Consider the following 57,297-nt stretch of genomic DNA (forward strand, 5'->3'; position numbering starts at 1 on the left):
ACGGTATTGTGCTAAAAGGTTTATACAATACAACCTTGGAACCTCAAAACGAAATTCAAGAACAATTTTTAGCTGTGATTACAGGAAATTTAGAGCCAAGTAACCCAATTGAAAGAGCATGGCTAAAGTATCTAAAATTAACAACTTGTAAAACCAAGTTTCATACTTTATTTGGTCGTTCAAAAATGTCGGGGCCCGTGCCGCGCAACCAAGATTATTATACTGAGTCTGACGGGATATAAAGTAAAACAAGCAATTTACATATAATGTAATTTGCTTTTTTGTGTATTACCAGTTACAACTTGTATAAGTTGTTTTTCTTATACAAGTTGTAAACAAGGTGTTGCGTGACACGAAAGATACTCATTATTGAAGATACGCCAACCATCGCCCGTGTTCAACAACATATCGCCATGAAGATTGGCTATGATGCCGACATAGCGGGCTCTCTGGCAGACGCACAGGACTTAATAAGTAAAAATAACTACTATTGCGCAGTGGTGGACTTTATTTTACCTGATGCGCCTAATGGTGAGGCCGTGCCATGTACTGTGGGAGCAGATATACCCACCATAGTAATGACGGGCAATATAGACTCTACCACGCGAGACACCGTTGAAAACTACCCTATCATTGATTACATCACTAAAGAAAATAAACAAGCCTATCATTATTTAGAAAAACAACTGCAACGCCTGCCACGCAATGAGAATGTTAAAGTACTCGTAGTTGATGACTCTGTTGCCACTCGCTTGCACATCTGTGAACTATTGAGGCGTCACAAATACCAAATCCTTCAAGCAAATAACGGTATTGAAGCGCTTGCTATGCTTGAAGAAACACCCGATATTGCCGTAATTATTACCGATAATGAAATGCCTAAAATGAATGGCGATGAATTATGTAGCGAAATCCGCCGGCGTTATAGTAATGATGAAAAAGCGATTATTGGCATTTCAGGTTCAGATGCACCCTACCTATCAGCTCGTTTTTTGAAGGGTGGAGCAAACGACTACCTCCGAAAACCATTTAATAACGAAGAGTTTTATTGTCGCTTAAGCCAAAACGTTGACATGCTTGAGCAAATAAACACCATTCGGCTACAAGCAAATACCGATTATTTAACTAAACTCCCTAATAGACGGTATTTTTTTGAAGAAGCAAGTAAATCACTGAAGCAACTTAAAAAACAGCAACTAACCTCAGCCATGGCCATGATTGATATTGATCATTTTAAAGCAATTAATGACACCTATGGTCATGATGCGGGTGATGAAGTACTCAAAGGGTTATCTATTTGCTTTGCAAAGCACTTTGAGCAACACTTGGTTGCTCGATTAGGTGGTGAAGAGTTTGCTATTTACTTTGCTGACACGAGCAAAAATAAAGCGATAAAACAGTTAGAAACATTCCGCCGTTTTATTGAAATAAACAGCCCTGAGTTTAGCAAAGAAAGAATCAAATTTACGATCTCTATTGGCCACGCTGAAGGGCCTGTCTATCAAATTGATGAATTATTAAAACAAGCCGATATAAAATTGTATGACGCCAAAGACACCGGCCGTAATAAAGTCGTTGCTTAAACAGGTTTGGTTGCGGTAAAGCTATTTTCACGCTTGCGCTTTTTTGATTGTCGGTATGAATCCCAACTAAAAATAGCTAATGCACTCCAGATACACGCAAATGTCACCACTCTTTCACTGCTAAATACTTCCCCATAAAACATCACAGCCAGCACAAACATTAAACTTGGTCCAATATATTGGAAGAAGCCCAAAGTTGTATACTGTAAGCGCTTAGCAGCCCCCGTAAAACAAAGCAGCGGTAATGTAGTAATAACACCAGCGCTGATCAACAATAGATTAGTATGCCACTCATTTAACATTAAGTTAGAGCTTGTAGAGGGGGTCATAAAGCCCCAATAAGCAATTGCAACAGGTAATAAAATTACCGCCTCGAGTAATAAGCCTGGCAAAGATTCTATTGGCAGTTTTTTGCGTAATAACCCGTATATAGCAAACGAACCTGCTAAAGAAAATGCAACAACAGGGAAAGAGCCAAAACTGATCAGTTGTATTGCCACACCGCTCAATGCTAAAGCTACTGCAACCCCCTGCCACTTACGTAGCTTCTCCCCTAAAAACACCATGCCAAGTAATACATTTAATAATGGGTTTATGTAGTAGCCTAAGCTTGCATCAAGCATATGATCGTTATTCACAGCCCAAATAAATAACCCCCAATTAAAGCCTAAGAGAGTTGCCGTCAAAGCTAACATTAATAATAATTTAGGCTGCTTTATAACGTGTTTAATTTTATGCCATTGCCTCATCACTGAGACAATTACAATAATAAATAGAACAGACCACACAACACGGTGCATGAGTATTTCAAATGCTGATATATGCTGTAACAGCTTAAAGTAGATAGGTGCAAGGCCCCACATAAAAAATGCTAAGCAGGCTAAAATAACGCCTTTACGTTGTTCAGGGTTAGTTGGCATAAAAATATTCTAAACATGAAAAAGGCGGCTAGTTTACTCCCCGAATAGGGTTTTATCCAACTAAATAAGTCCCAGTGCCGAATGCTATTTGCACCCCCTGTTCATTATGCAGTTCCATTCTACACACACATACCTTATTACCCGCACGAATAAGCTTAGCACTGGCTGTAAATTCAAGCCCTTTACCTGGACGCAAATAGTCGGTTCGCAAATCAATTGTGCCTAAGGTCGCCAACTTTTTTTGAATATTTAACACATCAATTTCTTCTAACTTGTCAATAATAGAAGCCGCCGCAAGCATGCCGCCGACATTATCAAGCACAGCAGAAATAACCCCTCCATGGAGTATTTTTTGAGTAGGGTTGCCAATAAAAATATCCTGCCATGGGAACGTAATTTGTGCTTGCTCAGAATCAAGTGATTTCACACTGATTTTTAAAAACTGATTAAACGGCATTTTTTCTACAAATACGTTTGCGACCTGGCTAATTAACATTGTTTTATTCATTATTATTGTCTGCCTTTCATAACTGGTAAGATGAGTAAAGCACAACTAAAAGAAAAGTGCGATAAAAAGCACCTATGCAAGGTCGTCTAAAAGCTCTAAAATAGGCGAGATGAATACACAAACTCCAACACCAAGTACTATAGTACGCAGTCCAGCAGCCATACTTAAGCAAGTTTTTGGTTATAGCGAATTTCGTGATGGCCAAGAAGCGGTTATAAATGCCGCGCTTAACGGCCAAGACTCTCTTGTACTGCTACCTACTGGTGGCGGAAAATCTGTGTGTTATCAAGTTCCCGCGCTAGCCCTCGATGGCTTAACAGTGGTTATTTCGCCATTAATATCTTTGATGCAAGATCAGGTTGCACAATTGCAAGCTCTCGGAGTTAAAGCTGCCTATGTCAACAACAGCCTTAATCGAGACGAACAACAGCAAATTTATCAGCAGTTACACAATGGTTTAATCAAGCTATTATATGTTGCTCCTGAAAAAGTTCTGCAAAGAGAGTTCTTAGAACGCCTCAATCACTTGAATATCAGTTTATTTGCAATCGATGAGGCACATTGTGTATCGCACTGGGGCCATGATTTTAGACCCCATTATTGCCGCCTAAGTGAACTAAAACAGCACTTTCCTGCGGTTCCAATGATGGCACTGACCGCGACCGCCGATAAAGCTACACGTTTTGATATAGTTCAACAATTAGGCCTGCAAGTCCCTTACATTCATACGGGAAGCTTTGATCGGCCAAACATTCGTTACACTATAGAAGAAAAGTTCAAACCTCTAGCACAGCTGCTTCGCTACTTAAAAGAGCAACAAAATCAAAGCGGAATTATTTATTGCACTAGTCGTAAACGGGTTGACGATATTGCCGAAAAACTGGCTGATGCGGGTTTAAATGCAGCCGCTTACCACGCAGGCATGAGTAATGAGCAACGCCAATTTGTGCAAACAGGCTTTGCCCGTGATGACATTCAAATCGTGGTTGCCACAGTTGCCTTTGGCATGGGCATCAACAAACCCAATGTACGTTTTGTATTGCATTACGACATTCCAAAAAGTATTGAAGCTTACTATCAAGAAACCGGCAGAGCTGGCCGTGATGGTCTTGCAGCAGAAGCTATTATGTATTTTGACCCAGCCGACATTGGCCGCGTTAGGCGTTTTTTTGAAGACATTGAAGATGAGCAACGCCGCCGAGTAGAAGAGCAACGCTTTAATGCGATGGCAAGCTTTGCTGAAGCCCCTACATGTAGGCGACAGATATTGCTTAACTACTTTAGCGAGTACCAACGTGAACAATGTGGAAACTGTGATATATGCTTAAATCCACCAAAAACATTTGATGGCACCCTTGTAGCTCAGCAAGCACTTTCTTGTGTTTACCGCGCTGAACAGCGCTTTGGCTTAGGGTACATAATTGAACTACTTCGCGGTGCGAATACCAGCCGAATTCGTGACAATAATCACCACCAACTTAGCACCTATGGCATAGGCAAAGATCGCAGTAGTGAGTTTTGGCTAAGTATATTACGCCAATTGATACATCAAGGCTTATTAAGCCAAGATATCACCCAAGGCTCAGCGCTTCGTTTGACCGAAGGCGCTCGTGCTGTTTTAAAAGGTGAATACGCTTTGCAAATGGCTGAACCGCGGCTGCAAGCTAAACATGTTTACCAAGATAAACTCGCGCAATTTAATTACGATAAAAAACTATTTGCTAAACTTCGAGCCTTGCGTAAGCAACTTGCTGATGACGATGATGTCCCGCCATATGTGGTATTTAACGATAAAACACTCGCTGAGATGGCACAGTTAATGCCGACTAATGACAGTGAGTTTTTAAAAGTGTCAGGTGTTGGCTTTACCAAACTTAATAAATACGGCAGTCCATTTTTAACAGCTATTCGCAACTACCTCGCACAGCCATAAAGAACGAGAAACACAATGACCGACTTTCAATTAGACAACCAGCATAACGCTATTATTGTCATCCCTAGTCAAATGCCAAACGACGACGATTTTGAGCTGTGGGCACATTTATTACTACATCTGCCAGAGCTTAAAATAGCTGAATTTGAAGCCGGTGCAGATCGCCATCAGTTACGTTTTAACTACGAACAGCAAAACTTCAATTTGAACTTTGAACATTATAGTAATAGTGTGTGGATAAACGGTGAAGGCACCGAAGCTGAGCATTTACTTGCGGCACTCACACATTACTTTCTTACAAATATGCAACAATGAACTAGACATACATAATTAGTTAGTGTGTAGTGTATACATACTAAAAATTCATGTTAAAGGGTTTAAATGGTCGTTAACTGGTATCGAAAAGCATTACTGCTTAGCTACTGTAGCATGGTTCTATTTAGCTCTTTTATAAGGGCTAGTTCTATCGAAACTAGCGGATGTAGTAATCAACGAACGGTTACCCCTGCAGAACAAAATTTGCGCCGCCAACTCGAAGGTGATGAGCGACTTCCGAAGAAAACAGCGAGTGCTAAAATAGCAAGTATCAATTTAGATCAGCTCAACGTATTCAATACCCAATTAGAAGCAGAAAACAACGCGCTGTTTAGATTCGCCAATCGCGTCCATATGACGACAGAACCAGATGTAATAAAAAATATATTGCTCTTTGAGCCAGGTGACGAATACCACCCCAAAAAGCTTTCAGAATCAGAGCGCCTTTTACGCAAGCAAAGCTACTTATACGATGCAGATATCAGTGCTGAACTTAACTGTGATGGCGACATAAATGTCAATGTTGCTACCCGTGACTTATGGACATTACTGCCAGAAATAAGCTTCAGTCGCAGTGGCGGGGAGAATAAATCCAGTATAGGCTTTAGAGAGTCTAATTTATTTGGTTGGGGTAAGCGCCTGTCTATCTCTCGCACCAGTGACGCTGATCGCGATGGCTATTTATTTGTGTATGACGACCCTAATATTTTCTCTAGCCGCTACCGTGGTCGTGTAGAGTATTCAGATAACGACGATGGAAAACGTCATCTATTAGAATTGACTTACCCCTTTTATTCAATTGATACACCTTATAGCTATGGCCTTGTTAGCTATTCAGATCAACGTATTGAATCTCTCTATAAACGTGGTGAAGTATTTAGTGAGTTTGACCAAAAAACCGATTACAACCAATTGCACTTTGGTCATTCAAAGCAATTAGGTAATAGTTGGACGCAACGTTTAAGTGTTGGCTACATTTTTGAAGAACACTCATTTAATGCCATACCAGCGACTCATACACCACTGGCCGAAAGCCGAGATTTGAGTTATCCCTATGTCAGCGGTCATTGGTTTGAAGATCATTTCATTAAAGTGCGCAATTTCGACAGCATTTACCGCACTGAAGATTTAAACCTCGGCTGGAATGTAAAAGGTTTAATAGGTTACTCCAGCGAAGAAATAAGCGACGACGATAGCCGTGCTGTGTATTCATTTAATGCTAAAAAAGCTCACTTTAGTGGTGACAACACCCTATGGCGTTTTTATGCTAGCCTGGATGGTTACTGGAACGAACAACAAGGAAAAGTCGAAAACCTGTTTGCCACCAGCCAAATGCAATATTATTTAAATACCAGTTTTGAGCAATCTTGGTACGCTAAAATACGTCTTGATTACGCAAAGAACCTTACACACGATAAACAGCTTAACTTAGGTGGCGATAACGGCTTGCGAGGTTACCCCCTTAATTACCAGCAAGGTGATCGAAGCTTTTTAATCAACTTGGAAAAACGCTATTACTGGGAATACGACTTACTGCAATTATTTAAGGTCGGTGGTGCTGCCTTTGTTGATATTGGACGCGCATGGTTCGAAGATAAACACAATGGCGTCAACGGACAAGTTTTAAAAAATGTAGGCTTGGGTCTCAGACTTGCGCCGAGCCGTGCAAATGCAGGCACAGTGATCCACTTAGATATAGCAGCTCCGATTGATAGAAATGATGATGTTGATTCTGTGCAATGGTTGGTAACTGTTAAAAACTCCTTTTAAAGGCTGCTAGAAAGGCTAAAATAACTTAACTGTGCAACTGATTTGGATAAACTGTGGAATTACTTGATATTCTTAGTATGCAATATAAATGGGTAGTAACCTTAGTTGCCTTATTAACCTTTCCTTTACTGTTAAAATTCACCAAAAAATTACTCGAAAAAACCATCAAAGGTAAAGTCGATGTACACCGTAAATACCGTGCAGAGCTACTACTAAAAATTATCTTAGCGATTGTGATGATTTGTTTAGTACTGGTATTTTGGGGCATTGAATTACGGGGCTTGTTAGTACTAGGCTCTTCATTGTTTGCAATGCTTGGCGTCGCTTTATTCGCTGCGTGGTCATTACTGAGTAATCTTACTTCATTTTTATTGATGTTTATTCAAAACGACTGTCGAGTGGGTTACTGGGTACGAGTCATTGATGGTGCTAACTTTGTTGAAGGCCGTATTGTTGAAATGGGCTTGATGAATGTTGTATTAGAACATATTGATGGCCATCGTGTTATTTACCCTAATAACCTATTTGTAACGCGCCCTGTTATGGTTTTAAACAAAGAGCCCAAACCGACGAAGCCCGCTGCAATAAAAAGAATCTTAGGCCCTAAAAAACCCTAAACTTAAAAAGCGCTTGTCAGTCACCCAACAAACGCCTTATTACAGCAGATTTAATTAATTATTTAGATCAGCTGTTTTTAATTCGTCATCCAAATCATTAATACCATCTATAAAGGTTTCGAGCTGCTGTTCAACTAAGCTATTTGCATGGGCAAAATAAGCAATATGAAACACCGCATCCCCTTCATTTACCAATGGCATTGTTTGCTGACCAATAATAATTCCACTACGCGGCGCTAGTAACTCTAGTTCAGAATCACCTAAAGGGCTGCTGATATAGGCCAAAATCTGCCCCTTAACAACTCGCTCACCCAGTGAAACTTGTGCACGTACAATACCGTCAACTTCTGCGCGCACCCAACTGGTTGAGCTTGCTATTATGGGATCAGGCAGCTTTTTCGCACGTTTCCCTCGAATCATTTTTAAATGACGCATCACATAATCGACCCCTTGCATACCTGCAGCAATCGCTATTGGGTCAAACCTAAGCGCCTCACCAGCTTCATAGGTAATAACCGGAATGCCCAAATTAGCCGCTTCACTGCGTAAAGACCCATTTCGCAAAGATGCATCAATTACCGCAGGGGTGCCAAACGCTTTGGCCATTTCAGCGGTCGCTTCATCACTTAAATTTGCTCTTATTTGCGGCAAATTAGTTCTGTGTATAGCGCCAGTATGCAGATCAATAATATGGGTGCAATGTACGGCCACTTGCGAGAAAAACATATGCGCCATACGACCCGCTAACGAACCGCGAATAGACCCTGGAAAACTGCGATTCATATCACGACGATCCGGTAAATAGCGTGACTTATGAATAAACCCAAACACGTTAACAATAGGCACAGCAATTAAGGTTCCACGTAATTGGCTGGCATCAATTTTAGCAAGTAACTGGCGTACAACTTCAACGCCATTTAGCTCATCACCATGTATGGCAGCACACACCATCAAAACAGGACCTTCTTGCACACCGTTGACTACTTCAATAGGGATATTCAACGGCGAGTGGGTATAAAGCTTTGCCGCTTCTAATGCCAGCGTCTTGCGCTCTCCTACTCCGACCGTTTCACCTAATAAAGAGAAAGCACTATTAATTTTAACCTTTGCCACGTGTTGCGGTCCCTTTTGTTGCAGCGGCTTTTTCAATAAAATCGATCACCATGCCTGCAATATCTTTACCCGTTGCGACTTCAATTCCCTCAAGGCCAGGAGATGAGTTTACCTCCATCACTAACGGACCACGAGATGAGCGCAGTAAATCAACCCCAGCAACATTTAGACCCATTGCTTTAGCAGCAGCAACCGCTGTTTTACGCTCTTCGGGCGAAATACGAACCAAAGTAGCGCTACCACCACGGTGTAAGTTTGAACGGAATTCACCTTCTTGCGCTTGGCGTTTCATTGCGGCGATTACTTTGTCACCCAATACAAAGCAGCGAATATCCGCGCCGCCGGCTTCTTTAATGTATTCTTGCACCATGATATTCGCTTTTAACCCCATAAATGCTTCAATCACACTTTCAGCTGCTTTACGCGTTTCGGCTAATACAACACCAATGCCTTGTGTACCTTCTAATAGCTTAATCACCACTGGCGCACCACCAACCATTTCAAGTAAGTCTTTTACGTCATCAGGCTTACTAGCAAACCCTGTTACCGGCATGCCAACACCTTTACGTGATAATAACTGTAATGAGCGCAATTTATCGCGTGAACGTGAAATAGCCACAGATTCATTTACTGGGAAAACATTCATCATTTCAAACTGACGTAAAACAGCACAACCATAAAATGTAACCGATGCACCAATACGCGGAACAATCGCATCAAAATCTTTTAAATTTTCACCACGATAATGGATCTCCGGTTGCTCTGAGTTAATATTCATATAGCAACGCAATGCATCTATGACTTTTACTTCATGGCCACGTTGCTCTGCCGCCTCGATTAAACGGCGCGTTGAATACAAATTTCTGTTACGAGATAAAATACCAATTTTCATAGTTAAAACCTTAACTACCTAATAAATGAGATAAAGCCGGATCAACGACTATGCGATTTTCCATTGCTGTACGCCCTAGTAACATTCTAAACTTCATATTTGAGCGACGAGTAAGCGTCACCTCAATAGGCCAGCTGCTGTTACCTGCATGGAGCATGGTTTCAATAAAGTAACGTAATTGGCGCTCTCCACTAGAGCTGGTGACATACTTTATTTTTTTTACTTTTGCTTCACATACCACCTCGGTATGTTCGTCACTTTGCAAAGGTTGGACTATAAATTTCACCCATTTCTCACCTTCACGATCAAATTCTTCAATATTAATGGCATGTATACATGACGTACGGGCGCCCGTATCAACTTTGGCTTTAATTTTAGCTATACCAAGCTCAGGTAAACTGAACCACTCACGCCAACCAACTGTTATTTTTACCGTCATAAATGCGCCCTTTAATAAAAAAATGACTTATACGCGATTGCCAAATAAACACCAACGAAATAAATTACTCTTATCGATAAAAAACTTTAATTGACCTGTTCTTAACTATAGTCAACTATATTCACCATAAAGCATCAATGGAAATCTTCTATGTTCAATGGCTTACTTCACACAGTGCTACTCGATGGAAAAGGCGGTGCACGCACACTAGACACTAGTAGCACTCTTGATAATTGGCAACCGCAGCAAGGAAAACTTTGGCTGCATTTAGATTACTCTCAAGATCAAGCGGTTGACTGGCTAAAAAACAGCGGGCTTTTAACTGATTATGAATTAGAATCATTGATAGCCGATGAAACTAGACCGCGCCTAAGTAAAGCGGCTAATGGCTCGATGTTATTTTTGCGCGGCGTAAACCTCAACCCCGCACAAAGCCCTGAAGATATGGTGTCACTGCGTCTATTTATTAATGACGATATTGTGATCACAACTCGTAGGCGTCGCTTGTTATCTGTACAGGATGTACTGGAATCATTGCTGCAAAACGATGGTCCATGTAATATTTCTGAATTAGTGTGTCAGCTAACACAAAATTTAACTTCTCGAATGCAAACTGTGATTGATGAACTCGACGATACTTTAGATATTTTTGAAGGTGAAATTGATGAGCCAACAAAGCGCTTCGATAACCAAGGCCTATCGCAACTACGCAGACAAACTATTGCTTTAAAACGATACTTACGCCCACAAAAGGAGGCACTAAGCTCGCTTGCAACTAACCGTTTTACATGGCTAGAAGAAATCGATAAAGCAAAACTAAATGAAACCACTAACTTGCAGGTGAGATACCTTGAAGAATTAGATAGTGCGATTGAACGCGCCCAAATTATTCAGCAAACAATCACCAATCAAGTGTCAGAGCAACTTAACCAGCGTATGTATGTAATGTCTGTTGTTGCCGCGTTATTCTTACCGCTAGGCTTTTTAACAGGCCTGCTCGGCGTTAATGTAGGAGGTATTCCGGGCACTGATAACCCGTATGCGTTTAGCGCATTTGTAATATTTTTAATCGTGCTTACTGGCGGTATTGGCGTTTATTTTAAAAATAAGCAATGGCTTTAATTTTATCGAGGCGGACTTTATGTTCGCCTTGAGGCAATTCCAACAACAAAAACTCTCCCAGCCCTTTATGGTTTTCAAGGTTAATCGCTTTACCAATTAGAGTTTCATCGTCAGTTGTTGTAATTGTGACCTCAGCTTGCTGTATACAAAAAAGCTCAAGCTGATCGTAATCACCACACGCAATGGGTTGATAAGCCATAATTGATCTCAAAAGAGTAAAGTTAAAGTATAACAAAGGAAATTAGATGATATATGAGAAAAGCAAATGGCGCTCTCGGCAGGAATCGAACCTGCAACTTAGCTTCCGGAGAGCCACGTGATATCCATTTCACCACGAGAGCACATTTGTTGCCGCCACACCGACTCGCGATATCGATGCTTTAGCACGGGCAATAATAAAGATATCTTCACCGAAATGCTAGCATCTGTTGCTTATATGCCTATTTATTACACTAAAAATAATAATTTACTTCACAACAACGCAAAAAACAGCTATTAAATAATACTGAACAAAAAATAATAACCATTTTATAACATATATCAGGTTATGAAGCCTTCTTTTATAAAATGGCTAAGCACGAGGAAGTAAATCTATGAGTTTAATGTCAACCGAACAAGTGGCAGAGTTTTTAGGAGTTAAAGTAGAGCGTGTTAAACGCCTAGCAAGAGAGAGTTTACTTATTGCTAAAGGCGAAGATGCCAATGGTGAACCACAATTTGATACTGATGAAGTAGCTAAGTATAAAGAGCTAGCGGCACGATTTGGTGGTTTATAGCCAAACTCTTTACTATGTGACTTGCTGGGTTATTTAAGTAAATACTCCAGCTGCTTATCCAATATCTCAACTTTTTCATTCACTCCACGCTCGTGGTACCAACATATACACAACACTAAAAACACCACTTGATAATGTTTCAGCTTTTCTATTGAGAAGTTAAACGACTGCCCTTTGGCTAAACAGCGCTGATAAGTATTAAGTAACGCCATTTTTTGCTGAAGGTTTAACTCAAAACTAACCACTAGTGCAGCTAAGTCAAAGTAAACATCATTGCTTTTAGCGTACTCAAAGTCGATTAAATACATACCCGATGAGTTAGTGATAATATTCTCTTTGACCAAATCATTGTGACAAAAACCATTGTCTCTAGGTTGACTATAAATATACTCAAGCGATGCCTCAACGGTTTGTTGATAGCCTTGGTAGAGTACGCTGTTACGGTAATAATCAAGCTCGTACTTTATATCCATAAGCTCTGTTGACACAGTATGCTGATGTAGACATACCAACTTGTTGATAAGCTTTGCGGTGTAACTACCTTGTGCTATATCGCCCTCAATATATTCAAAAATAGCGAGCCTGTTCGCTTTATCAGCCCAAATTGGCGCGGGGCAAATTTGGAGTGCTGCAAATCTAGCTTGTGCATCTAACCCAACCTGTGGCCAATGATCGCGATAACATTTTAGTAAGTAGGCGCTGCGGTCTGTGCGCACTAAAAAATTGTCATTACTTAATCCACTGTGTAAACGTTCACTGCTTAGAATATTCAGCTGAGGGTCAAAAGCGCTAAATATAGCGCTTATTTTATTCATAGTCATAGCTAGTCTTATAACTGTGCTAATGGCTTAGCTTGGTCTTGTTCGTACTCTTCGTACCAGGTTTTAAAGCCCCACGCTGCCATAATGGTGTAGAACACAAACAAGGCTAGCGTTGGGTAATAGCCCTTTTCGTAATATAAATACATTGATGCAGCATCAATGACTATCCAATATAACCAATTCTCAAGCACTTTTTTAGCCACTAAATACGTCGTCACCACGGCAAAACAAGTGGTAAAGCTATCTAGATAGGCAAAGTCTGCATGAGTGTAGGTCGTCATGATATACCCAAGGATAAGGGCGACAAGTGAAGTAATAGCAATAATAACTAGGTGCTGATTTAGGCACCATGAGGTTATTGCCAACTCATGTTTATTTGCTCCCCCCTTACGCCACACTAACCAACCATAAAAGGCCATGTACATATAATAAAAGTGCAGTAACGACTCCATTAATAAAGCACCGTTCCAATACATAATGGTATAAATTAATGTACTAAAAAATGCCGCGGGCCAACACCAAAGGTTTTCCTTGATAGCTAGTAACAGATAGGCCATAGACAACGCCACCGCGATATATTCCCAATGCGACATTGCAGTAAAGCCTGCCAGAGTTTGATTTATAAAGTCCATTATTGGCTCACTAAGGTATTAATGGTTATTCAGGAGAAAGATCGCCAGATAGAAACTTACAAACAAAAATCGCTTTACCAAATTCTTCATATGAACGCTTTATTTCGGTATTCAGTACCGACATAACAAGCTCATAGTCACCAAATATTTGAGTTGATAGCGTATTAGTGATGACTTTTAAATCATCATACGTATTTAAACGGTCAATAAACCCTTTAATAAATGGAATGTAGTCTTGGTGCAGTGGGTATTTACTGATCTCTACAGATAATTTCATTGTTAATTGTTTCCATCACTAAAAATAGTGTCGCTATTGTAACTCGGCGTTGCTTACAAGTCATTCAAAGGTAGAGAGGATGGCAAAGAAGGTGTAAAATCAGTTTAATTTAGTTTTCCTTTTGAGCATCTCATGGCACGACGCATTACCTACACCTTTAAAAACCAACCTCGTGAAATAAATTTTGCTAAAGATAAATACCAAGATATGTATCAAGCAATCGCCGCGGCTGAAGGCATCGATTTAACCAACTATTTAAATATGGTACGCCAAATTGAAATGACGTCTAAGGGTTCTGCAGCGGTACGTAACTTTCGCGATCAAGAGTTTGCTCGAATGGGCTTTGCTGATATCTACTTTATTAAAGAATAGTATTAATCAAGATACTCGTAGCTTACTCGTGGGGTTATATTACACAGTAACTCATAAGGGATAGTCGTTGCACATTGCGCTATCTCTTCAACAGATAATTCTGGTCCCCACATTACGACCTCGTCACCTACTTTGATATTGTCGCTATTATTGCCTATGTCCACACTTATCATATCCATAGATACATTACCGGCAATGCCATAGCGCTTATCGCCAATTACAACTGGGGTACCATGCTTTGCATGACGAGGATAACCATCGCCATAACCCATTGCAACTACAGCAAGTTTAGTTGGCGTGTCACTTTTCCAACGCCCGCCATAGCCTACGCATTGCTGTACATCTACATCACGAATAGCAATAACGCGGGTAGTTAAACGCATGACAGGTTTTAACCCATGATCACTGCCTATTGCGCCTAACATAGGTGATACACCATACATCATCAAACCTGGGCGCACCCAGTCACCATGACTATTAGGCCAGGCGATTATACCTGCTGAATTTGCTAAACAATGTGCTTGTTGCTTGTCTGCAACTAACGTATCAAACAAAGCAATTTGTTTTGCTGTTTTGCTGTCACTAATATCATCTGCACATGAAAAGTGAGTCATTAAATTAATGCAACTCTTGGCGTTTTTGGTGGCACTTAAACGCTGATAAAAATCATCTAATTGCTCTGGCGCAATTCCTAGTCTATGCATGCCGGTATTTATTTTTAACCAGCAACTAATTGGCGCATCAAGTTTTGCTTGTTCAAGTGCGATAAGCTGATTTTCGTCGTGAATTATTGTTTGGAAATTATTAGCTAATAAAATGGGTAAATCATCAGGATGAAACACCCCTTCTAACAACACAATAGGCTTTGTAAGGCCACCAGCGCGCAGTGCTAATGCCTCGTCAATTCTTGCTACGGCAAAGGCATCTGCATCATTTAAATGCTGTGCTATTTTAACTAAGCCATGGCCATAAGCATTGGCTTTTAATACTGCCATCACTTTACTGTTAGGCGCAAAATGCTTCACTTGCGCAAGGTTATGCGCAAGGTTAGTTAAGTTAATTTGGGCGACAGCTAAACGCATTAGTATTCATCATCAACGGCTGGGCCCGCGTAATTATCAAAACGCGAAAATTGCCCTTGGAAGGTTAAGCGTACTTTACCGATTGGGCCGTTACGTTGCTTACCAATAATAATCTCAGCGATGCCTTTTTCTGTACTGTCTTCGTTATAAACTTCGTCACGGTATATAAACATGATCAAATCGGCATCCTGCTCGATAGAGCCTGATTCACGTAAATCAGAGTTGATTGGGCGCTTATCTGCACGTTGCTCTAGGGTACGGTTAAGCTGTGATAACGCGATTACAGGGCATTGCAGCTCTTTAGCTAGGGCTTTTAGTGAGCGAGAGATTTCAGCAATCTCTAAAGTACGGTTATCCGATAAACTAGGCACTCGCATCAACTGTAAGTAATCGACCATAATCATACTAATACCGCCATGATCACGGGCAATACGACGTGCTCTTGAGCGTACATCAGTTGGCGTTAAGCCTGATGCATCATCAACATACATTTTGCCTTTTTCCATTAACAAACCCATGGTTGACGATAAGCGAGCCCAATCTTCATCATCAAGTTGGCCTGTACGTACTTTGGTTTGGTTAATACGACCAAGGGATGCCAGCATCCTCATCATTATTTGTTCTGAGGGCATCTCTAGTGAGTAAATAAGCACGGGCTTGTCTTGCGTCATCGCGGCGTGTTCGGCTAAGTTCATCGCAAACGTTGTCTTACCCATCGATGGACGTGCTGCCACGATAATTAAATCTGACGGCTGCATACCGGCAGTCATTTTATCTAAGTCAGCATACCCGGTACTTACCCCTGTAACACCATCTTGCGGTGATTGATAAAGCTCTTCGATTTTATCAACGGTTTTTTCAAGTATGTTATGAATGCTTTGCGGGCCTTCGGTACTTTTAGTACGTTGCTCGGCAATTTTAAATACTTTGCTTTCTGCAAAGTCGAGCAAATCATGGCTTGTTCGCCCTTCTGGGTTAAAACCCGCCTCTGCAATTTCATTAGCCACACCAATCATTTCACGAACAACAGCACGTTCTCGAACGATATTGGCATACGCGTCTATATTCGCTGCGCTTGGGGTATTTTTCGCGATTTCAGCTAAATAAGCAAAACCACCAATATTACTCAATAAGTTCTTTTTCTCTAAACTCTCAGAAATCGTGATCAAATCGATAGGATCGCCTATTTCTGCAAGCTCAACCATGGCTTCAAAAATAAGCTTATGGGTACGGGTATAAAAGTCTTGCGAAACGACTAATTCAGCAACACGGTCAAAGGCTTGATTATCAAGCATTAAGCCACCTAAAACAGATTGCTCTGCTTCAATGGAATGGGGAGGAACTTTAAGGGTGTCGACTTGTTTATCTGGTTTAGCCATAACTTCGCAATACTAACAGTGAATAGCCCTATTCTATCGACTTGCTGGGGTTGTGAAAATAGCTAAGCAGGAATTCTTTTCCTGCTTAGCCTTTTGAAGACTTTATGACTAGTTATGTTTTTTCAATTCAATGCGCCCGCTTATGGTATCCATTTCTACATCTGAATTACCACCATTGATACTAAACTCGAGTTCGCTAGCCGGGCCATACTTCGCCTTGTTCACTTTATCTGAACTTAATTGGTTGATAATTTTACCATTAGCATGGGCTTCTATTTCGAACTCTGCAGAAACATCCGCAGGAAAATAAAACTCTGCATCCCCACTGACTGACTCAAAGCGAACATCTGCTTTATCAAGTAGACGATTAATACGTACTTCAGCCTCGCCATTAACCGTGTTGATACGTAACTTTTGAATAGTATCAAGGGTAAAGTCGATATCTCCATTAACATTTTCTAATCGTACATTTTGTGCTTTCGACGTTGATTTAATATCACCATTTACAGCTGTAAAACGTAATGTGCCTTGTGAGTTTTTATCGTTAATTTCACCGTTCACAGTTTCATAACGAATATCACCAATTAAGTTTGTCGCATTGACATCGCCATTAACCGTTTCAACGCTTATATCCCCCTCAATAGCAGATAGAGTAATATCACCATTAACTACATCAATCTCTGCTCCATTGCTTAGCTTGCTCGCGATAACATTTACATTCACGCCAGATAACTCTAACTCACTACTGTTAGGCATGAAAATAACCAGTTCAGAGCCATCTCCACTATTCCAACCAAAATTACTGCTACGTGGCATTTTTACAATAAACTCAATACGATCTTCTTCAACTTCAAGGCGGTAACCTTTAGCTTTATCATCAAGTTCACCACTAATTTTAAGCTCAGCTTTATCCCAACCTTCAACACGCACGTCCCCACGCTGGTTATCAATAAAAATACGTTTACTAGCTGGTACGCTAATTTGTTCATCGATTTTTTGTCCTGCGGTTGCCATCAGTGGCAATAACCCAACTGCAAAAATTAATGCTTTCATTTTCTACTCCTAAATTGTTTGCCACTTAGGTGCATGCACCTTATTAATTAAATCTAATTGCTGTTGATAAACTTGCGCTAACATACTTAACAATGCTGAGTTATTAGGTTCATTTTCAAGCGCTTGTTTTATTGCGCTTTCAGCTTCTTCAAGTTCACTCAATTGTTGCTGCCAATTATCTGTAACCGCTGGGCTACCTTCGTATTGCACCAGTAAACTTTGTTTTTGCTTTGCAAAAAAATCACTCATTGCCGCAACACTATTAGTCTGCGGTGTTTTTATAAATAACTGCGCAGTCAAAAGCGCTGCTACGGTACAGGCTGCAATAGCGGCTAGTTTATTCCAGCCGTTTTTTACTGGTTTAGCTGCTTCAGATTTTGCCAGTGCTCTTTCAACACCAGGCCATAAATCTTTCTCAGGCGTTAGTTCATGCTTTGTGTCATTTAATGACTGGGTTAAAAACTGCTCGAAATCTGGTTTATTCATTTTCATACCACTCTTTTAATAACTGCCTTGCACGATGATATTGTGATTTACTTGACCCAACTGCCATACCTAACATGGTTGCGATCTCCTCATGGCGGTAGCCCTCTATAGCATGAAGAACAAACACCATTCTCGCTCGCTCTGGTAATCTTAAAACTAGTTTATCTAACCCATTTAGCCCTTGGCAGTCAGCGGTGCTTTGCTCATCCATACCACTTTGTTCAAAACTCACGACCTTTTGCAGCCAGTTTTTATGCTTGCGCAAATAACTAATCGCAATATTGCTAGTCACGCTATGCAACCAAGTGGAAAACTGCGACTGCCCTTCAAAGCTCGCTATTTTATGCCACAGCTGCACAAACACTTCTTGGGTGGCATCTTCGGCATGCTCTTTATCGGCAAGCAACCGCAAGCACAAGGCATACACCCGCTTCACATGTAATGTATATAGCTGAGCATACGCCTGCTGATCGCCACTTTTTACTTTCGTAATAAGCGCATCTTCAGAGTTTGACGTAAAAGCCTCTTTTGCATCTATCAACATCGCTGATGTTGTCCCTTTATGATTGTTATTCTAAATTTAGTGTATACCCAAGTACTATGGAAATACGATTTTCAGAGTTTTTATGTTTCTTGAATAGTTAGACGTGCGCAGGTGGTAAAAAGGTTTAAATGGAATGAAATTTTTTAGTTTTAAAAAAATACGGCTAACTTAAAATTTAGCCATTTTACGGAATTTATTTAAATTTTTGATTCAACCGGTTCTTCGATGCTTTTGTTAGGAACTTTATACGACCAACCAAGAAAAACTAACTTTGCATCTGCTGTAGTCCCCCCGCCGCCCACATTTGCTAAGCTCATGTCGTGATGAATCCCTCCATCCCCTGAGGCTGTGACGGTTTTACCTCGAATCGACCCACTAAACCCACCATTAGCTACTACGTTAACATCTGTTTTAGGCGCATAAATTGCTGCATATAAATCTGAATTAGCACTAATATCTATCCCATCAGGCCCAGTAAACCCCGAGTAGATACTAAACACAGGCTTTCCAGACTCAGTTAAACCGTGCTTCATAGTAATTGCTCCATCATCAGCACTCATTGAAACTGTACCTGAAATATAAAGAGTTAAACTACTATCTACGGCGATATCAATGAAGGAGTCACCTGTCATAATAAAATCACCACTAACAATTAAAGTAACATCACCACCTGTCACCTTTAAGTTGCCGTTATTTAGAGTGAAACTTCCTGATTTAAGTACTTTTTGGTCAACTTGCTCGTTAATTGTAGCCAGTTGATAATTCAGCGTTGCCGGTGGCTCACCTAACCAACTTTCCCAAGTGTAGCTCCCAGGATTCGCTATTTTAGATTGGCCAATTTTAGGTGCTAACTCATAAATCACTCGAGTTTCGGGTTTACCAACAACTAAGGTTGTGGTGCTGTGGTTAACAACAATATCTTCGGCTGTTGGGTCGGTTAGATCATTTACAGCGCTTTCAATATCAATAGGATCACACTGCACTTTACTGGCTTCAAAGTTATCAGGGTCTTGATAAGGTACCAATTCAACACCTGGCGATTGCTTAAACTTAGCATCAGAATATGCAATACCATCTTGCTTTAAGTGTTCAGCTAAGCCCGCTGGCGCTTTTAATGTATTACCATACATAACATCAAGTGGTTCATTATTTTTATTTACGAGGATTGTGCTTGCACTATTATTTGGAAAAATTAAATCGTTATTAGCGCGAACAACCCCCAGTATTTTCCCTTGCTTCCATATTACATCACCTGCCGATAATACATCGCCGCCCACAGCTGTATCTAAAGGAAACCCTTCAGGTAAAAGTGGATCTGTAGACACAGTGAAATTAGAGTCTATAGTGATATTATTATTCGCGCGCAATGATCCAGTAATGGGTGATGAGCCACTGAAAATAATACTCCCCGTTGCATGAACGCTCCCCCAAATAGTCGAGGCGCCAGATAACGTCACGTCTTTGTCTTTATAAACGGTGCCAATTACAGCTGCGGCTTCTGCTTTATCAGCTTCATACTCACCTAAGCTCGAATCGTAGCTATCAATACGGCCACTAGCACTAAGCGATACCCCTTCACAACCCACGATTGCATTTTCAAAAGGAGAGCCCGCTTTCCCAGGTGAGAAGCCAAACCGCGCGACTAAATTGCTTTGTGCATCACCATTATAACGCTCACCAAGGCTAGCTATCTCTAGTTCACCTGCGGCATTTTTACTAAGACTTGCGTTGTAGGTTGCATCAGTGCCGATCAATCCAGTGCCGGAGGCATTACCAGTAGCGGCAATTAAGCCATCGATATCTAATGTTTTATCATTCAATAAAGCTTGTTGTAACAGTTTAGCTTCTTCAAACACACCTTTTTCTGCCAGTAATCGGCTATTCATTTTCTTTTGAAAATTACCGCTCATGCGTTCTTGAACAATATTTTCACGTAATGAATTTAGTACCACAATACTTGCCATGCTAGTCAGTATAAGTACGGTTATAAGTGTAAAACCATGTTGTTTATTATTCATTTACACTCCCCCAAAGGCATTATTTAAAATCACATTAGATACAGCGACATCAATTTTAATTGTATTACCAAACTGCGCTGGTAAGTTTTCAGGGCCAACATTAATGCTGACCAAATTATTATTAATTGAAAATGTTAACGCTTTAACTCCTGTTAAAAGTCGCTCAGCATCTGCGGCTCCGAGTTTGCACATCAAATTTTCTCCCTGCAAACTGTAAATCTCATCAACAGCCGCAGCAGACACCTCTCCAATACAAGTGATAATACCTGTAGGTTGTTTAATAGTGATACTCAAACCATCTGCTGAAACCACCGGTAATTCGGGTGTTTGCTTGATACTACGAGTAAATACTTTGCTGGTATACCGTATTACTTCTTGTGCATTTTCCAGCTCTTTGCTCACCATAATCGTGCCTTTTATTGCAGAGTAAGACAGGCTTACCCCGGCTAATAAAAATGCTCCCGCAGCTAATGCAACCATTAACTCAACTAAGGTATAACCTCGATTACTTAGACCTGTCACTTTAAATACATCCTACTGGTAGTGCAGGAAAACTGGCATTTAAAGAAATTTGGTTCTCCGCTGAGTCCGTCATTCGTTCATCTGACCAAGCGACGCTTAGTTGCATGTCATCCGCATATACAGCAGGCAAAGTCAGTTGATAATCACTTGTTTGAGGTCCAAGTGAAGCACGAAACCCAACGTCATTAAAAAGGTCTGGGTTAGTGACTTGGAGTTCACATAATCGCGGCCAAATGCGCTCTAACGTGTTTTGTCCTTGCACTAGTGATACTGTGTAGTTAAAACTGTTAGTCGCATATTGCAACGACTTTAATTGCGCTGCAGCAAGACCAAGTAAAGCGATACCTGCAATCACCACTGAAAGCATTACTTCTAACAATGAAAAACCATTTTGTTTCGCCATCATGCACATGCCGCAGTTTTCTCTGCCAGCCAATTTTGACCGCTTTTTAAAATGCACAAATAGTAATCGACCGTTTTATGATTATCATCTTGAATTAAAATTTCGCTCGCTGCTGATATTTCACCACTAGCCCAGACAGTACGATCAACTAAACCTACCGAGATACCTTGATGTTGAATTACAAATTCTTTTAAAACGGTTTCAACACCATCTACAGGGGCTTTTACTTGCCACTTAGCGCCACTGACCACTAACTTAATATCGCGATCGCGTTTTACCGCCTCACTACGAGCGTATTTATATACGCTATTCAACTGATTAGCCGTAGTCACGACACGATCTTGCATGATTTGTTGACTAAAAGACGGAAACGCTAATAGCGCCATAATCGCAACGATCCCAACCACAATCATCAACTCTACTAAGGTAAACCCTGTTGTTTTAGCCATTATTACTCCCAACAACCATTGGCATCAGCAGCCTGTGTGCCATCATGCTTTATGGCTAATGCTCCACAGCGATCTCCCGCTTGAGCTGTGCCCCCCTTTGGTGTTGCTGTTAATGTGAATGCCCGACTTTTAAAATTTGCATTGGCAGCACCACCTGCAGCACGATCAAATGCGACATAGGTAAAAGTATAAAATTCAGTATTCGTCGCAGTATCAAAAGTATTGGGATAGCCACCATTACGCGAATAAATACGTTCTAATACAGCTCCATGCTGTAGCATCACCTGCTGAATATCGGCACGACGACTACGTTGCATATGCTCAGTATAAGAAGGCATAGCAACACTGTATAAAATACCTAAAATTGCCACAACAATTAATAATTCAACTAATGTGAAACCTGTAAGCTTTACATTATTTACTGTCAGATCTTTCAATTTCTACATCCTTAACACTATGCCCAGTGCACAAACAATATACAGTGACAACGCTGTCAATGTCAAGATCTTGTAATCTTATAACAATGTAGTTACATTATTCTAAGTATAAACTATTGATTTTTATTTTTTGGATTTAGATCAAACAAGGTAGAGACGTTATCTAAAAAAGGAACTTTAATGTATTGCGGTTAAATTTAAGCAATCACCCAATCGAGGTGCGAGTGATATAATAAATAAAAAAGCCGTACTTTTCAGCACGGCTTTTTCGCTTAATTTAAAAATTAAGCTTCAGCGATCACGATTACTTTGATAGTAGCCGTTACGTCTGAGTGTACTGCGATTGCAACGTCAAATTCGCCTGTCTCACGGATAGTACCTAGAGGTAAACGAACTTCTGATTTAGCAACTTCAACACCAACAGCTGAGATAGCGTCAGCGATGTCACGAGTACCGATTGAACCGAATAATTTACCTTCGTCACCAGCTTTAGAAACTAGTGTAACTTCCGCTAATGCTTCAAGTTTATCAGCGCGTGCTTGTGCAGCAACAAGCTGTTCAGCGATTTTCGCTTCAAGCTCTGCACGACGTGCGTCAAAAGTTTCAATGTTAGCTTTAGTTGCAGGAACTGCCTTACCTTGCGGGAAAAGGAAGTTACGTGCGAAGCCAGATTTAACAACAACCTGGTCACCTAGGCCACCTAGGTTAGCGATCTTATCTAGTAGAATAACTTGCATGTTTCTACACCTTTTAAAAACTGTTAATCCGCTGCTTACTTATGTAAGTCAGTGTATGGAAGAAGGGCTAAGTAGCGAGCACGCTTAATAGCAGTTGCTAGCTGGCGCTGGTATTTAGCGCTTGTACCTGTGATACGGCTAGGTACGATTTTGCCACTTTCTGTAACATAGTTTCTAAGAGTAGCTAGATCTTTATAATCGATTTGTTGTACGCCTTCCGCTTTAAAGCGGCAGAACTTACGACGTCTGAAATAACGTGCCATGAGATAAATTCCTCAATTAATTCTTTCTATATGCTGAGCATGCAAAACCAATTGGCTAAGGCCGTTACGGCCTTCGTGGCGATTTAAAAAACCACTCACTTGCAATGCCTGCCCAACGTGCAAATGTTGAGTCTGTTGTTGCATTTGCTTACCACTAGCAACCACTTGAAGTCTGACATAACTATTACGGTTAAGGTCTGCTTCAATTTGCATCGATTTATGTTCTACAACAAAAATACAATGCGGGATACCAGCAGGGCTTTGGCTATATTTGGGCGTTTTACAAACGACTCCAGATAATGTCAGTTGATTCATATAAGGGTTAAGCTTTTGGCTCATCTTAATAACTCAACTGCACAGCGCCATGCTTGGACTCAAAACAATTAAGCAGCTGGTGCTTCTTTCTTCTCTTCTCTTACAAGAGGAGACGCTTCAGTTACAGCGTTTTTAGTACGCATAACTAAGTTACGAAGCACTGCATCGTTGTAGCGGAAAGTAGTTTCTAGCTCGCTGATTACTTCAGTTGGTGCTTCAACGTTCATAAGAACATAATGAGCTTTATGAAGCTTGTTGATTGGGTAAGCCAATTGACGACGGCCCCAGTCTTCAAGACGGTGGATAGTACCACCAGCTTCAGTGATAGAACCAGTATAACGTTCGATCATACCAGCAACTTGCTCACTCTGATCAGGGTGAACCATGAATACGATTTCGTAATGACGCATGGATATTCCTTACGGTTAATAGAGCCTTCTACCGTTTCAGCCAGTCGGTTTAAGGCAAGGAATTAATATTAATTAGGCCGAAATGAGCGCGCATTTTACGCTTAGTTGGATAATTAAGCAATAAATATTTTAGGTTAGCTACCAGCTACAAAATTTTTCTCATATTAACTTAGTTGCCAAGAGAGCTTGTCTTTTACTGACGGCTGACGGCTGACGGCTGACGGCTATAAAAACAAAAAACCCAAGCACAGGCTTGGGTTTTTAAACAATTAACTACAAAAACAGCTTACTTCTTCTTTTTAACTGCTTTTTTGTTTGGTAAATCAGTGATTGAACCTTCAAAGATTTCAGCAGCAAGACCGATTGATTCGTTCAATGTTGGGTGAGCATGAATGGTAAGCGCTAAGTCTTCGCCATCTGCACCCATTTCAACTGCTAAGCCGATTTCGCCAAGCATTTCACCTGCGTTAATACCAACCATAGCACCACCAATTACGCGGCCACTGTCTTTATCAAAGATAAGCTTAGTTTGACCTTCTGTACGAGCAGATGCAATTGCACGACCTGATGCAGCCCACGGGAATACCGCAGTTTCGATGCTTAGGCCTTGCTCTTTTGCTTCTTTCTCAGTTACACCAACCCAAGCGATTTCTGGATCAGTATACGCGATTGAAGGAATACATTTAGGGTCAAAGAAGTGTTTTTGACCTGAGATAACTTCAGCAGCAACGTGTGCTTCGTGAACCGCTTTATGCGCAAGCATAGGCTGACCAACAATGTCACCAATCGCGAAGATGTGGTTAACGTTTGTTTTAAGCTGCTTATCAACATTAATGAAGCCACGCTCATCAACGTTAACGCCCGCTTTGTCAGCATCAAGTAATTTGCCGTTTGGTGTACGACCAACAGCAACAAGTACTTTGTCGTAACGTACAGGCTCTGCCGGTGCATTTTTACCTTCAAACGTTACATATAAACCGTCGTCTTTTGCTTCAACGCCAGTTACTTTTGTAGAAAGCATTACGTTGAACTTTTTGCTCACGTATTTTTGATAAATCTTGATTACGTCTTTATCTGCTGCTGGTACTAATTGATCAGCAAATTCAACTACGTCGATGTCAGAGCCAAGAGCACGGTACACAGTACCCATTTCAAGACCAATGATACCACCACCTAATACAAGTAGTTTTTCTGGTACATCTTTAAGCTCTAATGCGCCAGTTGAATCAATTACACGGTCATCTTCAGGGATGAAAGGTAGGTTAACTGGTTGAGAGCCCGCTGCGATAATAGCATTATCGAACGTGATTGTAGTTTTGCCGTCTGCGCCTTCAACGTCAAGGGTGTTGCTGCCAGTGAATTTACCGTAACCGTAAACTACTTTCACTTTACGCATTTTAGCCATGCCGTCTAGGCCGCCAGTTAGCTGACCAATAACAGACTCTTTCCATGAGCGGATTTTGTCTAAATCGATTTCAGGCTTACCAAAAGTAACACCATGAGATGACATTTCAGCTGCGTCATCAATTACTTTAGCTACGTGTAATAGTGCTTTTGAAGGGATACAACCCACATTAAGACATACACCGCCTAATGTGTCGCGAGATTCTACTAATGTAACTTCTAAGCCCAAGTCAGCAGCACGGAAAGCCGCAGAGTAACCACCAGGACCACCGCCTAGTATAACAACTTGAGTTTTTAATTCGTTGCTCATGCTTTTACCTTAATTGTTTGAACGGGACACTGCCCTAAAGTTTAACTGCCATGTTTCTGCATGGGCAGAAAGTCAGAGCAGATCAAAAATTTATGCAAAGTATACAAAGATTGTATCATTGCAAATGGTAAAAATCCCAGCTAAAAACAACTGGCTGGGATTTGATTCTATTTATTTAGCTACATGCATCAATTATTACATTACTAGTTGACGAATATCACTCATGTAACTTGCAAGGGTTACAGTAAAGCGTGCTGCTAGTGCACCGTCAATCACCCTATGGTCGTATGACATTGAAAGTGGAACCATTAATTTAGGTTCAAATTCTTTACCATTCCATTTTGGTTTCATTTCAGATTTAGATACACCTAAAATAGCAACCTCTGGCGCATTAACGATTGGTGTAAATGCAGTACCACCAATGCCACCAAGGCTTGAAATAGTAAAACAGCCACCTTGCATGTCAGATGCCGTTAACTTGCCTTCACGCGCTTTAACAGATACTTCCATTAATTCACGTGATAGCTCAATGATGCCTTTTTTATCAACATCTTTGAATACTGGTACTACAAGACCATTTGGCGTATCGACAGCAACACCAATATTGATGTACTTTTTAAGGATTAAGCTTTCACCATATTCAGATAAAGACGAGTTAAATGTAGGGAAGTCAGCCAATGCTTTTGCTGCTGCTTTCATTACAAAAACTAAAGGTGTAATTTTAACACCTAGCTTTTTCTTCTCTGCTAGCGCGTTTTGTTCTTTACGGAACGCCTCAAGGCTAGTGATATCTGCTTCATCAAATTGTGTAACGTGAGGGATTTGTACCCAGTTACGGTGTAAGTTTTTACCAGATAGCTTTTGAATACGAGACAGCTTTTTCTCTTCGATTTCACCAAACTTGGCGAAATCAACTTTTGGCCATGGAATTAAACCAAGCTCACCGCCACCCGCGTTGCCTTTGCCCGCAGATAACTGACCAGACTCAACTTGCTTAACTAAGTTTTTAACATAGTTTTGCACGTCTTCTTTAACAACACGGTTTTTACGACCAGAGCCTTTTACGTTCGCAAGGTTAATACCAAACTCACGGGCTAAACGGCGAACAACTGGCGATGCATGAGCATAAGCACTGTTGTTCTCAAAGCTTTCATTACTGGCTTTTGCTGGTGCTGCTTGCTCTGGTGCAGGTTTTGATTCTGCTTTTGGCGCTGGCGCTGATTTTTCTGCAGGAGCTGAAGCTGGTGCGCTACCGGCAACTTCAAAAACAAAAATAAGTGAACCGGTCGATACTTTATCGCCTGTGGCTACTTTTATTTCTTTCACTGTGCCTGCAAACGGTGCAGGTACTTCCATTGCCGCTTTATCGCCTTCAACGTTTAAGATTGATTGATCTTCTTCAACCTTGTCGCCAACCGCAACCATGACTTCAGTTACTTCAACTTCGTCACCGCCAATATCTGGCACGTTGACTTCTTTGCTGCTTGACTGAGCACTTGCTGCTGGTGCAGATTCTTGTGCTGGTTCGTCTTGTGCAGGTGCAGCTGACTCGCTACCAGCGATTTCAAAAACAAATACTAAAGAGCCTGTTTTTACTTTATCGCCAGTCGCAATTTTAATTTCTTTAACAGTACCTGCGAACGGTGCAGGCACTTCCATCGCGGCTTTGTCGCCTTCAACGTTTAAGATAGATTGCTCTTCTTCAACGCTATCGCCCACTGCAACCATGATTTCGGTTACTTCAACTTCATCATCACCGATATCTGGTACGGTCACTTCTTTGGTCGTTGAGCCTGAAGAGGCAGCAGGAGCTGCGTCTTCAGATTGAGCCGGAGCTTCTGGCGCTTTTTCTTCGCCAGCGCTTTCGCCTTCAAAAATCATAATTAAAGAGCCCGTGGTAACCGTGTCACCTTCGCTTACTTTAATTTCTTTAACTGTACCCGCTTGAGCAGCTGGTACTTCCATTGAGGCTTTATCGCCTTCAACAGTAAGAAGTGATTGGTCAACTTCAACAACGTCGCCAACACTTACTAAGATTTCGGTTACTTCGACTTCATCACCACCGATATCTGGTACATTAATTTCAATACTCATTGCAAAACCTCTTAAGCGTACAGTGGGTTAAGTTTGTTAGTGTCGATGTCGAACTTCTTAAGTGCTTCAACAACCACTGACTTTTCAACTTCACCACGTTTAGCAAGTTCAGATAACGTAGCAACAACAACATAACCTGCGTTAACTTCAAAGTGACGACGTAAGTTTTCACGGCTGTCTGAACGACCGTAACCGTCAGTACCTAACACTTTGTAGTTGCTGCTAGGAATGAAAGAACGCGCTTGCTCAGCGTAGTTTTTCATGTAATCCGTTGCAGCAACTGTCACTGAATCATTTAATACGCTAGTGATGTAAGCAGTTTTTTGCTCACCTTCAGGGTTAAGCATGTTTGAACGCTCAACGTCTTGACCATCACGAGTAAGTTCGTTGAATGACGTTACAGAGAAAACATCTGATGCAATGCCATAGTCATCACTTAAGATAGCTGCCGCTTTACGTACTTCAGTCATGATAGTACCTGAGCTTAGCAACTGTACGTTGGCTTTTTTGCCTTCGTAGCTTTCAAGCTTATAAATACCTTTACGAATACCTTCTTCAGCACCTTCAGGCATTGCTGGTTGCGCGTAATTTTCATTCATTAGCGTTAGGTAGTAGTAAATGTTTTCTTGATCTTCACCGTACATACGACGAATACCATCTTGAATGATCACCGCTACTTCGTACGCATACGTTGGGTCATAAGAGATACAGTTAGGTACAGTGTTTGCAAGAATATGGCTGTGACCATCTTCGTGCTGTAGACCTTCACCATTTAGTGTTGTACGACCCGCCGTTGCACCGAGTAAGAAACCACGTGCTTGTTGGTCACCCGCCATCCATGCCATATCGCCAACACGTTGGAAACCGAACATTGAATAGTAGATGTAAAATGGGATCATTGGTAAGTCATTCGTGCTGTAAGACGTTGCCGCAGCAACCCACGATGACATTGCGCCTAACTCATTGATACCTTCTTGCAGTACCTGACCTGATGTGGCTTCTTTATAGTAAGAAACAATATCACGGTCTTGTGGCGTGTAGTTTTGGCCATGCGGGTTATAAATACCGATTTGACGGAATAAACCTTCCATACCAAATGTACGCGCTTCATCAGCAATGATTGGCACGATGTTTTTGCCAATACCTTTGTCTTTTAGTAACACGTTAAGTGCACGCACAAAGCCCATTGTTGTTGAAATATCACGCTTTTGCTCTTCAAGTAATGGCTTGAATGCTTCTACTTCTGGTAGCTGTAGTTTTTCAGAGAAATTAGGGATACGAGTAGGTGTATAACCTTCTAAGTCTTTACGACGAGCATGTAAGTACTTGTACTCTTCAGAGCCTTCTTCAAGCTCTAAGTAAGGTAAGTCTTTAATTGCTTCATCAGACACAAGATCTTGTAGACCTAAACGCGAACGTAAGTGTTCAACATGTGTCATGTCCATTTTCTTAACTTGGTGAGCAATATTTTTACCTTCAGCCGCTTCACCCATGCCGTAACCTTTTACAGTTTTAGCTAAGATAACCGTTGGACGGTCATTTGTTTGTTCAGCTTTTTTGAATGCAGCGTATAGTTTAGATGGCTCATGACCACCACGCTTAAGCGCAAAAATTTCGTCATCTGTCATATCAGCAACAAGTGCTGCTGTTTCAGGGTAACGACCAAAGAAGTGTTCACGTACGTAAGCACCGTCTTTCGCTTTATATGTTTGGTAATCACCATCGATAGTTTCGTTCATCAATTGTAATAACTTACCCGTTGTATCTTTAGCAAGTAAGATATCCCAACCACTGCCCCATACAACTTTAATTACGTTCCAGCCAGCACCTTTGAATAGACCTTCAAGCTCTTGAATGATCTTACCGTTACCCATTACTGGGCCATCTAAGCGTTGTAAGTTACAGTTGATTAGATAGCAAAGGTTATCTAACTTCTCACGAGCAGCAAAAGAGATAGCACCACGTGATTCTGGCTCATCCATTTCACCATCACCTAAAAACGCGTATACACGTTGGTTTTTAGTATTTTTTAAGCCTCGACCATCTAAGTATTTTAAGAAACGCGCTTGATAAATAGACGCGATAGGACCAAGGCCCATAGATACTGTAGGGAACTGCCAAAACTCAGGCATTAACTTAGGGTGAGGGTATGATGGCAAACCGTTACCGTCTACTTCTTGGCGGAAATTATCTAACTGGGCAGCAGATAAACGACCTTCAACAAATGCACGTGCGTAGATACCTGGAGAAATATGACCTTGGTAATAAACTAAGTCACCACCGTCTACGTCATTCGGTGCTTTAAAGAAATGGTTAAAACACACTTCATAAAAAGCAGCAGAAGACTGATAAGACGCCATATGGCCGCCTAAGTCGAGATCTTTTTTCGATGCACGCAATACAATCATGATCGCGTTCCAACGAATAATAGAACGAATACGGCGCTCAAGGTTAACATCCCCTGGGTAAGCAGGCTCTTGTTCTACCGGAATCGTATTAACGTAGTTTGTGTTGATGCCTGTAGGCATATCAACACCGTCTAAACGGGCTTGCTCTAATACTTGCTCAAGTAAAAACTGAGCACGTTCAACACCTTCTTCACGCACAACTGATTCAAGAGCTTGTAACCACTCTTGTGTTTCTAGCGCGTCTACGTCAATTTTATTGACTTCAGACATACGGAGGTTTCCTTATGTTTAAAATACGAATGTTTTTAATTAATACTGTGTATTGTGTGTTTCAATACCGTACTTGGTTAAATTATTATCTTGTTTCTAATTCTGTTTAGTGCGTCTTAAACTACGTTCAATACGCGAGTGCTCTTTGCCTGCTTCAAGTAGCGCTTCTTCAATGAAAGCTAAGTGAGCATTACTAGCAAGACGAGCTTGTTCAGGATTCCCTTCTATAACTGCATCCATTAATAAACGGCGATGCTCTGCTAACTGCTTACTAATATGCGGTTTTTCTAGCAATACCGTTAAATTCTGTAATACATTTTGTTCAAGTAGTGCTTGCATCCCGCGCACTAAGTGAAGCAACACAACATTATGTGAAGACTCTGCAACACTAAAATGAAATGCATTAATTGCTTTGGCTTTTTGTTGTAAATCATCGTTCGCTAAAGCGATACACTCAAAGCTTTGCTTAACTTTCTCAAAATCAGTACTGGTGCCACGAAGTGCTGCATAGTATGCGGCAATACCTTCGAGTGCATGACGAAACTCTAATAAATCAAACTGTGATTCTGGGTGCTTACTGATCAAATCAAATAACGGATCAGTTAATCCTTCTTCCAGCTGATTCTTTACAAACGTGCCACCACCTTGGCGGCGCGTGACCAACCCTTTAGCCTCTAGCTTTTGAATCGCCTCACGCAATGAAGGGCGAGACACTTCAAACTGTTTAGCTAGTTCACGCTCTGGCGGCAATTTTTCGCCCGGTGCTAATGATCCCTCAAGAATCATATTCTCAAGTTGCTGTAAAATAACATCCGACAATTTTGCTGCTTTAATCTTTAAAGACATTAATCAACGTCCGCGTTGTAATAGGCTATGGCTTCATAAATACCAGTTTGTGCCTGTAGCCGAAACCAAAAGGTAAATTGGTCATACCAAATTTTGGTCATACGTTATCAAAAAGCAAGTTTACTGTCAATTTCATGAGCAGCCCGCATACAAAACTAGCCTAACGCATTTAGCTCAAAGATTAAACAGCAGGTGATAACCGCTGACTTTGGGAAGGGCTTTTAATAAAACACAAAATGGTCTGACCAGATAGCTACCACCTGAGAAGCGGACAGTTTACTATCAATAAATGACTTAGAGACTTTTGTATACAGAGAAGTGAATGAAAAAAGCCACGAGCTAAGGATAGCGAACTTCGGGCTATAAAAATGTATTTAACACTATATACCATCGTAGGAGAACGCTTTAGCGCCGATTGGCTTTAACACAGAACCTAGAACAATCACGGCTAAAGCATGTTCCCACAAAGTAAAGTACACCTTTAACCTCATAAGCGAAGCGCCTCTTTACCTCTTTGTGAATAAATCACTTAAAACCATTTTGCACAGAGAAGTGAATGAGAATAAAATGAGAAAAACCACGGGCTGCGGGTTACGAACTATGTATACACCTAGCGCCTAGTTACTTCCCTAGCACCGAAAGTCTTTAATCTTTCCTCTGTGCTCTTCTTGATCTCTGTGGTGAATTAATCACTTAAACAATTTTTATCACCGAGGGCACCGAGACGCTTCGCGCTACACCGAGAAGAAATAACCATGGGCTGTGAGCTATGAATACACCTAGCTCCTAGTCACTTTCCTAGAACCTAGAACCTTTCACTACCCCTTACGCCAAACCACCAAACAAGGTAAGCAAAGCAATCAGCACTAAATAAAACAAAACATTACGCTTTACCAGCTTCATCATACAGGTTGCTTCAACCGCACAACCAAAGTGCTGCTGCTCAATTTGCTCCGCTGCTAATGCGGTATTTGTCACTACTTTTCGATTACTCACTGAAAAGTCAAATGCATAACGCAATAAGCAACTCGTGCCTTTATTAAAATTACCAATAACTAAAAAGCCAAAGCTGGTAATACGTGCCGGTAGCCAATCAAACCAAAATAATAATTTATGAATCAATTTGAAGCGTGCCACATATGCGACTTTTTTGTCTTCGCGTACTAAATCAGCATAAGTCCTCACTAGTGCATAAAGCACAGCACCTGGCGCACCTAATATGACAAACCAAAAAATGACCGCACAATAAAAACGAAAATTTATCCAGGCCAATGTTTGCCCAAACGTTTCACCATCAGGTTCATCTTCAGTTTTGTTTTGGCCCATTTGTAAGGCATATAGGCTAGCCGCCTCACGGTCTTCTCTGGTGAGTGCATTTAAGTAAGACTTATATAAAGCACGATGTTTAGCACAACCAAAGCAAACCAATAGCACCACAATATTGACAGCAAGTTGCCAAAGCACAAAATCAGAAAACGTATAAATCAAAGCGATTGCTATAACTGGCAGAATTAACCAAATTAAAAATCCATGGTTAGAATTAAACAAGCCTTTTTCGCTTAGCTGCCTATTAGAGCGTGTTAAATAGCTCTGTGCATAATGGCTTATCTGCCAATAATCTGAGCGTGCACCTAAACGTTCCAAAATCAATGCGATAATAATAGAAATTAAAATCATAGCGGTCTCTTTGCTAAAGCAGGTTAAAAAAGGGCAGCTAAATAATGTTGCCAATCAAAGCTTTCACCAGGATCTGTTTTTCGCCCTGGCGCAATATCACAGTGCCCAACAATACGTTTTTTAGTTATTGCGGGGTATTTATTCATCAATAACTTAGTTAATGATTGTAATGCATTATATTGCATTTGGGTATATCCACTCACATCTGTTCCTTCAAGCTCAATACCAATACTAAAATCATTGCATTGTTCACGTCCTAAAAAATCAGATTTCCCTGCATGCCAAGCTCGCTTTGTAAACGGCACATACTGTATAACCTCGCCCGTACGCTTAATAAAACAATGAGCTGACACTCTAAGCCCTTGCAGATCGCTAAAAGAAGGATGAGCTAGGCAATCAATATTCCCCATAAATAAATCATCTACATAAGGTGTTGCAAAATGCCCTGCTGGCAATGAAATATTATGAATAACTAATAAAGAAATGTCTTCTGCGCATGGTCGCTCATCGAAATGAGTACATGCTCGCTGAATGACTCCTTGTACCTTTCCCGCATTATCAATATACATAGTAGCTTACCGCCATGACAATTTGTTGATTATGCTAAAGGATTTATAAAGTTAATGATAGCCGAAAGCAGCGCTGAGAGTTGGCTAAAAACAAAAAACCCAGCATAAGCTGGGTTTTTGATATTCTGAAGAGAACTAAAATTACTTGATTTTAGCTTCTTTGAAAATCACGTGTTTACGAGCCTTAGGATCGAACTTTTTGATTTCCATTTTTTCAGGCATGTTACGCTTGTTTTTGTCGGTAGTGTAGAAAAAACCAGTACCAGCAGTTGAAACTAAACGGATTTTATCGCGCATGATTCAGTTCCTTAAACTTTTTCGCCGCGAGCACGGATTTCTGTAAGAACCGCGTCGATGCCTTTTTTATCGATAATACGCATACCTTTAGTAGTAGTGCGTAATGTTACAAAACGTTTTTCACTTTCAACCCAAAAACGGTGTGTTTGTAGGTTAGGTAGGAAACGACGTCTAGTCGCGTTTCTCGCGTGTGAACGGTGATTACCAACCGCAGGACGCTTACCTGTAACTTGACATACTTTAGACATGTCTATATATCTCCAATAACTTCGCTCGAGCTTAATTTAACCTAAGGCCATGTATTTCTGCCCTAGAGAATAAATCGAAGGGCGCTCTTTATACAGCTTTTACAGGCAAAGATCAAACAATGATCTATCCAATCAGCTCATATGTAAATTTGATAGCGGCTAATTATAAAGATCGAAAGCCCTTAGGGAAAGTAAAAACTGCATTTAAATTAAACTAATTTGTCAAAAACACTTAAACAGCCTATTTTTAACACACTTAACTAGTAAGCAAAGCTAAATAAGGCCCCTCTCTGCGAACGAAATACAATTATCTGCACCCACAATGATGTGATCTAAGATATTTATGTCAACTAATTGTAATGCTTGCTGCAATTTATTAGTGATAAGTTTGTCTGCTTGACTGGGCTCAGCAATGCCTGATGGGTGGTTATGGGCTAATATAAGTGCCCCGGCATTATTTTTAAGCGCTGCTTTTACAACCTCACGCGGATAAACCGATGCTGAGTTAATAGTGCCATAAAAAAGCGTCTCCTCTTTAATAAGTCTATTTTGGCTATCAAGATATAGCACCATAAAAACTTCTTGCTGTAAGCCTCTAAGTTCAAGAGTTAAATAGTCGTAGACTGATTGCGGTGAATTAAATACCGCTTTTCGCTGGCATTGCTCTATCATATAACGCCTACTGAGCTCTAGTACGGCTTGCAATTGTACGTACTTTGCTGTGCCTAAGCCTTTTTGGGCGCAAAAATCTTCCAATGATGCATTAAATAAATTGTGCAGTGTTTCATTTTGAGTCATTAAATGTTGTGCAAGCTCAACGGCATTCATACCAGGCAAGCCTGTTCGTAAGAATATAGCTAACAACTCAGCATCGCTTAGCGACTTTGCCCCCTTATTTAATAATTTTTCACGCGGGCGTTGCTCCACAGGTAATGAATTCAGCTGCATTATTTTGTCCCTAAAACAAACCTTTCATTTAACTGTAATCTAAAAATAAAATTTCGCCTGTAAAACCGTAAATAAAATTCAAATTAAAAGCTTCGTGCCAAAGCCAAAGATTTGCTATCGTTAGTGCATATCGACAAAGGTTTTATCAGCACATGGCAGAGTTAATGACAAAGTTAAAAAATAAAAAAATTGTACTTGGGATCACCGGTGGTATTGCGGCTTATAAATGCGCAGAGCTAGTAAGGCGATTAAAAGAGCAAAGCTGCGAGATAAAAGTGGTTATGACCGAGTCAGCAAAACATTTTATAACACCTTTAACTATGCAAGCCGTTAGCGGTGAAATGGTATCAGACTCGTTGCTAGACCCTTCTGCAGAAGCTGCAATGGGCCATATTGAGTTTGCCAAATGGGCTGATTTAATTTTGGTTGCCCCTGCCACCAGTAATATCATTGCAAAAATGGCTGCAGGCATCGCTGATGACCTACTAACAACCTTATTATTAGCAACACCAGCAAAAGTAGCCATCGCGCCTGCCATGAACCAGCAAATGTATGCTCACCCAGCCACCCAAGCTAACTTATCAACGCTAGCTCAGCGCGGTGTAGACATTTGGGGGCCAGGTAAAGGCGAGCAAGCGTGTGGTGATATTGGCGCAGGAAGAATGCTCGAACCAAGCGAGTTAGCTACTCTTTGCACTAAGCCAACTCAGCCACAGTTGCTCGCTGGTAAAACAGTTACAATTACCGCAGGCCCCACTCGTGAGCCTCTTGATCCTGTTCGTTTTATATCTAATCATAGTTCAGGAAAAATGGGCTACGCACTTGCACAAGCAGCACTTGACTTAGGTGCAACGGTAAACCTTATATCAGGCCCTGTTACTATCACTCCGCCGAGCGCAGCAAAACTTACAAATATTGAAAGCGCAGAACAATTACTTCAAGAGTCTCTTTCTCTGGCAAGACAATCTGATGTATTTATTGGCTGCGCCGCAGTGGCCGATTATCGTGCTGCAAATATTGCTGAACAAAAAATGAAAAAACAAGGTGATGAGCTCACTCTTACATTAGTAAAAAATCCAGATGTAATTGCTGCGGTAGCAAACCTAACTCAAGGGCGACCATATACCGTAGGCTTTGCTGCAGAAACACAAGATGTTGCTAGCTACGCCAAAGGTAAACTGACCAATAAAAACCTCGATATGATTTGTGCAAATGACGTATCACAATCAGGCTTAGGCTTTAACTCAGATCATAATGCTTTAACACTGTACTGGCATACTGAGCAAAAAGAATTAGCAATAGATACAAAAAGTGCGCTCGCACTAAGTGTGATGACTGAGCTTGCTAAACGATTGTAAAAAGGCTGGAAAGAAGCTGAATAAAACATTAACATACCACCACTCATTAGCTCAAAAAATGAGTGGCCAACACTGGCGAAGCTCAATAAATAATTAAAAGAAAGGAATGTTCATGCCTGCGACAAAAAGAAGTAATCGCAAAGAGCAAATACTACAAGCACTCGCACAGATGCTAGAAACCAGCCTAGGACAACGTATAACTACGGCAAAACTCGCTGCCGAAGTAGGTGTGTCTGAAGCTGCGCTTTATCGTCATTTCCCGAGTAAAGCACGGATGTTTGAAGGCTTGATTGAGTTTATTGAAGATACGCTATTGTCACGCATTAACCTTATCCTTGAAAACGAAAAAGAAACCCAAAGCCGCATCTACAATATTTTATTACTGCTGTTGGCGTTCGCTGAAAAAAACCCAGGTATCACCCGAATTCTAACCGGCGATGCACTACAAGGTGAGCAAGAGCGATTACGAGAACGTGTACAAAGTTTATTTGAAAAGCTAGAAACTCAAATAAAACAAGTGTTACGTGAACGAAAACTACGCGAAGGAAAAACTTTCCAAAGTGATGAACTTACAATAGCAAACTTTTTACTAGCCTATATTGAAGGTAAAATGAATCAATTTGTTCGTAGTGACTTTAAGGTTAAACCAAGCGCTCAATTTGAAAAGCAGTGGCTAGAACTACAAAAGATTTGGTTATAAGTTTGCTAGTTTGCTAGTTTGCTAGTTTGCTAAAACATTAACCTTGTGAGTTATGCTTACAAGGTTTTTTTGTATTTGCTATCTTAACTCTCATTTTCGTGCGCTTATCGCTTCTACTCGAATTGTTTAACAAACTCGTTATGATAAGGGTAATGAAACAAAACGAGAATTAATAATGAAAGCGCAACTCTCTCTACTCAGCATTGCCCTTGTAGCAAGCTTAAGTAGTGCAACAGCAAATGCTAAAGATGCACTACAATTTAAAGATGTATTTGATTTTAAAGCAGCCAAAGGGACTCAGCTATCTGAAGATGGTAATATTCTTACCTTTAGCGCGGCACCTTACCGTGGTGATGCAACTGGCCAAGTTTATAACCTAACTAATAACAAATTGATTGCAGAAGTACCTCGCGGAACAAAACCAACAATAAACAAAGCCGCTAACTGGGTTGTATTTACTCAAACCCCTACCTTGCTCGAAAAAGAAACCACTAAAAAGAAAGACACACTTAAAAATAACCTCGTGTTAGTTAATACCCTCAGTGGTGGGCAACAACAGTTTGATGATGTAAAAGACTATAAGCTTTCAGATGATGGTAATTGGCTCGCTTACCGCGTAAATAAAAAAGCCGATAAAGAAGATGATTCGAGTGGCACTGATAGCAACAAAACAAGTGAAATCAAACCAGATAAAAAAGACACGTCTTATGATTTAATCGTTGTTAACTTAAACAATAAAACTAGCTATACTATCTCACAGGTGTTCAGTTACGCAATAAGCAGTAATGCAAGCCAATTGCTTGCAAGCCAAGTAGACAGTGATGGCACAGATAACCAAGTTACTTTGCTAGAGCTTAACAATGGCTTTACCAGCAGCGTGCTGATTGATGAGCCAGGTGTTGTAGTTAATAAAATAGCGTGGCACCCAACACAAAATATTGTGGCCTTTACTCTAGGCAATTATGTCAATGATGATATGCGCCGCCGTGACTACCAATTAAAGCTTTATAAAAACGAGCAACTAACTGATATAAAATCGGCTAATACAGCATGGCAAATAGGCAAAACGGCTAAGCTAGAATGGTCAGAAGACGGTGAACGCCTATACTTTGAAAACAGACCAAAGCTTGCAGCTAAAATAAAAGCAAAAGAATATACCGATGAAGCATCATTGTATGATTACGATACTATTCGCGACCAAAAAGGCTTAAATGTTTGGCACAATAACGATGCTGAAATTAAACCTCGTGAAGAGCAACAATGGAATAAAGCCAATAAAAACCGCCACTATCAAAGTGTTTACTTCCTAAGCAACAACACGTCAGTACAATTAAGTACACCTGAGATGCCTGAAGTAGCACTCAATACAAAACGCGATGCACTGCTTGGCTACTCTAACCAAGCGTATTTAGAACGCATTATGTATGGTGGCTTTTTTGCTGATTACTACGCAGTAGATGTAAAAACCGGCGCACAGAAAGCGATTATTAAAGACTATCCGTTTAGACCAAGCTTATCGCCAAATGGTCAGTTTGCTGCTTATTTTAATGACAGCCATGTACAACTTAAAGATTTAGCTAACAATAAAGTAAGTACGTTAACTAAAGCGATTCAAGCAACTTTTGCTGATGACAAGCACGACTACCCATCAGCACAACCAGGCTATGGCTTTGCAGGCTGGCTTAACGATAGCAGCCAAGTATTGGTTTATAGTAAATACGATGTTTGGGCGTTTGACGTAAATACGCAGCAGGCAACACGTTTAACAAATGGTAAAGAAAGCAACACGCAATATCGTGTTATCAAGCTTGATAAAGACCTTGTAGGCTTTACTAAAGGCCAAACTTTGCTATTGAGCGCAACAAATTTACAAGATAAGCAAACTGAAATTACCAAGTTAAACCTAACAGATAACTCTATTGCTAAAGTTTTAACTGGCAACAAACGCTTTGATGTTATTAAAAAAGCGAAACACGCCAATAAGTATTTATTTACTGAGCAAACCTATCAGCAGTTCCCTGATATTTACCAAACTGATTTTAGCTTTAATAAGCCACAAAAGGTCACTAATTTAAACCCGCAAGTTGATAACTTTGCATGGGGCCAAGCGCCTGAGCTTATCAGCTATAAAGGGTTTGATGGAGAAGACCTACAAGGCGTACTCATTAAACCTGCGGGCTACAAAAAAGGCGATAAAGTGCCAGTGGTGGTGTATTTTTACCGTTATATGAGTCAACGCATGTATGACTTTCCTAAAATGGAGCTAAATCATCGCCCTAACTTCCCGATGTTCACATCAAACGGTTACGCAATCTTTTTACCTGATATTCGCTTTGAAATAGGTCATCCAGGTAAATCGTCAACGCAAACCATGATCAACGCGACACAAAAGCTAATTGATTTAGGTATAGCCGATCCAGATAAAATTGGCTTACAAGGCCATTCATGGGCGGGATATCAAAGTGCTTTTATGATCACCGAAACTGATATGTTTAAAGCCGTAGTATCGGGTGCCCCAGTATCTAACATGACCAGTGCCTACAGTGGTATTCGCTTAAAGTCAGGGCTTGCGCGCCAGTTTCAATATGAAACAGGGCAAAGCCGTATCGGTAAAAACTTGTTTGAAGCGCCTGAGCTTTATATTGAAAACTCACCGGTGTTTTTTGCCGACAAAGTAAATACCCCTATCTTAATCATGTTTGGTGATAAAGATGACGCTGTGCCATGGCATGAAGGTGTGCAATATTACTTAGCACTGCGCCGTGCTGGTAAAGATGCCACCTTCTTACAATACGAAGGCGAACCACATCATTTAAAGAAATTCCCGAACCAAGTGGATTTCTCGATTCGTATGATGCAGTACTTTGATCACTATTTAAAAGGCAAACCGGCCGCTAAATGGATGACTGAAGGTGAAGCATTTATTGAGGAATAAGCTGAAGAATAAGCAGCTATATAAAAACGCCCAGCAATTGCTGGGCGTTTTTATGAGCGCTTAAGTTATCTTGCGCGCTGGCGGTTACCGCCCACTTTAGGCTTGGTATTGGCCTTTTTAAACTGACTAAAGCCAGTATGGCGACTCAACGCTGGGCGACCCCCCTTGCCTGGCTTAGCTGATTTTTCATCGCGGCTTTCTTCTGGTACTAAGCAGTTAGGTCCTTTACCAATAAGCTTTGCTTTACCCATTTTGCGTAATGCTTCACGGATCATCGGCCAACCAGCTGGATCGTGATAACGTAAAATAGCTTTATGTAAGCGACGTTGACGCGCACCTTTTGGTACTGCTACTTGCTCAGTGTTATTTTTAATATTACGTAACGAATTCATCTCAGTATGATAAATCGTGGTCGCATTGGCCATCGGTGATGGATAAAAGTTTTGTACTTGGTCGAGCTTAAAGTCATTTGATTTAAGCCACAATGCCATGTTGACCATGTCTTCATCTTTTGTGCCTGGGTGAGCTGAGATAAAATACGGGATCAAATACTGCTTTTTACCCGCTTCTTTAGAATACTTATCAAATAGCTCTTTAAACTGATCATATGCGCCCATGCCCGGCTTCATCATCTTAGATAATGGGCCATCTTCAGTATGCTCCGGTGCTATTTTTAAGTAACCACCGACATGGTGAGTCACTAATTCTTTAACATAGCGAGGATCTTGTACAGCCAAGTCATAACGCACACCCGATGCTATAAGGATTTTTTTCACTCCTTTTACTTCACGGGCTTTTTTATACAAATCGATGGTTGGAGTATGGTCGGTGTCCATATGCTTACAAATGTCAGGATAAACACATGATAAACGGCGGCACGTACTCTCAGCTTTTTTACTCTTACAACGCAACTTATACATGTTTGCAGTTGGGCCACCTAAATCTGAGATCACCCCAGTAAAACCAGGCACCTTATCGCGAATTTGTTCAATTTCATCAATAATCGATTCTTGCGAACGACTTTGAATAATGCGTCCTTCATGCTCTGTTATTGAACAGAACGAGCAACCACCAAAACAACCGCGCATAATATTCACCGAGGTTTTGATCATATCGTACGCAGGAATTTTCGCATCACCATAACTTGGATGTGGAATACGCTGATAAGGCAGACCAAATACGGCATCCATTTCATGAGTTTCTAACGGGTATGCCGGTGGGTTTACCCAAATAGAGCGATCGCCATGGCGTTGAAATAACGCACGGGCACAACCTGGGTTAGTCTCTTGGTGCAAAATACGTGAGGCGTGTGCATACAAGGGTTTATTAACGCTTACTTGTTCAAACGCAGGTAACTTTACGTAGGTTTTTTCCCAAGGTTTAGGGCGTGCCGGTTGTATAGTAATCGGCTTAGCGGCTTCAGCTTTTAAATCAATGCCCGCTTTTTTAAATTCACTTTTACTACAGCCTACATCGTCAGCGCCGTATGGGTTAGGAATAGGATCTATTTTGCCAATTTTATCAATGGCTGTAGAATCACTACCACGCCACCCTGGAATAGGCTCCTTACGAATCACCGCAGTACCACGAATGTCTTGAATGGTGTCCATGGTTTCGCCAGCAGCAATACGATGAGCAACTTCCACCAGCGGGCGCTCAGCATTACCATAAATAAGAATGTCAGCTTTGGCATCAAATAAAATACTACGGCGTACTTTTTCTTGCCAATAATCATAGTGTGCTATACGGCGCAGGCTCGCTTCTATACCGCCAATAACAATAGGGATACCTTTATAGGCTTCGCGGCATTTTTGCGAGTAAATCATAACGGCACGATCTGGACGCTTACCGCCGATATTATCCGGTGTGTAAGCATCATCATGGCGCATACGCTTTTCAGCCGTATAACGGTTGATCATCGAGTCCATGTTACCGGCAGTCACACCAAAAAATAGATTTGGGCGGCCAAGCTCCATGAAGGCATCTTTAGATTGCCAATCCGGCTGGGCAATAATGCCGACTCTAAAACCTTGCGCTTCGAGTACTCGGCCAATAACCGCCATGCCGAAACTAGGGTGATCAACATAAGCATCGCCACTAATTATAATGATATCGCAGCTATCCCAGCCAAGTGCATCCATTTCTTGTCGTGTAGTTGGTAAAAATGGTGCAGTGCCATAACACTCAGCCCAATACTTAGGGTATGAGAATAAGGCTCGCTCGGCTTTTAGTGCGCTCATAATTAATGACCAATTGCTTTAAAAAAGGTCGCAAAGTATACCCGAATAAATCGTTAAGCGATATTAACGATTATCCTAAATACTTTAATAGCAGCCTTTGTGGCTACCTCTGCTGTTCAATAAATTGAACTAGCTCGGCTTCAGGCATTGGTTTTGCGTACATAAAACCTTGCACTTCATTACAGCCTAGTTGCTTGAGTAAATCTGCTTGTGCTTGAGTTTCAACACCTTCCGCAATTGTTTTCAGACCTAACTGAGCGCCTAGTGCAATAACCAGTGCAGCAATAGCCCCCGAGTCGTTATCTGGAATATCTTTAATGAAATCGCGGTCAATTTTCAAACGATTAACTGGCAATTTTTGCAAATAACTCAATGACGAAAAACCTGTTCCAAAGTCATCAATCGCCACTTCAATACCGCAGTTTTTTAATTCTTGCAGAGTAGCTATTACCATGCCAAGTTCGTCCATTACCACGCTTTCAGTCACCTCAAGCTCAATGTACTTTGGTGATACCTGATATTTTAATAAGGTATTTATTACTTGCTGTGCATAACCATTAACTTTAAATTGCGGCACTGATACATTCACTGCAATTCGCACAAAAATGCCCATAGCCTCTAAACGCTTTTGCTGCTGACACGCTTGCTCTAACACCCATTGACCAATATCAACAATCAACCCTGCATCTTCTGCAAGTGGCACAAAAATAGCAGGAGATATATAATTGCCTTGCCCTGATGGCCAACGTAACAGAGCTTCACAACCAATTAATGATAAATCATCAAGAGCAAATTGCGGTTGGTACCACACTTCTAATTTATTACTTTCAAAATCTTGGCGCAGTTGACGAATAATGCCTAATCGCCACGTCATCTGCTCTTCCATATCTGGAGTATAGTAAACCGTCAAATTACTTTTTTGTTTCTTTGCTTGATTCAGTGCTATATAAGCAAGCTTTAATGTTTGCATTCCTGCTGCTTGAAAATCCTTTTGCTCACACACACCTACTCTAAATTTAATTGGCAACACATGCTCAGCAGCAAGAAAAGGCAAATTTAGATGTTCAAACAATTCTTCTGTATCAAAGCGTTCGCGTTCTATTAAAAAACCAAACACATCAGCGCCAATACGCGATAACAGCTTGGCGGTTGAGTATTCCTGCTTTAGCCTCTCAACGATGGCAACCAATAAGTGATTGCCAGCTTCTTGACCAAGACCATTATTTATATCTGAAAAATGAGCCACATCTATTATCACAAAGACATGTTCGTTATTATTCACTCTATGGTACTTTTCTATTTGCTCAATAAAATCAGTACGATTAGCAAGACCTGTCAGTGCATCTTTAAACGCAGCGTCCCTGAGTCGGTTAAATAACCTAACGTTATCTAACCCCACACTAACGTTAGTTAAAAATATTTCTGCAAATTGTAATTGATCTAAACTTGGCTGTTTTGCATAGTCTAAAAATAATGCTGCTTGGCGGTTTTTACTTTTTAATAAAAATGTTGTGTCGTGTTCGGTGTATTGATGTTCACCCAGCTCTAAGCATTTTTGCACTTGTAGAATTATTCGGCCATCATCAAGCTGCTCAATTCCTTGACCAAAAAATTCACTAAACTCGCTGCAACCACCTAATACAAATACCCGATTATTGTCATCTAATGTGCCGCACACAATGCCTCTTGGTTTGCAATCGAGTATCACCGATAACTGTTTTATCACAGCCATGGTGAATGCTTTAATATCCGTAAAACCTAAAATAGCTTTTGAAGCGCATAGAATATTATTCAGTGCTTTGCTTTGATATTCTAATTTGCAAACTTGCTCATACGAGCGAATAGCTGTCACTAAAGAGGTTACTAACTTACTGCGGGTCAGCTCAGTTTTAGTTTTATAATCATTAATATCATAATTACGTATTACCTGTTCTTCCGGCGCATAACCCGGCTGACCAGTACGTAAGATTATTCTCACATTATGATTTTTTAATGTCTCTCTCACTTCTTTTACTACTTTTAGACCTGCATCATCAGATTCCATAACAACATCAAGCAATAAAACAGACACATCACTAATACCACAAAGTAATTCAACGGCTTCACTGCCGGAGTAAGCATGATGAAAACGTAACGCCTTTCCCCAGAGCTCTACACCTGATAGTGCAAGTTTAGTAACAGAATGAATTTCAGGGTCATCATCAACGATTAAGATATCCCAATACCCTGAAGGTATAGTTTCAGTAAGCGGCTCTTCTTCATGATCAGTAAATAAAAAATCATTGTGCTCTGACGACATTATAAATCCTTCAATTATAAATACTGCGCACGGCACCTAAACTAAAACCATGTCCTATAAGATTTTAACTTATCATTATTTGGCATATGGTACAGTAATAATGTTTAATATAGGTAAATGACATATTAGCTATTATAGTCAATGATTAACGCCTTGTTACACTCGAAATCAATTATATTTTAAGGAATGAATATTAAGATTTTACAAAAATTTATACGGTTTACTTTCTTTATTAGCATTGTAATTGTTGTTGTTGGCTTATTGTTACCGCAACAATACCAAGTAAGTAAAAGCGTCAAAATAAATGCTAAAGCAACTGAAATAGCACCGTATATCAGCGATTTTGGCAGATGGCAGATTTGGTCGCCATGGGAAAAACTCGACCCGAGCATTAAGTTTTACATCGCTGAGCCGAGCTCTGGAGTAGGCGCCCATCAATTTTGGCAAAGCCAGTGGGGCGCTGGAGAAATGACTATCACAAGTATTAGTGAATCCACCATCAAGTTTAATATTTTATTTAATGATGAGCATATTGCCAGCGGAATAATTAGTTTTTTTGAGCAACAAACTTACACGCGTGTTGTTTGTGAGATCACCGCAGAAGTAACAACGTCACTTGTTGGTGGCTATCTGGCCTTATTAAATCAATATATTTTGACTAATACGGTTGAACTTGGCCTTAATAACTTAAAAACCACTATGCAATTACACATCATAGATAACGAGAGTCACGATGACAGTCAAAGCAGCTCAAGCAAAAATTAACCTAGCACATATTATAGAGTCAAAGCTTGGCTATGCGATGGTAAAGAATAGCTCTACTCGCATAAGCTCTGATAGCGATAACAGTTATAGTGCTCAAGGGCAAAGTAAATTGCCGTATAAAATAAACAGCGACAATACAGTACTGACTCGCGCACAAAACCGGCAACAGCTGCTTTTAGTGAATCAACAACAAAATATTGAAGCAATAATGGCTATGGCATTGAGCTTTTGTCCTGATGTTACCTGCAACGGGCAGCCTGATAGCGACTGGGTTGAGCGCTTTATTGCATTGTGTGAAGATACATCGAGTGAGTCGATGCAAAAGCTTTGGGCTAAAATCTTAGCAGGTGAAACAGTCTCTCCTGGTACTTTTTCAATTAAGAGTCTACAAACTCTCAAACAAATGACCCAACGTGAAGCCGATGCATTGCAAAAATGTACTGCTATATGCGGTTTTAATGAAAAAGATGACAGCCATCTCATCCTTCTAGGGTTTTACAAAAAACCCTCTATTTTTGACTTACTACGTAAAGGGAATAAGGTCTCGCTTAATTTAGGTAAAGCCGGACTTAGTTTTCCTGATGTACTCACCTTAATGGACATAGGTTTAATTTATCGTAAAGAAATAGAATCTGCGGCACTTAAAAGCGAGCAAGAACTCAATCTAATATTTTTAAACCAGCGCGTTACACTGAAATCTAAAAACAACGATTTAGTATTGAGTTACTATAAATTCACACAAACGGGTGATGAACTACGAAAACTTATCAACATCCCAATTAATAAGGGATATAAACAACTATTAAGCACGGCGCTAGAGGAAGAGTTTGAAGTTACGTGGCACACTAATAAGTAATGCCACGATGAACATCTAAAGTGATTTAGAAGTGAACTTGGATACCCGCAAATGGGCCTGATGCATCAATATCAGTTGTAATATCATCAACATCATCAAGTTCTAATATCATAGAACGGTAACCAGCTTTAATAGCTACATCTACCGCTAGGTTATCAATAAGTTCATACGCTACACCTACTTGATAATCTTGTACTTTACTATCGTCGATAGCCAAAAAGCTACCTTCAAAAAATACACTTAAGCCCGTAAATGGTAAGCCTGCTTCAGCACGGCCGTAAGCAAGGGGAACAAAGCCAGAGAAGTTTTTTGTTTCGGTAAAGTTATTACCAACATTTGGGGTAACGTCGCTTACAACAATATCACCATCAAAATGTTTAGCATTTAAACCTAGATCTATTGAAATTAAGTCATTATCAAAAATTTCGTAATATAAAATATAATCAATGTGCGTTAAATCTGTAGTTGTGTCTACTTCCCTACCTTTAGCAAAATTACTGCCATTAAAGCTAAACGTCTCATCAATAACTGCATCACCATTAAGTTCAAGCTCTGTATACTTTAGCTTTATATTTGGAACTAGTGGCACTGGGTGCTCAAGCGCAGCGTAGTAACTTACAAAAGTTTCATCTTCAAAGTTAAAATCTTGAGATGCATTATTTTTGTAAGAAAACTGTCCGTCATTATCCGTTTTCCAACCATCTACACCTACGTATAGACCTAATAAAGTGTCAGCGTGAGCTGCTGGTGCCAAACATGCCATTGAAAGGGCAGCAGCTAGACAGTACTTTTTCATGTTTTATCCTTGCGCTAAAAGTTCGCTAAGTTCAATAAGAGCCGCATTGGCTCGTGAAATATAATTTGCCATTACTAATGAGTGATTTGCCACAAGTCCAAAACCACTACCATTTAAAATCATCGGACTCCAAACAGTTTCTTGGGTTGCCTCTAACTCACGAATAATCTGTTGTAGGCTAACACGGGCATTTTTCTTTTCTAATACATCAGCAAAGTCGTATTCTACCGCTTGCAAAAAATGTAATAAAGCCCAAGTTGCCCCTCGCGACTCGTAAAAAACGTCATCTATTTCCCACCATGAGGTTTTAACTTGATTCTGTAGTGGGCTATAGGTCGCTTGATGAGCTTCTTTATCACCCGCTAAATCGGTATTTAATCTATCTTGGCCAACACTTGCACTTAAACGCTGGCTTAAACTACCAAGACGTTTTTCAGCCTCTTTTAACCAACTGCGTAAATTGTCAGCACGTGCATAAAACTGACTTTCACGATCGTTTTGATCTGCAATTTGCGTTCGATAAACAATTAAAAAATCGATACCTTTTTGATATTCACTTTCAGCACTAGGCCACGCCCAAGCCTCTGAGCTAATATTAAATTGTGGTTGTGCTTTTTTCAAAGCTACATGCTCAGTAGACTGAGATTGGGAACGGCTAAAATCTTTGCGCATAGATAAAGCAAGATCACGAGACATCTCTAACGCCCCATACTCCCAAGCTGGCATATTATCCATAAGTATACTCGGCGGCATCATATCATTAGATAAATAGCCTCCAGGCTTATTTAACAATGTACTGGTTACGTTAATTAGCGCCGATGTAGTGGTATAACCTGTAACAAGTTTTTCACCGCGTTGCTGGGCATCTTGCTGCGCTTGAGTTAACACATTTACTCGACTTGGCTCTGCGCTCCAATAAACAGCTAATGCGTAAAACAAAATAAATATGAGTACAATTGTCCCAATAATTTTCCCTTTATGTTGTGACATTTAACCTCCTAATGATGCGTGTGATGCTGCTTAGATTGTGAAGCTTGTTCTACCTGACTTTCTAAAGAAACAACCTGGGCTTGAGTAAAAACTCGGTTTCCATCACTAAAATATAGCGTGAGTTTTAATTCTTGCCCGGCTTTTATTACTTCGCTTGGCTCGAACGCCATCAAATGATATCCGCCTGGTTTAAAATCGAGTTGTTGATGTGCTTTGATTAATAATGTGTCGACTTTCTGCATTTTCATCATGCCATCAACATGAGCATGCTCATGAATTTCTACACGCCCTAAACCATCAATAGCGGCTTTAGTTAGCGTTACATCAGCATTACCATGATTAACAATACTTAGGTAACCTACAGTCGATTTGCTCGCTGGCAAGAAAACTCTTACCTGCGCATTGTTTACAATGATTTCACTATCCTCATCATGGTGATGATCTGCGTGTGCTTTTACCATTGACGGAAGAAATAGGCTCATAACTAAAAGAGCCGATGAAAGTAATGTGATTAGTGGCTTAAATGTCATCTCTATCCTTGTTATAAAAAATCATTTTATTGGCTAAATTTAGCATAATTGTGAAAAAATAGTCAGTAAAATTAGCAACGCCTCCACGGTTAATCAAATTTAGCTGTTTTTTTATTATCTAAAATTAACCAACATAAGCAGGCAATGAGTAATAAAGGCCAAGCTATCATTATAGAGCCAAACAATAATGCTAAGACCACGCCCATCCCAACAATAATACCTGCCCCTAATAATCCCGCACTTACCAGAGCTATCACAGCAATAACAGCTACAACAGCAAGCAACGCACCAAATAGCTCAATACCTACCCAGCTTAAATCAGCAATAATAAGCGGTAGTTGCCATGAATCAAACTGCACCGCCTGAAATGGGCTATATATTATAAATACGATTATTAATACGCAAATTGCAATTATTTTCATGACTCCCCCACTACGCCTTAGTATCTAAGCAAAAATGTGCAGCCAAATAACCGCCACCAATAAACAATGGAAATTGAATAAAAAGCAGAATAGTCACTAATCGTGTCGCCCAGATAGGAAAGTCAAAACGACGTGCAAAACCACTACACACACCCGAAAGTTTTTTATTCAACGCGTCTTTGTACCAATTCTTTTCATTGTTATAAGTATTCATCATATTATCTCCTAAGCTGTTTGCTTCATTTTTACTTTTAATGCTGCAAATTCTTGCTCTATTGCTTCATCTTTAACTAGCGCATCAATTTGCTCTGCTGTGCTACTTTGCGTTTTAGTCATATCATAAGCATCAACTTGTGACTCTATTGACTCAACACGGCGCTCAATAACATCAAAGCGGGATAACGCATCTGCTATTTTTTCACTATTTAATTGATGATTAACACGCATTCTGGCATCAAGTAGGTTATGAACTTTTTGCAAGCTTGCCTGCTTTGCTTTTGCCTCAGTCAATTTACTTTGTAAACGCTGGGCATCGTCTTGAAGTTTCTTCAGTGAATCGGCTAATTTAACAAGCTCTGGCTCAATAGCTGCAAGCTCATCGCTTACATGTTGTTTTTCTTTTAATGCAGCAGTTGCGAGGTCATCCCTTCCTTTTGCCACAGCTAGCTCTGCTTTAGTTTGCCAGCTATCAATGCTAACTTGCTTTTGTGCTTGTTCACGCTTTAATGCCTTTTCTTCACATAGAATGACTGCAGCTGTTGAGCGACACTCATCAAGTGTTTGCTGCATTTGTTGAATAAGTAAGTTTAATAATTTTTCTGGATCTTCAGCTTTATCTAATGCCGAAACTAAGTTTGCTTGAATAAGATCTGTTACGCGGTTAATTATGTCCATGATTATCTCCTGTTGATGATGGGTGATTACAACAAGTAGATTCCAAGACTTATGCCAAGTTAGTTAATTAAAAAACTTCACATTAAAAATCAATAAATTAAACTTAATGGACAATAAAGAAAGATGACTTGGAGCTGAATATAGATGTGTCAAATTGACTAAAAAACTAACTTTTTGACTAATATTTAAGATCAAAAAAGCTGCATTAAGCAGCTTTTATACTCGAATGATAACGCCAATTAACCTGCTTACTAATTAATTACTCAGGAACGAAACTTAATGCTTTGTCCATTACTGACAAGTCAGCTTGTTTACCATGCCCATTTTCAGACAAATGACGGCGAAAGCCTCTCGCTCCCGGCTGGCCTTGAAATATACCTAACATGTGTCGTGCAATATGCCAAAAATTTGCCCCTTGCTGCATCTCTGCCTCAATATAGCCATACATTGAACGCACTACATCATGGCGAGATAAAGTGAAAGGGTGTGCATTATAGATGGCTTCATCTACTTCACTTAAAACAAATGGATTACTATAGGCTTCACGGCCAATCATTACACCATCTAAATGCTTAAGGTGCGTTTGACTGTCAGCTATTGTTTTAACACCTCCATTTAAACTTAAATGTAATTGAGGGTAATCTTTTTTAAGTTGGTAAACTCGCGGATAATCAAGAGGAGGAACTTCGCGGTTTTCTTTAGGGCTTAAGCCATTTAACCACGCTTTACGAGCATGAATAATAAAATCATCACAGCCAACTTTGTGACTGGCTTCAATCAACTCACATAAAAACTCATATGAATCTTGCTCATCTATACCTATGCGGGTTTTAACCGTTACTGGTATATTCACTTCGGCCTTCATTGCTGCAACACAATCAGCGACAAGTTGCGGCTCGCCCATTAAACAGGCTCCAAACCGCCCGTTTTGAACACGGTCAGACGGACAGCCAACATTCAGATTGACTTCATCATAACCACGTTCTGCTGCCAACTTAGCGCATTTAGCAAGTGCTTGGGGATCAGAGCCTCCCAATTGCAAAGCAACCGGATTTTCATGCTGATTAAAATGAAGGTAATCACCACGACCAAACAAAATTGCGCCCGTAGTAACCATCTCAGTATAAAGCACTGTGTGCTTTGTCATTTTACGATGAAAAGTACGGCAGTGGCGATCTGTCCAATCAAGCATGGGGGCAACAGAAAAGCGTCTATTCAAAGTAAAATCCTTAGGCAGCAAAACAACATTAAAAGCGCTGCATTTTACACAAATAGCGCTAGCGCTTCAATGATAAGCTCTTCGTAAATAAGGGGAAGCTTAAGTAACTGTTTATCTGTTTTCTTTTACTAGGTTTTCGTAGTTAATACCAGCTAGTTCAACGTCCATGAAATCGAGTTCATTAAAATTATCAAACTACGACCTAGATAAAATTAACCCCATACTCCGACTAATTATACTTGTTCCACTATCTCTTATTAATTTATGAACATGAGTCGCTAACCGCAATAAAAACAGGGACCATGCCTATTGGATCAATAACAGAAAAAAAGATAAATATCGCTAAAAATTAATTCAGAGCTAGACTTCCTAAAATAAAACTGTCTAATAAAAACGCTGCAACTACAACACAATATGTTAGTATATCATGGTAGCGTAAGGATAAGAGCAGATGAATATAGAATCACTCGTTAGTAAAGCAAAACAAGTGTGTGACAATCGTGGCGCACGATTCACACCAATCCGTGAAAAAGTATTTCGCCTTCTAGCAAGTGCGCAAGGTGGTGTTGGTGCCTATGATTTATTAGAGCAATTAAAACTCACTGAATCTGGGGCAAAACCAGCGACTATTTACCGAGCTCTTGATTTTTTAGCCGAGCTGGGTTTTATTCACAAAATAGAAAGTACGAATGCATTTATGTTGTGCCATCATTTTGATCATATTCATCCGGTGCAACTTTTAATCTGTGATAGTTGTGGCTTTGTTAAAGAGCTTCATTCCACTGTTATATCACATGAGCTAAATAGCTTAGCCGGTGAAAGTGGCTTTGTTGTTTCAGGGCAAACTATTGAAGCACATGGTAGATGTGCGTCTTGTATTGAATAGTTTTGTGCAGCGGTAAAAATAGCCGCTACACTTAAATGTATAATAACAGTGTAACTGTAAACCTTAAGGGATAATTTAAATATGAATGTAGAGTTCATCAATCCTTTTCTAGCATCATTATTAAATGTATTGAGCACCATGGCGCAAACAGAATTAAAGCCTGGCAAGCCTAGAATTAAAAAAGATGAAATTGCCTGTGGTGATGTTTCAGGGCTAATCGGTATGGTTGGTCCGCAAACCAGAGGCTCATTCTCGATTACTTTTGACGAAAGTTTAGCGCTTACCATTATGGAACGAATGCTTGGTGAACGTCCTGACTCTGTCAATGAAGAAGTAACTGACATGGTTGGTGAAATTACCAATATGGTAACAGGTGGCGCAAAAAACCTACTTGGTGAAAAAGGCTATGACTTTGATATGGCAACACCTATTGTAGTCTCAGGTTCTGAGCATACTATTACCCACAAAAGTGAAGGTGCCAAAATATTAATCCCTTTCACTTCAGACTCAGGTAATGCAAATATCGAAGTTAGCTTTGATAAACTATGAGCTGGCTACAAAAAAGCATTAATTTGAAACCTCGCTCGCGAGGTTTTCATATTATTGACGAAGACATCACATCACAACTTCCCGAATTAGCCAATTATAAAATCGGTTTACTCCATCTTTTTATACAGCACACCTCTGCAAGTTTAACAATCAACGAAAATGCAGATCCCACCGTACGTATGGATATGGAAAGCCACTTCAATAAATTCGTACCTGAATGTCAATCTTACTATCGCCACGATTATGAGGGAGATGACGATATGCCAGCCCATATTAAGGCAAGCACCTTAGGCTGTGAATTATCGATCCCTATTAGCAATGGACACCTACGGCTCGGTACATGGCAAGGTATTTACCTAGGTGAACATAGAGATCACGGCGCAAGCAGACGCATCATTGCTACTTTGCAAGGGCAACTGCGATAGTATTTAAAACATGCGAGCACTAGAGTAAAAAGCAATAAAGTTGAGTAATATAGATTAAAATTTAAACCTTCACACCTCCCCCTTACTTTGCATATACAATCAGGTAAAGTTTTTACTTTTATTATGCAATAAAGCTCCAGAGCAGCGTATTATTGACCAATAATGATTGAAGCGTCCAAAAACTATAATAAAAGCCTAATATAAGTAATAATCAGTTATAGGCGCTTCTCAAATTGAAGGAACAGTGGCATGCTCGATTTTTGGTACAAAAAACTACCAAAACACCCAAAAGATCATAAAGACTTTTGGCGTACAAAGTTAATAGCTCACACTTTGTTATTGGCAAGCTGCTACTTTGTAATTTTAACTTTGCTGAATATCTTCTACTTTTCAAGTTACGATATTGCTTTATTTGATACTGTTGGCCTTTGTATTACATTAGCTGTTTATTCATGGTTTACTAAAACAGCTGATGTAAATATGGCTGCTTGGGCCGTGGCTATAATCATCGTTAGCTTAATTATGCTGTTTGTTATTTCTGCTGGCGGGCGGGCGCACACTTTATTTTGGGCTACTTTAATTCCTCCTTTAACATTCTTTTTAGTAGGAAGAACTTGGGGCAGTGTTCTCAGTGGCATTGCTTTTTGTATTTGTGCTTATCTCACCTACAAACAGCAACAACAAGTCATTACCATAGGACTAGGCTCTTTATTTAATGTGATTGAAGTGAGTATTGCACATATTATAGTTTTTAGGTTTTACGAAAAAACTCGCTTTTCAGCTTACCAACATCTACAAGCTCGTAATATTGAAATTCAACATTTAGCCGAAACCGATAAGCTGACAGGGCTGTATAATCGACAAAAGTTTGATCAAACTTTATCGCTGTTATTAGCTGATAATAAAGACGCTACAACATCTAATAGCTTACTAATTTGTGATATCGATCACTTTAAAAATATAAATGATACATATGGCCATCTAGCCGGAGATAATATTTTGAGTACGTTTGCCACTGTGCTCAAACACAAAATGCCAACCAATTCGTTAATTGCACGGTGGGGAGGAGAAGAGTTTACCATTATTTTACCCAACACAACTCTAACTGATGCTGCAGAACTAGCTCATGAACTGAAACAATATATTAGTGAGCAAAAATTTGAAGATTCATTTTTCACTATAAGTATAGGTTTAACAGAGTTACACTGTGATGATACTGTAAAAAGCTCTCTAGAAAGAGCTGACAGCGCACTCTTTACAGCTAAAAGCAATGGCCGTAACACCGTTTATTATAGTGATAACAATTTTAAAATTGTGGCCTACCCTAGCGCCTCGTAGGAGAGCGCTTTAGCGTCGATTGGCTTTAACGCACACCCAAAATCATCACGGCTGAAGCTATTCTCACATTTCCTAACAATACTGCCCTGCTGCAAAGCCGCAGCTCCAAGCATACTGAAAATTATACCCGCCTAGCCAACCTGTTACGTCTGTAACTTCACCAATAAAATACAAGCCTTGGGCTTTTTTAGCCTCAAAGGTTTTTGAACTAAGCTCATTAGTATCTATGCCACCCAGAGTCACCTCAGCAGTGCGATAACCTTCAGTGCCATTTGGTTTGATTTGCCAATTATGAATGTAATTAGTTAACTCATCAATTTGGCTATGAGTGAGCTGATTAACATTGCAATCAGGGATTGCTTTACTGTCATGTAAAATTTCAATAAAACGTTTTGGTAAAATAGCCGACAAACTATTTTTCAATGACTTTTGCGCTTGAGTTTCTCGCCATTGTGCTAACTGTTCTTTTAAATCAACTTCAGGTAATAGGTTAATTGTTACCGCCTGCCCCGCTCGCCAAAATGAGCTTATTTGTAAAATGGCAGGGCCCGATAACCCTCTGTGTGTAAACAGAATATTCTCTTTAAAGCTCGTTCCATTCTCACTACTTACAGCACAAGGAATACTAATACCAGACAAGCCTTCAAAGCGCTCTTTATCATGTTGGTGCAATGTAAATGGCACAAGTGCGGCCATTGTAGGTAAAACATTCAAACCAAACTGCTCAGCAATTTTATAGCCTATGGGACTAGCGCCCAGTTTTGGCATGGTTAAACCGCCAGCTGCAACCACTAGAGATTCACAATCGTAGGAGTTTTGCTCAGTGATTACTCGGTAGCCACTATCTGTTCTTGCAACACTTAATACTTCATTACGAAGCGCTATATTAGCACCCGCCCATTCGCATTCAGTAAGCAAAATATCAACGATATCTTGAGCGCTGTTATCACAAAATAACTGGCCTAGCGTTTTATGATGATAAGCCAAACCATGACGGTCAACCAACTCAATAAAATCATGCTGGGTATAACGACTTAGACACGATTTCACAAAATGATGGTTACCGCATAAATAGTTTTCAGGGCTCGCATTTTCGTTAGTAAAATTGCAGCGCCCACCACCACTAATGAGAATTTTACGACCAGGCTTTTTGCCCATATCAAGTACTGTAACACTTCGGCCACGGTAGCCAGCTTGCGCTGCACACATTAATCCAGCCGCTCCGGCGCCAATCACTATTACATCAACTTGGGTCATTTAATTATCTCGAGCAAAATTTTCTAGATTATAACAAATTTAGAGCAATACCATGAGTTGAATTTAATTACTGTGTTATTCGCAATAAAATAAACAAATAACTCTCAACACGCCAAAAGCCAGCACTTTATAACTAATACACAATAAAAAACAACGACTAAATATCCATTTAGCCATATAAGCATCCCTATATAACCAAATTCGAGACAATCATAATAAAACGTTATTTTAACTATTTTAACAGATCATTTACTTTTGTTCCCCTTCACGATAATTCATTGCGAAGAAAAACCATAACAATCTAGGGATAATTATGACAACTACAACAGGTTTCAAAAAATGTGCGATAGCACTTACATTAGGCACACTCTTTAGCGCAACCACCAGTATGGCAAATCCAAGTCAAGCAATTATGCCATCAATGGCTGAAACAGCGGCAAAACTTCAAGGCCAAGACCCTTTAGGTACTCGCTTTATTATTAAATATAAAAACAATAGTAGCGAAATGGCAACACTTTCTGCCACAGATACTAGCCCGCAAATGATGAATAAAAAAGCACAGGGTTTTGTTAAAAGCTTTACCAGTAAAAAAGGAAAAATTAAGGCGCAGTATGTACGTTCAATGGCGTTAAGTAATCATCATGTTATGCGTGCCGAGAAAAAGCTAAGCCCTGATGAAGCGCAAGAATATATGCAAGACGTTATCGCTTCTGGCAATGTTGAGTATATTGAAATTGACCAAATGCTAAAACCATTTGCCACGCCTAATGATCCAATGTATGCCGACCAATGGCATTACTATGAGCAAGCTGGCGGCTTAAACCTACCAACAGCCTGGGATACCGCAACAGGTGCAGGCGTCACGGTTGCTGTACTTGATACTGGTTACCGTCCACATATTGATTTAAACGGTAATATTCTACCGGGTTACGATATGATTTCAGATACCTTTGTTGCCAATGATGGTGGGGCACGAGATAACGATGCTCGCGACCCAGGTGATGCGATTAGCGCAAATGAATGTGGCTACACTCATAGTGCGCAAAGCTCAAGTTGGCATGGTACGCATGTGGCAGGTACTGTCGCAGCTGTTTCTAATAATGGCGAAGGTGTTGCTGGTGTCGCTTATGACGCCAAAGTAGTACCTGTACGTGTACTGGGTAAATGCGGCGGCTTAACATCAGATATCGCTGACGGGATTATTTGGGCATCCGGTGGATCGGTTTCTGGCATCCCAAGTAATGCAAACCCTGCTGATGTCATTAATATGAGTTTAGGCGGTAGTGGTTCGTGTAGCTCAACAACACAATCTGCAATTAACCAAGCTCGTGGCAATGGCACTGTCATAGTCATTGCTGCAGGTAACGATAACGATAACTCAGCTAATTACAACCCTGGTAACTGTAGCGGCGTAGTAAACGTTGCATCGGTTGGCCGTAATGGTGGCCGTGCGTACTACTCCAACTACGGTAGCAATATTGATGTTGCAGCTCCTGGTGGCGCACAAAGCTTTGCTAATGATTCTGAGGGCGTACTTTCAACACATAACTCAGGTTCATCAAGTCCTTCTAGTGATAGC

The 57,297-nt window shown here is 40.3% G+C and carries 61 protein-coding genes, 1 tRNA gene and 1 pseudogene (2 of these 63 running past the window's edge); 19 read left to right on the forward strand and 44 right to left on the reverse strand.

Annotation, left to right across the window (positions count from 1 at the left end; all coding sequences use genetic code 11):
- On the forward strand, window positions 1–242 hold the 3' portion of the coding sequence (locus B5G52_RS02550; protein WP_087531132.1) for a DUF413 domain-containing protein. Its footprint begins 133 nt before the window's first position; the window shows 242 of its 375 coding nt (coding positions 134–375); the start codon falls outside the window, past its left edge; the stop codon is at window positions 240–242.
- A 105-nt stretch (window positions 243–347) separates the two neighbouring features.
- A complete protein-coding gene (locus tag B5G52_RS02555) occupies window positions 348–1,583 on the forward strand; it encodes a response regulator (protein WP_087531133.1) in 1,236 nt (411 codons plus the stop codon).
- Here B5G52_RS02555 and rarD read toward each other — a convergent pair.
- Window positions 1,580–2,503, reverse strand: coding sequence for an EamA family transporter RarD (gene rarD / locus B5G52_RS02560; RefSeq protein WP_087531134.1), 924 nt, complete (start codon window positions 2,501–2,503; stop codon window positions 1,580–1,582). The two genes, B5G52_RS02555 and rarD, sit on opposite strands and share 4 nt — an antisense overlap.
- A gap of 52 nt (window positions 2,504–2,555) precedes the next feature.
- Entirely contained in the window at window positions 2,556–3,011 is a 456-nt protein-coding gene (locus tag B5G52_RS02565; protein ID WP_176372483.1) for a thioesterase family protein, read from the reverse strand.
- 109 nt (window positions 3,012–3,120) lie between these two features.
- On the opposite strand from B5G52_RS02565, the gene recQ reads away from it, so the two are divergent.
- The 4 genes from recQ to B5G52_RS02585 all read left to right on the forward strand — a co-directional run bounded on the left by recQ (window position 3,121) and on the right by B5G52_RS02585 (window position 7,646).
- Window positions 3,121–4,944, forward strand: coding sequence for a DNA helicase RecQ (gene recQ, locus B5G52_RS02570; protein ID WP_087531135.1), 1,824 nt, complete (start codon window positions 3,121–3,123; stop codon window positions 4,942–4,944).
- 15 nt (window positions 4,945–4,959) lie between these two features.
- Window positions 4,960–5,259, forward strand: coding sequence for a DUF3630 family protein (locus tag B5G52_RS02575; protein WP_087531136.1), 300 nt, complete (start codon window positions 4,960–4,962; stop codon window positions 5,257–5,259).
- 114 nt (window positions 5,260–5,373) lie between these two features.
- On the forward strand, window positions 5,374–7,029 hold the full coding sequence (locus B5G52_RS02580; RefSeq protein WP_087531187.1) for a BamA/TamA family outer membrane protein: 1,656 nt from the start codon (window positions 5,374–5,376) through the stop codon (window positions 7,027–7,029).
- Window positions 7,030–7,082: 53 nt separating this feature from the next.
- Complete coding sequence (locus B5G52_RS02585) at window positions 7,083–7,646, forward strand: mechanosensitive ion channel domain-containing protein (protein ID WP_254911131.1); 564 nt, start codon at window positions 7,083–7,085, stop codon at window positions 7,644–7,646.
- Window positions 7,647–7,700: 54 nt separating this feature from the next.
- Here B5G52_RS02585 and B5G52_RS02590 read toward each other — a convergent pair whose 3' ends face one another.
- Genes B5G52_RS02590 through B5G52_RS02600 form a run of 3 tightly spaced genes read right to left on the reverse strand, consistent with a single transcriptional unit; the run spans window position 7,701 to window position 10,090 of the window.
- Window positions 7,701–8,759 carry a succinylglutamate desuccinylase/aspartoacylase family protein gene (locus B5G52_RS02590; RefSeq protein WP_087531137.1) on the reverse strand — a complete coding sequence of 353 codons (1,059 nt, stop codon included), beginning with the start codon at window positions 8,757–8,759 and terminating at the stop codon, window positions 7,701–7,703.
- Window positions 8,746–9,651, reverse strand: coding sequence for a 30S ribosomal protein S6--L-glutamate ligase (gene rimK, locus B5G52_RS02595; protein WP_087531138.1), 906 nt, complete (start codon window positions 9,649–9,651; stop codon window positions 8,746–8,748). Before rimK ends, B5G52_RS02590 begins: the two co-directional genes overlap by 14 nt.
- A gap of 10 nt (window positions 9,652–9,661) precedes the next feature.
- Complete coding sequence (locus tag B5G52_RS02600; RefSeq protein WP_087531139.1) at window positions 9,662–10,090, reverse strand: ATP-dependent zinc protease; 429 nt, start codon at window positions 10,088–10,090, stop codon at window positions 9,662–9,664.
- A 150-nt stretch (window positions 10,091–10,240) separates the two neighbouring features.
- On the opposite strand from B5G52_RS02600, the gene B5G52_RS02605 reads away from it, so the two are divergent.
- On the forward strand, window positions 10,241–11,212 hold the full coding sequence (locus tag B5G52_RS02605; protein ID WP_087531140.1) for a zinc transporter ZntB: 972 nt from the start codon (window positions 10,241–10,243) through the stop codon (window positions 11,210–11,212).
- On the opposite strand, the gene B5G52_RS02610 is transcribed toward B5G52_RS02605, so the two are convergent.
- Together B5G52_RS02610 and B5G52_RS02615 are read right to left on the reverse strand one after the other, a co-directional pair.
- A complete protein-coding gene (locus B5G52_RS02610) occupies window positions 11,190–11,411 on the reverse strand; it encodes a Rho-binding antiterminator (RefSeq protein ID WP_087531141.1) in 222 nt (73 codons plus the stop codon). The genes B5G52_RS02605 and B5G52_RS02610 overlap by 23 nt on opposite strands.
- Before the next feature lie 67 nt (window positions 11,412–11,478).
- Window positions 11,479–11,553: transfer RNA gene (locus tag B5G52_RS02615), tRNA-Arg, on the reverse strand.
- A gap of 252 nt (window positions 11,554–11,805) precedes the next feature.
- Between B5G52_RS02615 and B5G52_RS02620 the strand changes: the two genes are divergently transcribed.
- Window positions 11,806–11,988: a helix-turn-helix domain-containing protein gene (locus tag B5G52_RS02620; protein ID WP_087531142.1), complete on the forward strand. Its 183-nt coding sequence runs from the start codon at window positions 11,806–11,808 to the stop codon at window positions 11,986–11,988.
- A 29-nt stretch (window positions 11,989–12,017) separates the two neighbouring features.
- On the opposite strand, the gene B5G52_RS02625 is transcribed toward B5G52_RS02620, so the two are convergent.
- Genes B5G52_RS02625 through B5G52_RS02635 form a run of 3 tightly spaced genes read right to left on the reverse strand, consistent with a single transcriptional unit; the run spans window position 12,018 to window position 13,718 of the window.
- Window positions 12,018–12,803 (reverse strand): phosphotransferase, encoded by a 786-nt coding sequence (locus B5G52_RS02625; RefSeq protein WP_087531143.1) that lies wholly within the window; start codon window positions 12,801–12,803, stop codon window positions 12,018–12,020.
- Window positions 12,804–12,817: 14 nt separating this feature from the next.
- Complete coding sequence (gene pnuC, locus B5G52_RS02630; RefSeq protein ID WP_087531144.1) at window positions 12,818–13,441, reverse strand: nicotinamide riboside transporter PnuC; 624 nt, start codon at window positions 13,439–13,441, stop codon at window positions 12,818–12,820.
- Window positions 13,442–13,466: 25 nt separating this feature from the next.
- A complete protein-coding gene (locus tag B5G52_RS02635) occupies window positions 13,467–13,718 on the reverse strand; it encodes a hypothetical protein (RefSeq protein ID WP_087531145.1) in 252 nt (83 codons plus the stop codon).
- Window positions 13,719–13,850: 132 nt separating this feature from the next.
- Between B5G52_RS02635 and B5G52_RS02640 the strand changes: the two genes are divergently transcribed.
- Window positions 13,851–14,090, forward strand: coding sequence for a DUF2960 domain-containing protein (locus B5G52_RS02640; protein ID WP_087531146.1), 240 nt, complete (start codon window positions 13,851–13,853; stop codon window positions 14,088–14,090).
- A gap of 2 nt (window positions 14,091–14,092) precedes the next feature.
- On the opposite strand, the gene alr is transcribed toward B5G52_RS02640, so the two are convergent.
- The 23 genes from alr to radC all read right to left on the reverse strand — a co-directional run bounded on the left by alr (window position 14,093) and on the right by radC (window position 35,259).
- Window positions 14,093–15,172: an alanine racemase gene (gene alr / locus B5G52_RS02645; RefSeq protein ID WP_087531147.1), complete on the reverse strand. Its 1,080-nt coding sequence runs from the start codon at window positions 15,170–15,172 to the stop codon at window positions 14,093–14,095.
- Window positions 15,172–16,551: a replicative DNA helicase gene (dnaB, locus tag B5G52_RS02650; protein WP_087531148.1), complete on the reverse strand. Its 1,380-nt coding sequence runs from the start codon at window positions 16,549–16,551 to the stop codon at window positions 15,172–15,174. Before dnaB ends, alr begins: the two co-directional genes overlap by 1 nt.
- A 108-nt stretch (window positions 16,552–16,659) precedes the next feature.
- Window positions 16,660–17,604, reverse strand: coding sequence for a DUF4097 family beta strand repeat-containing protein (locus tag B5G52_RS02655; protein WP_087531149.1), 945 nt, complete (start codon window positions 17,602–17,604; stop codon window positions 16,660–16,662).
- A 9-nt stretch (window positions 17,605–17,613) separates the two neighbouring features.
- Window positions 17,614–18,096 carry a hypothetical protein gene (locus B5G52_RS02660; RefSeq protein WP_176372485.1) on the reverse strand — a complete coding sequence of 161 codons (483 nt, stop codon included), beginning with the start codon at window positions 18,094–18,096 and terminating at the stop codon, window positions 17,614–17,616.
- On the reverse strand, window positions 18,083–18,634 hold the full coding sequence (locus B5G52_RS02665) for an RNA polymerase sigma factor (RefSeq protein WP_087531150.1): 552 nt from the start codon (window positions 18,632–18,634) through the stop codon (window positions 18,083–18,085). Before B5G52_RS02665 ends, B5G52_RS02660 begins: the two co-directional genes overlap by 14 nt.
- A 197-nt stretch (window positions 18,635–18,831) precedes the next feature.
- A complete protein-coding gene (locus B5G52_RS02670) occupies window positions 18,832–20,652 on the reverse strand; it encodes a hypothetical protein (RefSeq protein ID WP_087531151.1) in 1,821 nt (606 codons plus the stop codon).
- The gene (locus B5G52_RS02675; protein ID WP_254911132.1) at window positions 20,653–21,174 is read right to left on the reverse strand and encodes a prepilin-type N-terminal cleavage/methylation domain-containing protein; all 522 of its coding nucleotides are present in this window, start codon (window positions 21,172–21,174) and stop codon (window positions 20,653–20,655) included. It lies immediately after the preceding gene.
- Between the two features lies 1 nt (window position 21,175).
- Entirely contained in the window at window positions 21,176–21,577 is a 402-nt protein-coding gene (locus B5G52_RS02680) for a prepilin-type N-terminal cleavage/methylation domain-containing protein (RefSeq protein ID WP_087531191.1), read from the reverse strand.
- A complete protein-coding gene (locus B5G52_RS02685; RefSeq protein ID WP_087531152.1) occupies window positions 21,577–22,026 on the reverse strand; it encodes a GspH/FimT family pseudopilin in 450 nt (149 codons plus the stop codon). Before B5G52_RS02685 ends, B5G52_RS02680 begins: the two co-directional genes overlap by 1 nt.
- A gap of 2 nt (window positions 22,027–22,028) precedes the next feature.
- Window positions 22,029–22,463, reverse strand: coding sequence for a type IV pilin protein (locus tag B5G52_RS02690; RefSeq protein WP_087531153.1), 435 nt, complete (start codon window positions 22,461–22,463; stop codon window positions 22,029–22,031).
- A gap of 284 nt (window positions 22,464–22,747) precedes the next feature.
- The gene (gene rplI, locus B5G52_RS02695; protein WP_087531154.1) at window positions 22,748–23,200 is read right to left on the reverse strand and encodes a 50S ribosomal protein L9; all 453 of its coding nucleotides are present in this window, start codon (window positions 23,198–23,200) and stop codon (window positions 22,748–22,750) included.
- Window positions 23,201–23,235: 35 nt separating this feature from the next.
- Window positions 23,236–23,463, reverse strand: a complete 228-nt coding sequence (rpsR, locus tag B5G52_RS02700; RefSeq protein WP_002962753.1) for a 30S ribosomal protein S18 — start codon at window positions 23,461–23,463, stop codon at window positions 23,236–23,238.
- A 12-nt stretch (window positions 23,464–23,475) separates the two neighbouring features.
- Entirely contained in the window at window positions 23,476–23,778 is a 303-nt protein-coding gene (gene priB, locus B5G52_RS02705) for a primosomal replication protein N (protein WP_087531192.1), read from the reverse strand.
- 68 nt (window positions 23,779–23,846) lie between these two features.
- A complete protein-coding gene (gene rpsF / locus B5G52_RS02710) occupies window positions 23,847–24,188 on the reverse strand; it encodes a 30S ribosomal protein S6 (protein ID WP_036980061.1) in 342 nt (113 codons plus the stop codon).
- A gap of 286 nt (window positions 24,189–24,474) precedes the next feature.
- A complete protein-coding gene (lpdA, locus tag B5G52_RS02715) occupies window positions 24,475–25,902 on the reverse strand; it encodes a dihydrolipoyl dehydrogenase (protein WP_087531155.1) in 1,428 nt (475 codons plus the stop codon).
- Between the two features lie 195 nt (window positions 25,903–26,097).
- On the reverse strand, window positions 26,098–27,996 hold the full coding sequence (gene aceF / locus B5G52_RS02720; protein WP_087531156.1) for a pyruvate dehydrogenase complex dihydrolipoyllysine-residue acetyltransferase: 1,899 nt from the start codon (window positions 27,994–27,996) through the stop codon (window positions 26,098–26,100).
- Window positions 27,997–28,007: 11 nt separating this feature from the next.
- Window positions 28,008–30,674, reverse strand: a complete 2,667-nt coding sequence (aceE, locus tag B5G52_RS02725; protein ID WP_087531157.1) for a pyruvate dehydrogenase (acetyl-transferring), homodimeric type — start codon at window positions 30,672–30,674, stop codon at window positions 28,008–28,010.
- 96 nt (window positions 30,675–30,770) lie between these two features.
- Window positions 30,771–31,520 (reverse strand): pyruvate dehydrogenase complex transcriptional repressor PdhR, encoded by a 750-nt coding sequence (gene pdhR / locus B5G52_RS02730; protein ID WP_087531158.1) that lies wholly within the window; start codon window positions 31,518–31,520, stop codon window positions 30,771–30,773.
- A gap of 825 nt (window positions 31,521–32,345) precedes the next feature.
- The gene (gene ampE, locus B5G52_RS02735) at window positions 32,346–33,197 is read right to left on the reverse strand and encodes a beta-lactamase regulator AmpE (protein WP_087531159.1); all 852 of its coding nucleotides are present in this window, start codon (window positions 33,195–33,197) and stop codon (window positions 32,346–32,348) included.
- Between the two features lie 23 nt (window positions 33,198–33,220).
- Window positions 33,221–33,766, reverse strand: a complete 546-nt coding sequence (ampD, locus tag B5G52_RS02740) for a 1,6-anhydro-N-acetylmuramyl-L-alanine amidase AmpD (RefSeq protein ID WP_087531160.1) — start codon at window positions 33,764–33,766, stop codon at window positions 33,221–33,223.
- Window positions 33,767–33,907: 141 nt separating this feature from the next.
- Window positions 33,908–34,063, reverse strand: coding sequence for a 50S ribosomal protein L33 (gene rpmG, locus B5G52_RS02745; protein ID WP_004587947.1), 156 nt, complete (start codon window positions 34,061–34,063; stop codon window positions 33,908–33,910).
- An 11-nt stretch (window positions 34,064–34,074) separates the two neighbouring features.
- Complete coding sequence (rpmB, locus tag B5G52_RS02750; RefSeq protein ID WP_006793236.1) at window positions 34,075–34,311, reverse strand: 50S ribosomal protein L28; 237 nt, start codon at window positions 34,309–34,311, stop codon at window positions 34,075–34,077.
- A gap of 273 nt (window positions 34,312–34,584) precedes the next feature.
- The gene (gene radC / locus B5G52_RS02755; protein WP_087531161.1) at window positions 34,585–35,259 is read right to left on the reverse strand and encodes a DNA repair protein RadC; all 675 of its coding nucleotides are present in this window, start codon (window positions 35,257–35,259) and stop codon (window positions 34,585–34,587) included.
- 164 nt (window positions 35,260–35,423) lie between these two features.
- Here radC and coaBC point away from each other — a divergent pair, with 164 nt between their 5' ends.
- The 3 genes from coaBC (at window position 35,424) to B5G52_RS02770 (ending at window position 40,252) form a co-directional block, all read left to right on the forward strand.
- Window positions 35,424–36,617: a bifunctional phosphopantothenoylcysteine decarboxylase/phosphopantothenate--cysteine ligase CoaBC gene (coaBC, locus tag B5G52_RS02760; protein WP_087531193.1), complete on the forward strand. Its 1,194-nt coding sequence runs from the start codon at window positions 35,424–35,426 to the stop codon at window positions 36,615–36,617.
- 112 nt (window positions 36,618–36,729) lie between these two features.
- Window positions 36,730–37,317: a nucleoid occlusion factor SlmA gene (slmA, locus tag B5G52_RS02765; protein ID WP_087531162.1), complete on the forward strand. Its 588-nt coding sequence runs from the start codon at window positions 36,730–36,732 to the stop codon at window positions 37,315–37,317.
- A gap of 175 nt (window positions 37,318–37,492) precedes the next feature.
- A complete protein-coding gene (locus B5G52_RS02770; protein ID WP_087531163.1) occupies window positions 37,493–40,252 on the forward strand; it encodes a prolyl oligopeptidase family serine peptidase in 2,760 nt (919 codons plus the stop codon).
- A 65-nt stretch (window positions 40,253–40,317) separates the two neighbouring features.
- Here the strand turns inward: B5G52_RS02770 and B5G52_RS02775 are convergent, their stop codons facing one another.
- Window positions 40,318–42,492 (reverse strand): YgiQ family radical SAM protein, encoded by a 2,175-nt coding sequence (locus B5G52_RS02775; RefSeq protein WP_087531164.1) that lies wholly within the window; start codon window positions 42,490–42,492, stop codon window positions 40,318–40,320.
- A gap of 103 nt (window positions 42,493–42,595) precedes the next feature.
- A complete protein-coding gene (locus B5G52_RS02780; protein WP_087531165.1) occupies window positions 42,596–44,791 on the reverse strand; it encodes an EAL domain-containing protein in 2,196 nt (731 codons plus the stop codon).
- 186 nt (window positions 44,792–44,977) lie between these two features.
- Here B5G52_RS02780 and B5G52_RS02785 point away from each other — a divergent pair, with 186 nt between their 5' ends.
- Entirely contained in the window at window positions 44,978–45,556 is a 579-nt protein-coding gene (locus B5G52_RS02785; RefSeq protein ID WP_087531166.1) for an SRPBCC family protein, read from the forward strand.
- Complete coding sequence (locus B5G52_RS02790; RefSeq protein ID WP_087531167.1) at window positions 45,525–46,412, forward strand: TIGR03899 family protein; 888 nt, start codon at window positions 45,525–45,527, stop codon at window positions 46,410–46,412. The genes B5G52_RS02785 and B5G52_RS02790 overlap by 32 nt, the downstream gene beginning before the upstream one ends.
- Window positions 46,413–46,437: 25 nt before the next feature.
- Here the strand turns inward: B5G52_RS02790 and B5G52_RS02795 are convergent, their stop codons facing one another.
- The 8 genes and pseudogenes from B5G52_RS02795 to B5G52_RS22495 form a co-directional block, all read right to left on the reverse strand.
- Complete coding sequence (locus B5G52_RS02795) at window positions 46,438–47,208, reverse strand: TIGR04219 family outer membrane beta-barrel protein (protein ID WP_087531168.1); 771 nt, start codon at window positions 47,206–47,208, stop codon at window positions 46,438–46,440.
- Between the two features lie 3 nt (window positions 47,209–47,211).
- The gene (locus B5G52_RS02800) at window positions 47,212–48,198 is read right to left on the reverse strand and encodes a DUF2333 family protein (RefSeq protein WP_087531169.1); all 987 of its coding nucleotides are present in this window, start codon (window positions 48,196–48,198) and stop codon (window positions 47,212–47,214) included.
- Window positions 48,199–48,206: 8 nt separating this feature from the next.
- On the reverse strand, window positions 48,207–48,728 hold the full coding sequence (locus tag B5G52_RS02805; RefSeq protein WP_087531170.1) for a copper chaperone PCu(A)C: 522 nt from the start codon (window positions 48,726–48,728) through the stop codon (window positions 48,207–48,209).
- An 89-nt stretch (window positions 48,729–48,817) separates the two neighbouring features.
- The gene (locus B5G52_RS02810; protein ID WP_087531171.1) at window positions 48,818–49,150 is read right to left on the reverse strand and encodes a hypothetical protein; all 333 of its coding nucleotides are present in this window, start codon (window positions 49,148–49,150) and stop codon (window positions 48,818–48,820) included.
- Between the two features lie 10 nt (window positions 49,151–49,160).
- Window positions 49,161–49,364, reverse strand: coding sequence for a PspC domain-containing protein (locus B5G52_RS02815; RefSeq protein ID WP_087531194.1), 204 nt, complete (start codon window positions 49,362–49,364; stop codon window positions 49,161–49,163).
- An 11-nt stretch (window positions 49,365–49,375) separates the two neighbouring features.
- The gene (locus B5G52_RS02820) at window positions 49,376–50,044 is read right to left on the reverse strand and encodes a PspA/IM30 family protein (protein ID WP_087531172.1); all 669 of its coding nucleotides are present in this window, start codon (window positions 50,042–50,044) and stop codon (window positions 49,376–49,378) included.
- A 259-nt stretch (window positions 50,045–50,303) separates the two neighbouring features.
- Window positions 50,304–51,236: a tRNA dihydrouridine(20/20a) synthase DusA gene (dusA, locus tag B5G52_RS02825; protein WP_087531173.1), complete on the reverse strand. Its 933-nt coding sequence runs from the start codon at window positions 51,234–51,236 to the stop codon at window positions 50,304–50,306.
- A gap of 231 nt (window positions 51,237–51,467) precedes the next feature.
- Window positions 51,468–51,560, reverse strand: a pseudogene (locus B5G52_RS22495) (MarC family protein); the annotation flags it as partial.
- Window positions 51,561–51,714: 154 nt separating this feature from the next.
- On the opposite strand from B5G52_RS22495, the gene B5G52_RS02830 reads away from it, so the two are divergent.
- From B5G52_RS02830 to B5G52_RS02845, 4 genes are all read left to right on the forward strand, one after another.
- Window positions 51,715–52,149, forward strand: a complete 435-nt coding sequence (locus tag B5G52_RS02830; protein ID WP_087531174.1) for a transcriptional repressor — start codon at window positions 51,715–51,717, stop codon at window positions 52,147–52,149.
- Window positions 52,150–52,230: 81 nt separating this feature from the next.
- Window positions 52,231–52,698 carry a chemotaxis protein CheX gene (locus B5G52_RS02835; protein ID WP_087531175.1) on the forward strand — a complete coding sequence of 156 codons (468 nt, stop codon included), beginning with the start codon at window positions 52,231–52,233 and terminating at the stop codon, window positions 52,696–52,698.
- Entirely contained in the window at window positions 52,695–53,123 is a 429-nt protein-coding gene (locus B5G52_RS02840; protein WP_087531176.1) for a secondary thiamine-phosphate synthase enzyme YjbQ, read from the forward strand. The genes B5G52_RS02835 and B5G52_RS02840 overlap by 4 nt, the downstream gene beginning before the upstream one ends.
- Before the next feature lie 249 nt (window positions 53,124–53,372).
- Window positions 53,373–54,461 (forward strand): GGDEF domain-containing protein, encoded by a 1,089-nt coding sequence (locus B5G52_RS02845; protein WP_087531177.1) that lies wholly within the window; start codon window positions 53,373–53,375, stop codon window positions 54,459–54,461.
- Between the two features lie 72 nt (window positions 54,462–54,533).
- Here B5G52_RS02845 and B5G52_RS02850 read toward each other — a convergent pair whose 3' ends face one another.
- Complete coding sequence (locus tag B5G52_RS02850; protein ID WP_087531178.1) at window positions 54,534–55,718, reverse strand: NAD(P)/FAD-dependent oxidoreductase; 1,185 nt, start codon at window positions 55,716–55,718, stop codon at window positions 54,534–54,536.
- Window positions 55,719–56,031: 313 nt separating this feature from the next.
- On the opposite strand from B5G52_RS02850, the gene B5G52_RS02855 reads away from it, so the two are divergent.
- Window positions 56,032–57,297 carry the 5' portion of a S8 family peptidase gene (locus tag B5G52_RS02855; RefSeq protein WP_087531179.1) on the forward strand. Its footprint extends 864 nt past the window's final position, so 1,266 of the gene's 2,130 nt are visible here — the first part of the coding sequence; the start codon lies at window positions 56,032–56,034; its stop codon lies off the right edge, out of view.

Source organism: Pseudoalteromonas sp. A601, from assembly GCF_002165575.1.
GTDB lineage: Bacteria > Pseudomonadota > Gammaproteobacteria > Enterobacterales > Alteromonadaceae > Pseudoalteromonas.

What these genes read in the sequence shown, in the direction of transcription:
- rarD (WP_087531134.1), bottom strand. Translation starts at nt 2,503, where the DNA reads ATGCCAACTAACCCTGAACAACGTAAAGGCGTTATTTTAGCCTGCTTA.
- B5G52_RS02565 (WP_176372483.1), bottom strand. Translation starts at nt 3,011, where the DNA reads ATGAATAAAACAATGTTAATTAGCCAGGTCGCAAACGTATTTGTAGAA.
- recQ (WP_087531135.1), top strand. Translation starts at nt 3,121, where the DNA reads ATGAATACACAAACTCCAACACCAAGTACTATAGTACGCAGTCCAGCA.
- B5G52_RS02575 (WP_087531136.1), top strand. Translation starts at nt 4,960, where the DNA reads ATGACCGACTTTCAATTAGACAACCAGCATAACGCTATTATTGTCATC.
- B5G52_RS02580 (WP_087531187.1), top strand. Translation starts at nt 5,374, where the DNA reads ATGGTTCTATTTAGCTCTTTTATAAGGGCTAGTTCTATCGAAACTAGC.
- rimK (WP_087531138.1), bottom strand. Translation starts at nt 9,651, where the DNA reads ATGAAAATTGGTATTTTATCTCGTAACAGAAATTTGTATTCAACGCGC.
- B5G52_RS02600 (WP_087531139.1), bottom strand. Translation starts at nt 10,090, where the DNA reads ATGACGGTAAAAATAACAGTTGGTTGGCGTGAGTGGTTCAGTTTACCT.
- B5G52_RS02605 (WP_087531140.1), top strand. Translation starts at nt 10,241, where the DNA reads ATGTTCAATGGCTTACTTCACACAGTGCTACTCGATGGAAAAGGCGGT.
- B5G52_RS02610 (WP_087531141.1), bottom strand. Translation starts at nt 11,411, where the DNA reads ATGGCTTATCAACCCATTGCGTGTGGTGATTACGATCAGCTTGAGCTT.
- B5G52_RS02620 (WP_087531142.1), top strand. Translation starts at nt 11,806, where the DNA reads ATGAGTTTAATGTCAACCGAACAAGTGGCAGAGTTTTTAGGAGTTAAA.
- B5G52_RS02625 (WP_087531143.1), bottom strand. Translation starts at nt 12,803, where the DNA reads ATGAATAAAATAAGCGCTATATTTAGCGCTTTTGACCCTCAGCTGAAT.
- pnuC (WP_087531144.1), bottom strand. Translation starts at nt 13,441, where the DNA reads ATGGACTTTATAAATCAAACTCTGGCAGGCTTTACTGCAATGTCGCAT.
- B5G52_RS02635 (WP_087531145.1), bottom strand. Translation starts at nt 13,718, where the DNA reads ATGAAATTATCTGTAGAGATCAGTAAATACCCACTGCACCAAGACTAC.
- B5G52_RS02640 (WP_087531146.1), top strand. Translation starts at nt 13,851, where the DNA reads ATGGCACGACGCATTACCTACACCTTTAAAAACCAACCTCGTGAAATA.
- alr (WP_087531147.1), bottom strand. Translation starts at nt 15,172, where the DNA reads ATGCGTTTAGCTGTCGCCCAAATTAACTTAACTAACCTTGCGCATAAC.
- dnaB (WP_087531148.1), bottom strand. Translation starts at nt 16,551, where the DNA reads ATGGCTAAACCAGATAAACAAGTCGACACCCTTAAAGTTCCTCCCCAT.
- B5G52_RS02655 (WP_087531149.1), bottom strand. Translation starts at nt 17,604, where the DNA reads ATGAAAGCATTAATTTTTGCAGTTGGGTTATTGCCACTGATGGCAACC.
- B5G52_RS02660 (WP_176372485.1), bottom strand. Translation starts at nt 18,096, where the DNA reads ATGAAAATGAATAAACCAGATTTCGAGCAGTTTTTAACCCAGTCATTA.
- B5G52_RS02665 (WP_087531150.1), bottom strand. Translation starts at nt 18,634, where the DNA reads ATGTTGATAGATGCAAAAGAGGCTTTTACGTCAAACTCTGAAGATGCG.
- B5G52_RS02670 (WP_087531151.1), bottom strand. Translation starts at nt 20,652, where the DNA reads ATGAATAATAAACAACATGGTTTTACACTTATAACCGTACTTATACTG.
- B5G52_RS02680 (WP_087531191.1), bottom strand. Translation starts at nt 21,577, where the DNA reads ATGGCGAAACAAAATGGTTTTTCATTGTTAGAAGTAATGCTTTCAGTG.
- B5G52_RS02685 (WP_087531152.1), bottom strand. Translation starts at nt 22,026, where the DNA reads ATGGCTAAAACAACAGGGTTTACCTTAGTAGAGTTGATGATTGTGGTT.
- rplI (WP_087531154.1), bottom strand. Translation starts at nt 23,200, where the DNA reads ATGCAAGTTATTCTACTAGATAAGATCGCTAACCTAGGTGGCCTAGGT.
- rpsR (WP_002962753.1), bottom strand. Translation starts at nt 23,463, where the DNA reads ATGGCACGTTATTTCAGACGTCGTAAGTTCTGCCGCTTTAAAGCGGAA.
- priB (WP_087531192.1), bottom strand. Translation starts at nt 23,778, where the DNA reads ATGAATCAACTGACATTATCTGGAGTCGTTTGTAAAACGCCCAAATAT.
- rpsF (WP_036980061.1), bottom strand. Translation starts at nt 24,188, where the DNA reads ATGCGTCATTACGAAATCGTATTCATGGTTCACCCTGATCAGAGTGAG.
- lpdA (WP_087531155.1), bottom strand. Translation starts at nt 25,902, where the DNA reads ATGAGCAACGAATTAAAAACTCAAGTTGTTATACTAGGCGGTGGTCCT.
- aceF (WP_087531156.1), bottom strand. Translation starts at nt 27,996, where the DNA reads ATGAGTATTGAAATTAATGTACCAGATATCGGTGGTGATGAAGTCGAA.
- aceE (WP_087531157.1), bottom strand. Translation starts at nt 30,674, where the DNA reads ATGTCTGAAGTCAATAAAATTGACGTAGACGCGCTAGAAACACAAGAG.
- pdhR (WP_087531158.1), bottom strand. Translation starts at nt 31,520, where the DNA reads ATGTCTTTAAAGATTAAAGCAGCAAAATTGTCGGATGTTATTTTACAG.
- ampE (WP_087531159.1), bottom strand. Translation starts at nt 33,197, where the DNA reads ATGATTTTAATTTCTATTATTATCGCATTGATTTTGGAACGTTTAGGT.
- ampD (WP_087531160.1), bottom strand. Translation starts at nt 33,766, where the DNA reads ATGTATATTGATAATGCGGGAAAGGTACAAGGAGTCATTCAGCGAGCA.
- rpmG (WP_004587947.1), bottom strand. Translation starts at nt 34,063, where the DNA reads ATGCGCGATAAAATCCGTTTAGTTTCAACTGCTGGTACTGGTTTTTTC.
- rpmB (WP_006793236.1), bottom strand. Translation starts at nt 34,311, where the DNA reads ATGTCTAAAGTATGTCAAGTTACAGGTAAGCGTCCTGCGGTTGGTAAT.
- radC (WP_087531161.1), bottom strand. Translation starts at nt 35,259, where the DNA reads ATGCAGCTGAATTCATTACCTGTGGAGCAACGCCCGCGTGAAAAATTA.
- coaBC (WP_087531193.1), top strand. Translation starts at nt 35,424, where the DNA reads ATGACAAAGTTAAAAAATAAAAAAATTGTACTTGGGATCACCGGTGGT.
- slmA (WP_087531162.1), top strand. Translation starts at nt 36,730, where the DNA reads ATGCCTGCGACAAAAAGAAGTAATCGCAAAGAGCAAATACTACAAGCA.
- B5G52_RS02770 (WP_087531163.1), top strand. Translation starts at nt 37,493, where the DNA reads ATGAAAGCGCAACTCTCTCTACTCAGCATTGCCCTTGTAGCAAGCTTA.
- B5G52_RS02775 (WP_087531164.1), bottom strand. Translation starts at nt 42,492, where the DNA reads ATGAGCGCACTAAAAGCCGAGCGAGCCTTATTCTCATACCCTAAGTAT.
- B5G52_RS02780 (WP_087531165.1), bottom strand. Translation starts at nt 44,791, where the DNA reads ATGTCGTCAGAGCACAATGATTTTTTATTTACTGATCATGAAGAAGAG.
- B5G52_RS02785 (WP_087531166.1), top strand. Translation starts at nt 44,978, where the DNA reads ATGAATATTAAGATTTTACAAAAATTTATACGGTTTACTTTCTTTATT.
- B5G52_RS02790 (WP_087531167.1), top strand. Translation starts at nt 45,525, where the DNA reads ATGACAGTCAAAGCAGCTCAAGCAAAAATTAACCTAGCACATATTATA.
- B5G52_RS02795 (WP_087531168.1), bottom strand. Translation starts at nt 47,208, where the DNA reads ATGAAAAAGTACTGTCTAGCTGCTGCCCTTTCAATGGCATGTTTGGCA.
- B5G52_RS02800 (WP_087531169.1), bottom strand. Translation starts at nt 48,198, where the DNA reads ATGTCACAACATAAAGGGAAAATTATTGGGACAATTGTACTCATATTT.
- B5G52_RS02805 (WP_087531170.1), bottom strand. Translation starts at nt 48,728, where the DNA reads ATGACATTTAAGCCACTAATCACATTACTTTCATCGGCTCTTTTAGTT.
- B5G52_RS02810 (WP_087531171.1), bottom strand. Translation starts at nt 49,150, where the DNA reads ATGAAAATAATTGCAATTTGCGTATTAATAATCGTATTTATAATATAT.
- B5G52_RS02815 (WP_087531194.1), bottom strand. Translation starts at nt 49,364, where the DNA reads ATGAATACTTATAACAATGAAAAGAATTGGTACAAAGACGCGTTGAAT.
- B5G52_RS02820 (WP_087531172.1), bottom strand. Translation starts at nt 50,044, where the DNA reads ATGGACATAATTAACCGCGTAACAGATCTTATTCAAGCAAACTTAGTT.
- dusA (WP_087531173.1), bottom strand. Translation starts at nt 51,236, where the DNA reads ATGCTTGATTGGACAGATCGCCACTGCCGTACTTTTCATCGTAAAATG.
- B5G52_RS02830 (WP_087531174.1), top strand. Translation starts at nt 51,715, where the DNA reads ATGAATATAGAATCACTCGTTAGTAAAGCAAAACAAGTGTGTGACAAT.
- B5G52_RS02835 (WP_087531175.1), top strand. Translation starts at nt 52,231, where the DNA reads ATGAATGTAGAGTTCATCAATCCTTTTCTAGCATCATTATTAAATGTA.
- B5G52_RS02840 (WP_087531176.1), top strand. Translation starts at nt 52,695, where the DNA reads ATGAGCTGGCTACAAAAAAGCATTAATTTGAAACCTCGCTCGCGAGGT.
- B5G52_RS02845 (WP_087531177.1), top strand. Translation starts at nt 53,373, where the DNA reads ATGCTCGATTTTTGGTACAAAAAACTACCAAAACACCCAAAAGATCAT.
- B5G52_RS02850 (WP_087531178.1), bottom strand. Translation starts at nt 55,718, where the DNA reads ATGACCCAAGTTGATGTAATAGTGATTGGCGCCGGAGCGGCTGGATTA.